Source organism: Glaciecola sp. MF2-115, from assembly GCF_047250385.1.
Classification (GTDB): Bacteria; Pseudomonadota; Gammaproteobacteria; order Enterobacterales; family Alteromonadaceae; genus Glaciecola.
This window is the reverse complement of sequence record NZ_JBLBVM010000055.1, coordinates 288,357-346,027: the sequence shown is the minus strand read 5'-3', so window position 1 is coordinate 346,027 and position 57,671 is coordinate 288,357. Positions and strand designations below refer to the sequence as shown.

The 57,671-nt window shown below is 40.9% G+C and carries 49 protein-coding genes and 5 tRNA genes (2 of these 54 cut by a window edge); 34 read left to right on the top strand and 20 right to left on the bottom strand.

Features of this window, described 5'->3' with window-relative positions; all coding sequences use genetic code 11:
* Both clpA and clpS read right to left on the bottom strand, forming a co-directional pair.
* Positions 1-390, bottom strand: the start of a protein-coding gene (gene clpA, locus ACKLNX_RS14750; RefSeq protein WP_411693969.1) for an ATP-dependent Clp protease ATP-binding subunit ClpA. The gene continues 1,878 nt to the left of window position 1, outside the view; 390 of the gene's 2,268 nt are visible here — the first part of the coding sequence; it begins with the start codon at positions 388-390; the stop codon falls past the left edge of the window.
* Between the two features lie 12 nt (positions 391-402).
* The gene (gene clpS / locus ACKLNX_RS14745) at positions 403-726 is read right to left on the bottom strand and encodes an ATP-dependent Clp protease adapter ClpS (protein ID WP_412972905.1); all 324 of its coding nucleotides are present in this window, start codon (positions 724-726) and stop codon (positions 403-405) included.
* A gap of 227 nt (positions 727-953) precedes the next feature.
* Between clpS and cspD the strand changes: the two genes are divergently transcribed.
* The 8 genes from cspD (at position 954) to ACKLNX_RS14705 (ending at position 8,667) form a co-directional block, all read left to right on the top strand.
* Positions 954-1,175, top strand: coding sequence for a cold shock domain-containing protein CspD (gene cspD / locus ACKLNX_RS14740; protein WP_411693971.1), 222 nt, complete (start codon positions 954-956; stop codon positions 1,173-1,175).
* Between the two features lie 177 nt (positions 1,176-1,352).
* The gene (locus tag ACKLNX_RS14735; RefSeq protein ID WP_412972904.1) at positions 1,353-1,970 is read left to right on the top strand and encodes a pseudouridine synthase; all 618 of its coding nucleotides are present in this window, start codon (positions 1,353-1,355) and stop codon (positions 1,968-1,970) included.
* 110 nt (positions 1,971-2,080) lie between these two features.
* Positions 2,081-3,250: a tRNA 2-thiouridine(34) synthase MnmA gene (mnmA, locus tag ACKLNX_RS14730; RefSeq protein WP_411693973.1), complete on the top strand. Its 1,170-nt coding sequence runs from the start codon at positions 2,081-2,083 to the stop codon at positions 3,248-3,250.
* Between the two features lie 12 nt (positions 3,251-3,262).
* A complete protein-coding gene (hflD, locus tag ACKLNX_RS14725; RefSeq protein WP_411693974.1) occupies positions 3,263-3,889 on the top strand; it encodes a high frequency lysogenization protein HflD in 627 nt (208 codons plus the stop codon).
* Positions 3,890-3,975: 86 nt separating this feature from the next.
* On the top strand, positions 3,976-5,352 hold the full coding sequence (purB, locus tag ACKLNX_RS14720; RefSeq protein ID WP_412972903.1) for an adenylosuccinate lyase: 1,377 nt from the start codon (positions 3,976-3,978) through the stop codon (positions 5,350-5,352).
* A 53-nt stretch (positions 5,353-5,405) separates the two neighbouring features.
* Positions 5,406-6,650, top strand: a complete 1,245-nt coding sequence (locus ACKLNX_RS14715; protein ID WP_412972902.1) for an adenylate/guanylate cyclase domain-containing protein — start codon at positions 5,406-5,408, stop codon at positions 6,648-6,650.
* Entirely contained in the window at positions 6,647-7,825 is a 1,179-nt protein-coding gene (locus ACKLNX_RS14710) for a JmjC domain-containing protein (RefSeq protein WP_411693977.1), read from the top strand. Before ACKLNX_RS14715 ends, ACKLNX_RS14710 begins: the two co-directional genes overlap by 4 nt.
* Positions 7,826-7,899: 74 nt before the next feature.
* Positions 7,900-8,667, top strand: a complete 768-nt coding sequence (locus tag ACKLNX_RS14705) for a hypothetical protein (protein WP_412972901.1) — start codon at positions 7,900-7,902, stop codon at positions 8,665-8,667.
* Positions 8,668-9,052: 385 nt separating this feature from the next.
* Here ACKLNX_RS14705 and ACKLNX_RS14700 read toward each other — a convergent pair whose 3' ends face one another.
* Both ACKLNX_RS14700 and ACKLNX_RS14695 read right to left on the bottom strand, forming a co-directional pair.
* Positions 9,053-9,985 carry an alpha/beta hydrolase gene (locus tag ACKLNX_RS14700; RefSeq protein WP_412972900.1) on the bottom strand — a complete coding sequence of 311 codons (933 nt, stop codon included), beginning with the start codon at positions 9,983-9,985 and terminating at the stop codon, positions 9,053-9,055.
* Between the two features lie 321 nt (positions 9,986-10,306).
* Positions 10,307-12,535 carry an NADP-dependent isocitrate dehydrogenase gene (locus ACKLNX_RS14695; protein WP_412972899.1) on the bottom strand — a complete coding sequence of 743 codons (2,229 nt, stop codon included), beginning with the start codon at positions 12,533-12,535 and terminating at the stop codon, positions 10,307-10,309.
* 386 nt (positions 12,536-12,921) lie between these two features.
* Here ACKLNX_RS14695 and ACKLNX_RS14690 point away from each other — a divergent pair, with 386 nt between their 5' ends.
* On the top strand, positions 12,922-13,398 hold the full coding sequence (locus ACKLNX_RS14690) for a YchJ family protein (protein ID WP_412972898.1): 477 nt from the start codon (positions 12,922-12,924) through the stop codon (positions 13,396-13,398).
* Positions 13,399-13,407: 9 nt separating this feature from the next.
* On the opposite strand, the gene ACKLNX_RS14685 is transcribed toward ACKLNX_RS14690, so the two are convergent.
* From ACKLNX_RS14685 to hemA, 6 genes are all read right to left on the bottom strand, one after another.
* Positions 13,408-14,061, bottom strand: coding sequence for an esterase/lipase family protein (locus ACKLNX_RS14685; protein ID WP_412972897.1), 654 nt, complete (start codon positions 14,059-14,061; stop codon positions 13,408-13,410).
* A 297-nt stretch (positions 14,062-14,358) separates the two neighbouring features.
* Positions 14,359-15,198 (bottom strand): 3-deoxy-8-phosphooctulonate synthase, encoded by an 840-nt coding sequence (gene kdsA / locus ACKLNX_RS14680; RefSeq protein ID WP_412972896.1) that lies wholly within the window; start codon positions 15,196-15,198, stop codon positions 14,359-14,361.
* A gap of 161 nt (positions 15,199-15,359) precedes the next feature.
* On the bottom strand, positions 15,360-15,737 hold the full coding sequence (locus ACKLNX_RS14675) for a SirB2 family protein (protein ID WP_412972895.1): 378 nt from the start codon (positions 15,735-15,737) through the stop codon (positions 15,360-15,362).
* Positions 15,738-15,811: 74 nt separating this feature from the next.
* Complete coding sequence (gene prmC / locus ACKLNX_RS14670) at positions 15,812-16,921, bottom strand: peptide chain release factor N(5)-glutamine methyltransferase (protein ID WP_412972894.1); 1,110 nt, start codon at positions 16,919-16,921, stop codon at positions 15,812-15,814.
* A 10-nt stretch (positions 16,922-16,931) separates the two neighbouring features.
* Complete coding sequence (gene prfA, locus ACKLNX_RS14665) at positions 16,932-18,020, bottom strand: peptide chain release factor 1 (protein ID WP_411693986.1); 1,089 nt, start codon at positions 18,018-18,020, stop codon at positions 16,932-16,934.
* On the bottom strand, positions 18,017-19,300 hold the full coding sequence (gene hemA / locus ACKLNX_RS14660; RefSeq protein ID WP_412972893.1) for a glutamyl-tRNA reductase: 1,284 nt from the start codon (positions 19,298-19,300) through the stop codon (positions 18,017-18,019). The genes prfA and hemA overlap by 4 nt, the downstream gene beginning before the upstream one ends.
* A gap of 206 nt (positions 19,301-19,506) precedes the next feature.
* On the opposite strand from hemA, the gene lolB reads away from it, so the two are divergent.
* From lolB to ACKLNX_RS14590, 14 genes are all read left to right on the top strand, one after another.
* Positions 19,507-20,142: a lipoprotein insertase outer membrane protein LolB gene (lolB, locus tag ACKLNX_RS14655; protein WP_412972892.1), complete on the top strand. Its 636-nt coding sequence runs from the start codon at positions 19,507-19,509 to the stop codon at positions 20,140-20,142.
* The gene (gene ispE, locus ACKLNX_RS14650) at positions 20,127-20,981 is read left to right on the top strand and encodes a 4-(cytidine 5'-diphospho)-2-C-methyl-D-erythritol kinase (RefSeq protein ID WP_412972891.1); all 855 of its coding nucleotides are present in this window, start codon (positions 20,127-20,129) and stop codon (positions 20,979-20,981) included. The genes lolB and ispE overlap by 16 nt, the downstream gene beginning before the upstream one ends.
* 30 nt (positions 20,982-21,011) lie before the next feature.
* A tRNA-Gln gene (locus ACKLNX_RS14645) sits at positions 21,012-21,087 on the top strand.
* Positions 21,088-21,118: 31 nt separating this feature from the next.
* A complete protein-coding gene (locus ACKLNX_RS14640; protein ID WP_411693989.1) occupies positions 21,119-22,066 on the top strand; it encodes a ribose-phosphate pyrophosphokinase in 948 nt (315 codons plus the stop codon).
* 225 nt (positions 22,067-22,291) lie between these two features.
* Complete coding sequence (locus ACKLNX_RS14635; RefSeq protein ID WP_412972890.1) at positions 22,292-22,765, top strand: hypothetical protein; 474 nt, start codon at positions 22,292-22,294, stop codon at positions 22,763-22,765.
* Between the two features lie 272 nt (positions 22,766-23,037).
* A complete protein-coding gene (locus ACKLNX_RS14630) occupies positions 23,038-23,688 on the top strand; it encodes a 50S ribosomal protein L25/general stress protein Ctc (RefSeq protein WP_411693991.1) in 651 nt (216 codons plus the stop codon).
* Between the two features lie 5 nt (positions 23,689-23,693).
* A complete protein-coding gene (pth, locus tag ACKLNX_RS14625; RefSeq protein WP_412972889.1) occupies positions 23,694-24,278 on the top strand; it encodes an aminoacyl-tRNA hydrolase in 585 nt (194 codons plus the stop codon).
* 76 nt (positions 24,279-24,354) lie between these two features.
* Positions 24,355-25,446, top strand: a complete 1,092-nt coding sequence (ychF, locus tag ACKLNX_RS14620) for a redox-regulated ATPase YchF (protein WP_412972888.1) — start codon at positions 24,355-24,357, stop codon at positions 25,444-25,446.
* Between the two features lie 286 nt (positions 25,447-25,732).
* Positions 25,733-26,734 carry a hypothetical protein gene (locus tag ACKLNX_RS14615; protein ID WP_412972887.1) on the top strand — a complete coding sequence of 334 codons (1,002 nt, stop codon included), beginning with the start codon at positions 25,733-25,735 and terminating at the stop codon, positions 26,732-26,734.
* Between the two features lie 152 nt (positions 26,735-26,886).
* Positions 26,887-26,963: transfer RNA gene (locus ACKLNX_RS14610), tRNA-Met, on the top strand.
* 35 nt (positions 26,964-26,998) lie between these two features.
* Positions 26,999-27,083 (top strand) — tRNA-Leu (locus tag ACKLNX_RS14605).
* An 8-nt stretch (positions 27,084-27,091) separates the two neighbouring features.
* A tRNA-Gln gene (locus tag ACKLNX_RS14600) sits at positions 27,092-27,167 on the top strand.
* Between the two features lie 60 nt (positions 27,168-27,227).
* Positions 27,228-27,303: transfer RNA gene (locus ACKLNX_RS14595), tRNA-Gln, on the top strand.
* A 170-nt stretch (positions 27,304-27,473) separates the two neighbouring features.
* Complete coding sequence (locus ACKLNX_RS14590) at positions 27,474-28,853, top strand: alanine/glycine:cation symporter family protein (RefSeq protein WP_412972975.1); 1,380 nt, start codon at positions 27,474-27,476, stop codon at positions 28,851-28,853.
* Positions 28,854-28,913: 60 nt separating this feature from the next.
* On the opposite strand, the gene ACKLNX_RS14585 is transcribed toward ACKLNX_RS14590, so the two are convergent.
* Together ACKLNX_RS14585 and ACKLNX_RS14580 are read right to left on the bottom strand one after the other, a co-directional pair.
* On the bottom strand, positions 28,914-29,084 hold the full coding sequence (locus ACKLNX_RS14585; protein WP_411693995.1) for a hypothetical protein: 171 nt from the start codon (positions 29,082-29,084) through the stop codon (positions 28,914-28,916).
* Positions 29,085-29,215: 131 nt separating this feature from the next.
* Positions 29,216-30,379, bottom strand: coding sequence for an FAD-dependent oxidoreductase (locus tag ACKLNX_RS14580; protein WP_412972886.1), 1,164 nt, complete (start codon positions 30,377-30,379; stop codon positions 29,216-29,218).
* Positions 30,380-30,489: 110 nt separating this feature from the next.
* On the opposite strand from ACKLNX_RS14580, the gene ACKLNX_RS14575 reads away from it, so the two are divergent.
* From ACKLNX_RS14575 to ACKLNX_RS14540, 8 genes are all read left to right on the top strand, one after another.
* Positions 30,490-31,341: a DMT family transporter gene (locus ACKLNX_RS14575; RefSeq protein ID WP_411693997.1), complete on the top strand. Its 852-nt coding sequence runs from the start codon at positions 30,490-30,492 to the stop codon at positions 31,339-31,341.
* Between the two features lie 170 nt (positions 31,342-31,511).
* Positions 31,512-32,939 carry a tRNA (N6-isopentenyl adenosine(37)-C2)-methylthiotransferase MiaB gene (miaB, locus tag ACKLNX_RS14570; protein ID WP_412972885.1) on the top strand — a complete coding sequence of 476 codons (1,428 nt, stop codon included), beginning with the start codon at positions 31,512-31,514 and terminating at the stop codon, positions 32,937-32,939.
* 90 nt (positions 32,940-33,029) lie between these two features.
* Complete coding sequence (locus ACKLNX_RS14565; protein ID WP_411693999.1) at positions 33,030-34,136, top strand: PhoH family protein; 1,107 nt, start codon at positions 33,030-33,032, stop codon at positions 34,134-34,136.
* Positions 34,126-34,665: an rRNA maturation RNase YbeY gene (gene ybeY / locus ACKLNX_RS14560; RefSeq protein WP_412972974.1), complete on the top strand. Its 540-nt coding sequence runs from the start codon at positions 34,126-34,128 to the stop codon at positions 34,663-34,665. The genes ACKLNX_RS14565 and ybeY overlap by 11 nt, the downstream gene beginning before the upstream one ends.
* A 24-nt stretch (positions 34,666-34,689) precedes the next feature.
* Positions 34,690-35,550: a CNNM family magnesium/cobalt transport protein CorC gene (gene corC, locus ACKLNX_RS14555; protein ID WP_411694000.1), complete on the top strand. Its 861-nt coding sequence runs from the start codon at positions 34,690-34,692 to the stop codon at positions 35,548-35,550.
* 9 nt (positions 35,551-35,559) lie between these two features.
* Positions 35,560-37,086 carry an apolipoprotein N-acyltransferase gene (lnt, locus tag ACKLNX_RS14550; RefSeq protein ID WP_412972973.1) on the top strand — a complete coding sequence of 509 codons (1,527 nt, stop codon included), beginning with the start codon at positions 35,560-35,562 and terminating at the stop codon, positions 37,084-37,086.
* A 72-nt stretch (positions 37,087-37,158) separates the two neighbouring features.
* Entirely contained in the window at positions 37,159-38,364 is a 1,206-nt protein-coding gene (gene nhaA / locus ACKLNX_RS14545) for a Na+/H+ antiporter NhaA (RefSeq protein WP_412972884.1), read from the top strand.
* A gap of 83 nt (positions 38,365-38,447) precedes the next feature.
* Positions 38,448-40,115, top strand: coding sequence for a SulP family inorganic anion transporter (locus ACKLNX_RS14540; RefSeq protein ID WP_411694002.1), 1,668 nt, complete (start codon positions 38,448-38,450; stop codon positions 40,113-40,115).
* Positions 40,116-40,157: 42 nt separating this feature from the next.
* On the opposite strand, the gene greA is transcribed toward ACKLNX_RS14540, so the two are convergent.
* The 4 genes from greA to dapB all read right to left on the bottom strand — a co-directional run bounded on the left by greA (position 40,158) and on the right by dapB (position 46,416).
* Positions 40,158-40,634 carry a transcription elongation factor GreA gene (greA, locus tag ACKLNX_RS14535; protein WP_411694003.1) on the bottom strand — a complete coding sequence of 159 codons (477 nt, stop codon included), beginning with the start codon at positions 40,632-40,634 and terminating at the stop codon, positions 40,158-40,160.
* Between the two features lie 215 nt (positions 40,635-40,849).
* Entirely contained in the window at positions 40,850-44,071 is a 3,222-nt protein-coding gene (gene carB / locus ACKLNX_RS14530; RefSeq protein ID WP_411694004.1) for a carbamoyl-phosphate synthase large subunit, read from the bottom strand.
* Between the two features lie 17 nt (positions 44,072-44,088).
* Complete coding sequence (gene carA / locus ACKLNX_RS14525) at positions 44,089-45,228, bottom strand: glutamine-hydrolyzing carbamoyl-phosphate synthase small subunit (RefSeq protein WP_412972883.1); 1,140 nt, start codon at positions 45,226-45,228, stop codon at positions 44,089-44,091.
* 384 nt (positions 45,229-45,612) lie between these two features.
* Positions 45,613-46,416 carry a 4-hydroxy-tetrahydrodipicolinate reductase gene (gene dapB / locus ACKLNX_RS14520; protein WP_412972882.1) on the bottom strand — a complete coding sequence of 268 codons (804 nt, stop codon included), beginning with the start codon at positions 46,414-46,416 and terminating at the stop codon, positions 45,613-45,615.
* A 196-nt stretch (positions 46,417-46,612) separates the two neighbouring features.
* Between dapB and ACKLNX_RS14515 the strand changes: the two genes are divergently transcribed.
* A complete protein-coding gene (locus tag ACKLNX_RS14515; protein ID WP_412972881.1) occupies positions 46,613-49,276 on the top strand; it encodes an ABC transporter substrate-binding protein in 2,664 nt (887 codons plus the stop codon).
* Entirely contained in the window at positions 49,276-49,965 is a 690-nt protein-coding gene (locus ACKLNX_RS14510) for a cytochrome b/b6 domain-containing protein (protein ID WP_412972880.1), read from the top strand. Before ACKLNX_RS14515 ends, ACKLNX_RS14510 begins: the two co-directional genes overlap by 1 nt.
* A 575-nt stretch (positions 49,966-50,540) precedes the next feature.
* Here the strand turns inward: ACKLNX_RS14510 and ACKLNX_RS14505 are convergent.
* The 4 genes from ACKLNX_RS14505 to grpE all read right to left on the bottom strand — a co-directional run bounded on the left by ACKLNX_RS14505 (position 50,541) and on the right by grpE (position 55,258).
* Positions 50,541-51,008, bottom strand: a complete 468-nt coding sequence (locus ACKLNX_RS14505) for a c-type cytochrome (protein WP_412972879.1) — start codon at positions 51,006-51,008, stop codon at positions 50,541-50,543.
* A gap of 283 nt (positions 51,009-51,291) precedes the next feature.
* Positions 51,292-52,410 carry a molecular chaperone DnaJ gene (gene dnaJ, locus ACKLNX_RS14500; RefSeq protein WP_411694010.1) on the bottom strand — a complete coding sequence of 373 codons (1,119 nt, stop codon included), beginning with the start codon at positions 52,408-52,410 and terminating at the stop codon, positions 51,292-51,294.
* Between the two features lie 191 nt (positions 52,411-52,601).
* A complete protein-coding gene (gene dnaK / locus ACKLNX_RS14495) occupies positions 52,602-54,527 on the bottom strand; it encodes a molecular chaperone DnaK (RefSeq protein ID WP_411694011.1) in 1,926 nt (641 codons plus the stop codon).
* Positions 54,528-54,634: 107 nt separating this feature from the next.
* The gene (grpE, locus tag ACKLNX_RS14490) at positions 54,635-55,258 is read right to left on the bottom strand and encodes a nucleotide exchange factor GrpE (protein WP_411694012.1); all 624 of its coding nucleotides are present in this window, start codon (positions 55,256-55,258) and stop codon (positions 54,635-54,637) included.
* A gap of 265 nt (positions 55,259-55,523) precedes the next feature.
* On the opposite strand from grpE, the gene ACKLNX_RS14485 reads away from it, so the two are divergent.
* A protein-coding gene (locus tag ACKLNX_RS14485) for a PAS-domain containing protein (RefSeq protein WP_412972878.1) crosses the window boundary here: on the top strand, positions 55,524-57,671 show its 5' portion. Its footprint extends 1,260 nt past the window's final position; the window shows 2,148 of its 3,408 coding nt (coding positions 1-2,148); its start codon is at positions 55,524-55,526; its stop codon lies off the right edge, out of view.

Here is a 57,671-nt window from a genome sequence, read left to right as displayed (position 1 = left end):
TACATCAGCTTTCTTAAGAATGTAAACGGCTTGCGATTCTTGTTCGCTAAAAATAGCTACCAATACATTGGCACCCGTAACTTCGCCTTTTCCAGATGATTGCACGTGGAATACAGCTCGTTGAAGCACACGTTGAAAGCCGAGCGTAGGTTGTGTTTCACGCTCAGTACTCTGTTGCTCTGACATTAGAGGTGTCGTTTCATTGACGAAGTCAGTCAGTTCTGTGCGCAGCGTTTCGATACTCGCTCCACACGCTTTTAAAGCCTCTTGAGCGGCTGAGTTATCGAGCAGCATAAGCAATAAATGCTCAACGGTCATAAACTCATGACGATGCTGACGCGCGAAAACAAAGGCTTCATTCAATGTTTGTTCTAAATCTTTATTTAACATTACTTCCCCTTACTATTGCGCCGGTTCCATCGTGCACATTAATGGATGATGGTTTTTGCGTGAATATTGATTCACCTGCATCACTTTCGTTTCTGCAATCTCTGCAGTATATATGCCACAAACTGCTTTGCCTTGATAATGAACCGTAAGCATAAGCTGGTTTGCCTTCTCGGAATCAATGTTAAAGAAGGTCATTAGCACTTCAATCACAAAATCCATAGGCGTATAGTCGTCATTATTGAGCATCACTTTATACATTGGTGGTGGCTCAACTTTCTTCTTAACGGTATCAATTTGCTTTTCGCCGTCAATACTGATGATATTTTCTTTTGTCATAGTTACTTATTCTTTTCGCCTTGATACTATAATAGTGTCAAAAGTGGTAACAGGAACAGTTTTTTTATCAAATCGTCATTATATGTAATTTCTACTTGACAATTGCTGGTTAAAAAAACTACAGTTTTACTATGTGATGCTTTTGTTGTGAGTCACACTCCTGTTGTCTTCTTTATTGTGGGGGCATATTTGCGGTAATTCAAGGATCAAGAAAAGGAAGTAGTGGTATGGCAGTCGGCAAAGTTAAATGGTTTAACAATGCTAAGGGATTTGGTTTCATCGTGCCGGAAGATGGCGGCGAAGATATCTTTGCGCATTATTCGACAATCAAAATGGATGGATATCGATCTCTTAAAGCGGGCCAAGAAGTGACTTATGAAGTCCAACAAGGTCCCAAAGGTTTACATGCGGAAAATATCGGTTTGAGCGGCGAAGAGCCAGAAAGATAATCGAGAAATAAACGAAAGCATTTAAATAGACATAAAAAGCGGGATAACGTCCTGCTTTTTTGTGTCTGTTGCTCATGGGCTAAGCTAAAACGTAAAAAGAACCTTACGAATCCCTCCTCTTCATGGCATAATTATTTTCATTAATTTCTGAATAAAACGCTCTGGCGGAATCTTGTCGTGAAAAACTCGCAATCAACGTATTTTAGTCGCCGCAGAAAGAAACAAGAGCAAAAGCCCACAGAGCCCAGTAAAACTGTGCTTTTTAACAAGCCTTACTTGGTGCTAACCCAATTTACCGATCAGGACGGGCGTAAAACCCTCAAAGACTTCATTCCAATTCCAAATGTATATGCAGCAGGTAGACTCGACCGCGACAGTGAAGGGCTTTTGGTATTGACCAATGATGGCAAACTCGCGAATAAGATTTCATCGCCCAAGAATAAAACAAGTAAAACCTACTGGGTTCAAGTTGAAGGCCAACCTACAGAAAGTGACTTAGACAAGCTTCGAACAGGCATCACCCTTAACGATGGGCCAACCGTTCCTGCCTTAGTCGAAGTAATGCCAGCACCCGATGTTTGGGAACGCACTCCCCCAGTTAGATTCCGAGCAAACATTCCAACCACCTGGCTATCCATTACAATTACTGAAGGGCGCAACAGACAAGTTCGTCGGATGACAGCTCACATTGGCTACCCCACTCTGCGTTTAATTAGATATCGAATTGGAAAGTGGACTTTAGATAATATTGCAAACGGTGAGTATGTCGAATTGAAGACTAAAAAATCGGAATAATTTAGTTGATTTTGCTTCATCTGAAACTATAAAAGTGCCGCAAAAATTGCTATTATCTGCGCCCTCATTCGCTAGCAGTTCAAATAATAAACACATAAGGTAGCTCTTCGTTGACTGACAACAATTCGCCCAGCTCATCTAAATCCAATTCTGAAATTAAGGTAATCGTAGGCATGTCCGGCGGTGTAGACTCTTCAGTGTCTGCCTATCTTCTTCAACAGGAAGGTTATCAAGTTGAAGGTTTGTTCATGAAAAACTGGGAGGAAGATGACAATGATGAATATTGCGCAGCCGCAGAGGATTTAGCGGATGCACAAGCTGTTGCTGACAAATTAGGAATTTACTTACACCAAATTAATTTTGCTGCCGAATATTGGGACAACGTATTTGAATATTTCCTTGAAGAATACAAAGCGGGTCGCACACCAAACCCTGATATCATGTGTAACAAGGAAATCAAGTTTAAAGCTTTCTTAGAGTTTGCTGCTGAAGATTTAGGCGCAGACTACATCGCTACTGGACATTACGTGCAGCGCCGCTTTGAAGACGGCAAGTGGAAGATGGTGCGCGGACATGATAGCAACAAAGATCAAAGTTACTTTTTATATACCTTGAGCCATGAACATATAGCCAAAACACTCTTTCCAGTAGGCGACATTGAAAAGCCAAAGGTACGTGAAATTGCGGAAGAACAAGGCCTCGTAACTCACAACAAAAAAGACAGTACCGGCATTTGCTTCATAGGCGAAAGAAAGTTCAAAGACTTTCTAGGGCAATACTTACCCGCTAAACCGGGCATTATTGAAACTACCGAAGGTGAAGAAATTGGCAAGCATGATGGCCTTATGTACCATACGTTAGGGCAGCGCAAAGGCTTGCTGATTGGTGGTAAAAAAGAGCACGGCGATGAGCCTTGGTATGTGGTCGATAAAGATGTTGCTCGTAACGTACTCATTGTTGGCCAAGGTGCCGATCACCCTCGCCTATATTCGGAGGGATTGATTGCAAATCAGCTACATTGGGTAGATAGAGTCGGCCCACTAGAAACAACAAAAATGATGGTAAAAACACGCTATCGTCAATCTGACATTCCATGTACCGTCACACCTCAAAACGATGGCAGCGTGAAAGTCGTCTTTGATGAACCACAAAAAGCAGTCACTCCAGGCCAATCGGCTGTATTTTATATCGATGACATTTGTCTAGGTGGTGGCATCATAGATGGCTATTTAGTTAACAATGAACTAAAAACCTTTCCGCCAATTGCGAATGATAAATAAGGGTATAAACATATGATAAGCCCTGATATAGAACGTCACATAGCGTTAGCGGGTGTATGCCAAGCGGCAGCGCTAGTGCAGAGTGTAGCGCGCAAAGGCAGTGCAGATCCTCAAGCGATTGAAACCAGTGTTTCAAGTATTTTGGTGACAAACCCAGATAGCCCACAGCAAGTCTATGGCGCCTTACCCAACCTGAAAACTGGTTTTGTTACATTAGTGGCTCAATTGGATAATGAGAGCCGCCATAAAGATGCTGAAATTACCCGTTACATTGCTTCTATCCTGAGTCTAGAACGCAAACTTAGTAAGCACCCAACAGCATTAGACAAATTGGCAGACCGCATTTCACATGTACAGCGTCAGTTAGCACATGTCGATTTTGAGCACAGCCAAATTATGTCATCATTAGCCAGCGTCTATACAGATGTAGTCAGCCCTCTTGCACCCAAAATTCAAATTGCCGGCAATCAACAGCACCTTAGCCAGGAAACGAACCAACATAAAGTGCGTGCCCTATTGCTAGCGGGTGTACGCTCGGCAGTGCTTTGGCGACAAATGGGTGGCAAACGTAGACATATATTGTTTAGAAAAAGTCAAATTTTGAAAGCGGCAAAACAAGCTGTCAGAGTCATTTCTTAAAGCAATGATTTTGACGGAGCTATGACGGACTGCTTGCAGTTCAGTACACAAATTTATTCGTAATTTATATTTATTAAGGACTCACAATGAACCTATCCGCACTTTCCGCACTTTCACCTGTGGATGGCCGTTATGGCAGTAAAACCAAAGAGTTAAGAGAATATTTCAGCGAATATGGTTTGATCAAACAACGCGTTATCGTTGAAGTAAGATGGTTACAAGCGCTTGCAAAACATCAAGACATTGTTGAAGTGCCAGCCTTTAGTGAAAGCGCTGACCAAGTCTTGAATAATATTGTCGATAACTTTAGTGAAGGCGATGCTCAGCGTATTAAAGATATCGAAGCAACAACAAATCACGATGTGAAAGCCGTTGAATACTTTTTAAAAGAACGTGTTGCAGATAATGCTGAAATACAAGCCATTAATGAATTCATTCATTTTGCATGTACGTCCGAAGACATTAACAACCTGTCTCACGCTTTAATGCTTAAGGGCGGTCGTGATGAAGTGTTACTTCCTTATTGTGACAAACTCATTTCCGAGTTAACGCGCTTAGCCAAAGAATATAAATCTATCCCAATGATGGCCAGAACACACGGTCAGCCTGCTTCACCTACTACGATGGGCAAAGAAATGGCAAACGTCGCAATGCGCTTAAAACGCCAAAGAGCGCAAATTGCGGGTGTTGAATTACTAGGTAAAATAAATGGTGCCGTAGGTAACTACAATGCTCACCTAAGTGCTTATCCAAACACTGATTGGCATGCATTCGCAGAGCAATTTGTGAGTGGTCTTGGTATTACTTGGAATCCGTTTACAACACAAATTGAACCACATGATTACATTGCCGAGTTGTATGATGCAATCGCACGCTTTAATACGATCCTAATTGATTTTGACAGAGATATTTGGGGTTACATAGCATTAGGTCACTTTAAACAAAGAACCATTGCTGGCGAAATTGGTTCTTCAACCATGCCGCATAAAGTTAATCCAATTGATTTCGAAAACTCAGAGGGTAATTTAGGCATCGCCAACGCAATTCTGGGTCATTTAGCCACAAAGCTTCCTGTTAGCCGCTGGCAACGAGATCTAACAGATTCAACCGTACTAAGAAACTTAGGTGTAGGCTTGGGCTATGCAGTTATTGCTTATCAAGCTACATTGAAAGGCATTAGTAAGTTACAAGTTAACGAAGCAAGCTTACGAGCGGAACTTGATAATAACTGGGAGTTGCTAGCAGAGCCAATTCAAACAGTTATGCGTCGCTACGGTATTGAAAAGCCTTATGAGAAGCTAAAAGAACTGACTCGAGGCAAAAAAGTAAATGCATTAGTAATGGCTGAATTCATAGATAAACTAGAACTGCCTGAAGAAGTAAAAGTAGAATTGAAACAATTGTCACCCGAAACTTACATAGGTGACGCAATCAGGCTAGTCGATCAGTTGTTAGCTGATTAACTTCCTGCAACACTTGAGGGTAAATATATTAAAGACTCACAAGGATGTGTGTCATGTTTACCCCTATTCCTGCGCTCAAGCAGTATTTTGAGCATTTAAAACACAAGCCATTTACGTCAGCTTCTAAAGCAAGCAAACGAGCCAACATTCTAGCTGGTGTTTGTCTTTGCTTGTGCCTAATCCTGTTTATTCAATCGTTTAAACTTATCTGGTTTACTCACAATACTAATACGCCGCTGCATGTCATTAACGTCTTAGTGCATATGGCTTGTTTTTCGACAGCCTTCTTTCTTACTAAATTACGCTATTTTGAGCTCGCTAGATGGTTACTAATATTGGCCTATATTAGCTATCTGATCATCGCCATTTTGCTGTGGAAAAGCGACGTAAATATTCAGTTCTATTTTCTATTGGGAATGTTCGCGAGCCTAAACTTCTTCCATCAACATGAGAAGAAACAACTGTGGATAACCTTGTGTGTATTTTGTGGGTTATTTATCTACTTTCAAAACGTTTTTGCCTTTTCTCAAGAAACCTACGCTTGGCAGATTGAACTCATTAAGGTAAATACACTAGCACTCTGCGCGGCTTGCTTTCTGCTGGCAACATGGATCCGCCGCCAAATGAATCGAAGTTGGCAAGCAATGCAGGCGAACGAACAAAAAACTAGAGAACTGTTACTCAAGGTCATCCCAAGCCACCTGGCTAATTACTTAATATCTGCAAAGCGCTTACAGATTGAAGACTGCATAAACGAACACGCATTTTGTAGCATCATATTTATCGATTTCACTCAATTTACACCATTTAGTCGGCAAACGTCTGATAGAAACTTGGTCTTGTTTTTACACCGCATTTATTCTGTTTTCGATACTATTTCAGAGCAGTACAATGTCACTAAAATTAAAACAAATGGTGATCAATACATTGCCGCCATCGGACTGGAAAGTGAAAAAATGAGTGCCTATGAAACCTGTCAGCGATGCTGTGAATTTGCACTGAGTATTAGCAAGGAGTTCGAACTTGAGGCTGGAGGAAATATTGGCATAAAAATAGGTATCGCGTCTGGCAACGCAATTTCAGGAATAATAGGCCAATCAAGGCCAGCTTTTGATGTTTGGGGTAATACTATGAACCTAGCTTCAAGGCTTGAATCCAGTGCCGCGAACAGAGAAATTCAAGTATGCCAACAGACCATGCTGTATAGTATGCAGTATTATCAATTTTGTTCCGGTTTTTCAGCGCAATTGAAAGGTTTGGGACAGCTTACCGTATATAAATTGTTAGGTATTAAATGATCATTACTGAATTCGACCAATCTCTCTTTTTAGCCGAATACTGGCAGAAAAAACCGTGTGTCATAAGAGGTTTTATAAAGTCGTTTGTCGATCCCATTGACGAACATGAATTAGCCGGTTTAGCGCAGGAGCCTGACATTGACAGTCGCATTGTCTCGTATTCAAATCAACAATGGATTGCCACACAAGGGCCAATTGAAGACTTTGAAGAGCTATGTGTTGGCGCTTGGTCTTTGCTTGTTCAAGGAGTTGATCGTTATATCGATGAAGTAGACGAATTGACAGATTTAGTTAATTTCATTCCAAACTGGCGATTAGACGATGTCATGATTAGTTTTTCAAACGAAGGGGCCGGCGTTGGCCCACATACTGACCAATACGATGTATTTATCATTCAAGGGAAAGGAAAAAGACGCTGGCAGGTTGGTCTACCGGGAGATTACGCTGAGTCAATTCCCCACCCTTTGCTTAGGCAAATTGATGGCTTCGAAGCGGTTATAGACGAAGTTCTCCTGCCCGGCGATGTTGTATACATACCGCCAAAGCACCCGCACAATGGTGTCGCATTGAGTGACTGCCTTAACTACAGCATTGGTTTTAGAGCGCCAACATCACTTGAAATGTTAAGCGGTCTAATTGATGAAAATCGCATCGAGCCTGCAGAATCATTACGCTACACCGATCCAGACATTTCTCGTCTAAGAAATACAAAAGATAAAAATACAAATAATAGCTCTGCCGTAAGTTCAAACGAAATTCAGAAAATAAAACAACTGCTGCAAGCTTTTCTCGATTCTGAATCAGCAGATAATGCTCTACTACAATTCTTGAGTCGCCAAAGCTTGCCAAGTGATGAGGCTTTAAATGCTGATTATGACAGCGACGAAATAAAAGCAGCTTTATTAGAAGGCGCTACCTTAGCAAGAATGACGGGAGTAAAACCGGTTTATGCACAAGAGCAATCCAATGAGCAGTTTATATTTTACATAGATGGCAATGAATTTAAGGCAAGCAAAACACTTCGTGCAGTTTTAGAACTCATGCTGAATGTTAAGGAAGTACGAATTGGTGAAGGTAGTGACACCTCTGTAGATGTGTCGGTGTTAGAACAGCCCGACTTTATTGCGCTTGTCATGCAACTAGTAAACCTTGGCTATTGGGTATTGTTAGACTAATAGACGAATAGACGAATAGACGAATAGACGAAGCATAATTTAAGTTATTTCAGCACATTGCATGGTGAGGATTAATGAATAGCATTAAATTTTGGAATGGTAACAAGTCAGCAGCTCGACAAAGTTATGAACTAGAACTGCTCTCCCATTGTCTTCCAAGCGAAATAGAGGTGGATAATACTGATTATCCTTCTGCCGAAGATGAAGGTAACATTTTCACAACTGGCTGCGACGTTTTAGTGACTGTCGCTGGTAATGTAAAGTTTTCTAATAAAGATAAAATCGTCATTAATCAGCCAATTTGTAAGGGCTTATTAGGCTATCGCTTGCTAATTATACGCCGAAGTTCTTCATACAAATTTGAAAGCCTGAGCTCTAAAGAACAACTTCAAGAATTGTCTATTGGCATACCGGCAACATGGGCCGATGCAGAGTTGTTCAGGCTGAATGATTATAAGGTTGTGGAACAGGGTAGACTCGACGATTTGTTTTTGCGTTTGCAAAACAAGCAATTTGATTACCTTGCTTTAGGGGCAAACGAAATTGAATCATTGTACACTCAACTAGCCGAGCCTCTAGGAACGCTTGCGATACAGTCATCGATATTACTCTACTACCCACTTCCTTTGATTTTTTACGTCAATCCAAAGCGCCATGAATTAGCTGAGAAATTAAAACTTGGATTGAACGAGCTTATTCAAAGCGGAAAACATCAAACCTTGTTTGATAAGCATCATGGGGATGTAGTTGAGCGACTAAATTTGTCTTCGCGTAAATTGATTACCTTAACTAATCCGCACTTGCCTCAAGAATTGGCAGGCTTTACTCCTGAGATTTTTTAGATGGTACTTATATGGATTATTGGTTAGGAATGCATAGTGTTTGAGAGTATGGACACTTTGGAATTCAATCACTGGATCATAGTATCGTGCCTGCATATGCATTACCATCACTAGTGCTATTTTCGTACACCTAATATGAACGCTGTTCACTTAACGTATAAAGGTGACTTTTGTTCTAAACCTCGTTTAACTATCAAATTCCGCTTTTACGGAGCACTTAACAATTCTATAGAAGCGTTGAAACAAACGTTAGTGAGCACAGATTTGAAAAAGTAGCGGTGAGTACAGACCGATTGTCTACAGCTAGCTTACCAGTGATGCTATTAGAATCCTTAAACTTAAACCTTCTAAACAGTATAAGTGTGCTTATTAAATTCCATCATTATTACAGCTCTTTGTACAACCACAACAACGCATCAGAAAACTCCGAGCGCCAAAACCTTTCGTTATGCTCACCTTCAGCAGAGACTTTTGATTTAATATTCTTAGCAGGGATCCCTTGCATGTGAATTTGTTGAATCATTCTTTGCATATTTTCAACTGTACCCTCACCTTCTTTTTCACCTGCTAGAAAGTACCACTTTGTGTCTTTGGCTAAGTGACTGTTTTGGGTAAATTCGTATGCAGCTGGTGCGTACCAATATGAAGGTGAAAATACTCCGCCAATTGCGAATACATCCTTATGTTCAACCAAGGCATAATGACTTGCTAAACCACCAAGAGAGCTACCCATCATGCCAGTGTGCTTGCGATCTGGCTGAGTTCTATAATTCTTATCAACGAAGGCCTTCACTACCTCAACGACATCTTTTATGAAGTCATCGGCCTCACCCACTCCATATTTTTCATTTGACCAAGCGCTGTACTCATTGAGTCTAAATTCAGGGTGATTGTCTATGCCTACGACGATAAGCTCTAAACCATGTTTTGCAGCCAGTTCATCCATACTTTCATCAACACCCCACTCACCAGCATACGATGTTTCATCGTCAAATAGATTTTGAGCATCAAGCATGTAGAGCACGGCATAACGTTTGTTGATATCTTTGTTGTAAGTGGGGGGCAAGTAGATGCGCAAGGTCCTAGCCCGGCCTGTGCGGCTTAATTTGACCGCATTTTCTAGTACTAGTACCGAACCTTTTGCTTTACTAGGCTTATTAAGTGATTCGGTGATTGTATTTTCTTGATGGCTATTGGCTTCACTGCAATTTACTAGCAGAAGGCACATGAGGCTTAATACGGTTGCGCGACATACTCTTGTATTTATTCTTGTATTTATTCTTGCAGTTCGCTTCCGTTGTGAATCAAAGAATCTCATTTTTCAACTTTCCTTATTATTATTGGTTTTAGCTTAATTGAATTTGCTTATCTATTATCTATTTGACTTTGGTAACTTGTTAAACGCTACACTGGGCTCTAATAGGATGGTAGAGACTGCAATACAGTGAACGTGTAAAAGCGATCGTGTAAAAATGAACGTACCTAATAATTGAGCACTAGACTTACTGTCTAAAGTTTTTCTTGTTGCTTAGTAACATAAGAAAAAGGCTAGATGATTCCTCACCTAGCCTTTCATTTTCAAACGTATTTCTCAAATAAAATTAGTTGATAGTTTTAATAACTTATCAATTAACTACACTTAAACTGACGCTAAAATTTCATTTAATGTTGCACTTGGGCGCATTGCTTTTGCTGCTAAATCATTGTCAGCGAAATAGTAACCATTGATATCAACAGGAACGCCTTGCGCACTATTTAACTCGTTTACAATCGTCGCTTCATTTGCAGTCAGTTTTTCAGCAACTGGAGTAAACTGCGCTTTCAAATCTGCATCGTCAGATTGAGCCGCTAATTCTTGTGCCCAATAAGTGCCTAGATAAAAGTGCGAACCACGGTTATCAAGTTCATTTACTTTACGTGATGGTGATTTGTTTTCTTGTAAGAACTTCGCTGTCGCTTTATCTAAGGTATCCGCTAGAACTTTCGCTTTTGGCTTACCACGAGTCACACTCAAATGCTCCAAAGAAGCCGCCAATGCCAAAAACTCACCTAATGAGTCCCAACGTAAGTGGTTTTCTTTTTCGAACTGTTGAACGTGCTTAGGGGCTGAACCACCCGCGCCTGTTTCAAACAATCCACCGCCATTCATTAGTGGCACAATAGACAACATTTTCGCACTTGTTCCTAATTCTAAGATTGGGAACAAATCCGTTAAGTAATCACGTAACACGTTACCAGTAACTGAGATTGTATCTTCACCTTTTGCACAGCGTTGTAATGTAAACTCTGTAGCTTCTACAGGACTCATGATTTGGATGTCTAAACCAGAGGTATCATGGTCTTTCAGATAGGTGTTCACTTTCTTAATCATCTGGGCGTCGTGAGCACGGTTTTCATCTAACCAGAAAACAGCTGGTGTATTAGTGGCTCTTGCGCGAGTAACTGCAAGCTTTACCCAATCTTGGATAGGTGCATCTTTCGCTTGGCACATTCTCCAAATATCACCTTCTTCAACCGCGTGAGAAAGTAATACGTCACCTGCACCGTTTACAACGCGGACAAGACCAGCTTCAGATTGAATAAAGGTCTTATCATGTGAACCATACTCTTCAGCTTTTTGAGCCATCAGTCCAACGTTAGGTACAGTACCCATTGTTGTTGGATCAAATGCACCGTGTTTCTTACAAAATTCAACAACTGAGTCAAAAACACCCGCATAGTTACGATCTGGGATCATAAATTTGGTGTCTTTTTGTTTACCATCTGGTCCCCACATTTGACCAGACGCTCTAATTGCCGCAGGCATAGAGGCATCAATGATCACGTCACTTGGAACATGCAAGTTAGTGATGCCACGATCTGAATCAACCATTGCCATATCTGGACGAGTTGCATAAACCGCTTGGATATCAGCTTCAATTTCAGCTTTTTTGTCTGCTGGCAAAGAAGCGATTTTAGCGTAAACATCACCTAAACCGTTTTTAACATCAACACCAAGCTCGGCAAAGGTAGCCGCATGTTTAGCAAAAACGTCTTTGTAGAATACTTCAACAGCATGACCAAAAATGACTGGGTCTGATACTTTCATCATGGTTGCTTTCATATGTAATGAAAGTAAAACATCTTGTTCTTTTGCTGAGTTAATTTCTTTATCAAAGAAATCAACCAAAGCTGATTTGCTCATCACTGAAGCGTCAATCACTTCTTTATCAAGCAATGATACTTTTTCTTTTAATGTAGTTACCGAACCATCGCCAGCAACAAATTCGATACGAACATCTTGGCCGCCTGAAACTGTCGTTGATTGCTCACTACCGTAGAAGTCACCAGATTCCATATGTGCAACATGAGACTTTGAGTCAGTTGACCATGCACCCATTGAATGTGGGTTGTTGCGTGCGTACTGCTTTACAGAACTTGGCGCACGGCGGTCTGAGTTACCTTCACGTAAAACTGGATTCACGGCTGAACCAAGTACTTTGGCATAAGTCGCTTTAATTATCTTTTCTTCTTCGGTCTTCGCATCTTCAGGATAATTTGGTAAGGCATAGCCTTTTGCTTGAAGCTCTTTAATAACAGCTTGAAGCTGTGGAATAGATGCACTGATATTAGGCAATTTGATGATGTTTGCTTCAGGTGTCTTGGCCATTTCACCAAGCTCAGCAAGGGCATCTCCGATGCGCTGCTCTTCAGTCAAGTAATCAGGGAAGTTTGCAATGATTCTACCAGCTAAAGAAATATCGCGAGTTTCAACATCAATACCAGAGGATGCAGTAAATGCCTTGATGATCGGCAATAAAGATTGCGTTGCTAAAGCTGGAGCTTCATCGGTAATGGTGTAAATAATCTTGGATGTATCAGTAGTCATTAAAATTCCTAATGCTTGTTAACTGTAAAATAAAATAATGTGCTCATTTCGAATGGACCAATTTGTATGCAATGTAGTTAAATAACAAACAAATTGCTTCAAAAATGAATTAATTCATGTACGCATGCAATTCAGCGACGCGTATTTTAAAGGAATTTAAACTATTTTTATATAGAAATAGGATCAATTGAGCTTGATCTGGCAACTCATCCGATGAGACAAGGCGTTTATATGAGCCTTCTCTTTGCGATTACAACTTATACTGCCGTTTTTGCATAGTTCGTAAAAATACTACAAGTTTGAAATAAAATAAATTCTCTTTAAGTGGCACAGTTCAGCAATTTTCAGTATCTTTCAAATCACCAACTTTGGTCTTAGAGAAAACTATGCTTTGTTATTGTTGCAGTGAACTTGATTTCGCTGATTGCTGCCAACCCATTATTGCGAATATGAGCGCGTCAAATCCTGAGCAACTAATGCGCTCAAGGTTCAGTGCTTATGTTCTGAAGAACTATGAATATATTTTGGCAAGCTACGCGCCAACCCAGGCTAAAGCATTGTCGGTTAAATCTCTGAAAGAATCGGCGGCTGATACCGTATGGCTGCAACTTAAAGTTCTTAACTCTGCAGTATCTGACGAGGAAGGGACGGGTCAACAAGGAACTGTCGAATTCATTGCGACATATTCTGTAGATGGTGAGTTTTTCAAAATGCATGAACTATCAAACTTTATCAAACAAGACGAACGATGGTTTTACACGACAGGTGAAATGAAAGAACAAACGGGGCAGTTTTTGCCTAATAGGAATGAGCCTTGCCCTTGTGGGAGCGGCAAAAAATATAAGAAGTGTTGTCGAACTTAAGGCTCAGTTCTATTTCTCTACAGGCTTAAACTTACCTTGTTGTATGAAAGTAATTACCTGCTCAATCACACTTGGATTTCGCATCATAAATGTATGCGTAACTGGCAATGTTACGTGATCAGTCATGCCTTCTAACTTTGTGCTTTCTACTGACACTTTTCCGTCATTGGGCATTGGTAGCATGGTTGATAAAACTAAGTTTATGCTGCGTGAACCTGCAATTACACCGAGTTCAAAATTGGCTGGCCCTAGTTGATTTGGCAATCCATGTTCCTTCGCCGATAACTGTATACCGGCGGGTCCATTGACAGCTTTAAAGCCCGGCATATTTTTTAAGATATCTACAACTTCACTGCCTGAATTAGGTGGTCCCAACATAACAACTCTTCCTAGGTTTTCAATCTTGTGCCGACGCAAATACTGCCTAACAAGTATTCCCCCCATTGAGTGAGTGACAAAATTTATTGTGGAACCTCTTTCAACTTTGTCAATGGCATCACCTATACTTGATTCTGCGAGTGATTCAATATCATGTTTAGTAGAAGGATAGTCGACATTGACGGCTGTAAAGCCTTGCTCTTTAAGCGCTGTTTCGAGTTTATTCATAGACGTGGCTTTGCGTGCCAGACCATGTAATAAGATGACGGTTTGTTTCTTAGTCATGATTTGCAGCTGCTTGATTAAATGAAGCAGTCCTTATAAAAGCCAATTCCATAAGATCAATACTCACAAAAACACAACGATAATGAAAAAAACAAACAATCTCCCGACTCAACACGATCACCTTCAGCAAAATTCACACGAATGACTTTTGCTTTAGCACCATTGGTTAGCTCAGGAGTTCTAATTTCGAGCATACTTACAGTCCTTATAAACATAGAAACATTGGAGTGCTAGCAGGGTTACGAACAAACGCAATTGCACTCCAAATTAGCTTGCTTTTTTACTTAATATTGTAATTTACTTAATATCAAGTGGAGCGAAGCTTTTTACTAAGTCATCTACCGCTTTCATTTGTGACAAATAGCCCTCAAGCTTGTCCAGAGGCAAGGCACATGGTCCATCACATAGCGCTTCATCTGGATTCGGGTGAGATTCAATAAACAAGCCTGCAATTCCTAAAGCCATACCACTTCGCGCTAACTCAGCGGCTTGTTGTCTGCGACCACCTGCAGAATCAGAGCGTCCGCCAGGCTTTTGTAGAGCATGAGTTGCATCAAATATCACTGGTGCCATGGTCTTCATCTCATCCATACCCAGCATATCTACTACCAGGTTATTGTAGCCGTAGCATGAACCACGCTCACATAGCAGGATTTTTTCATTTCCCGCTTCGCCAAATTTTTTAATGATATGGCGCATTTCGTGTGGAGCTAAAAATTGTGGCTTTTTGACGTTTATCACGGCATCTGTTTTTGCCATCGCCACGACTAGATCTGTTTGGCGAGCTAAAAAGGCGGGTAATTGAATTACATCAACAACTTCTGCAACTGGTGCAGCTTGATATGGTTCATGCACGTCTGTGATGATAGGTACATGAAATTGGCTTTTAATTTCTTCAAAAATCTTTAAGCCTTCTTCCAAACCGGGGCCTCGATAAGAATTGACCGAACTCCTATTGGCTTTATCGAAAGATGCTTTAAACACATAAGGAATACCTAACTTAGTGGTAATTTCTTTATACGTTTCAGCAATTTGCATTGCTAAGTCACGTGACTCTAATACATTCATTCCGCCAAAAAGCACGAAGGGTGCATTATTATCAACCATTAAATCTTGTACTTTTACTTGTTTAATCACAGCTTAGTAATCCTATAGTCTGTATGTTAATTCGTAATTCTTGTAGACGCATAGCAAAGCTATTATAAAGGAGCAGTCATCAAATCACTGTCGTAAATAAAGTTGTAATACAGAAGCAGCCCAACAAAAACTATCGCACTGCTTCAGTGTATAAAATTTCTTTACATTAAAAACGAAAATGGCAATTTGCTGGTTGCGACAGATGCTGTCAACATTATCCAAATAACAGCACAAAGGAAACCGATAACGCGAGACCTGTTATTTTTAGCCCACTTCAAAGCGAAGAAGCCCGATAAAATATATAAAGTCACACCAATGACTTTGCTTGCTACCCAAGCATTTGCAAACTCTCTGTCGGGATAAAAGAGCATAAACAAAGCTGAAGCCAATAAAATAGTATCAACAACATGCGGAGTTATTTTCAGCCACTTCTTTTGCAATATGTCGCTACTTTTAAGAAGTAATGCAAATCTGAAAGAGAAAAGCGCCAAGCTAATGACGACGGCCGTTACGTGAAGGTGCATTGCTGCCTGATACATAGTGTTTTCCTTTATTATAATTATGGTGTTAACTATTTATTGTTACTTTTAAATTGATTTTTTATGGCTCGTTGTTAGCGATTAAATTGACCTATTGTGGCCCTATCTAAAGCATTAAGATCTTGAATCGTTTTGATATTTTCATACCCGTTTTCTTTCAAGATTTGCTGAATAGCAGAAGCTTGTTGCTCCCCATGTTCTAACAGCAAGTACCCGCCACTATTTAAAAAACCAAGCGCTTGACAAATAATATGCCTGATATCATCCAAGCCGTCTATACCAGACGTTAGCGCGCTAAGAGGTTCGAATCTAACATCACCTTGCTGAAGCCACACGGAATCCGATTCTACATATGGTGGGTTAGATACGATTAAATCATAAGCTTGATCTTCAATATTAGAAAACCAATTACTTAAAACAAAATTTACATCAAGTTTATTGAGCTCGGCATTAGATTTCGCTAACTTAATAATATCATTCTTATAATCACAAGCTAAGACATTCCAATGCGGGCGCTCAGCTTTAATCGCTAAGGCAATGGCGCCAGTGCCCGTACCTAAGTCGAGTACTTTTGCACGCTCTTGTAAAGGAAGTGAAATAGCTGTTTCAACGACCACTTCCGAATCAGCACGTGGTATCAAAGTATCCTCAGACACATTCAAATCAAGTGTCCAAAACGGCTGATGACCAACAATATAGGCAACGGGATAACCTGAAATACGCTTAATGAGAGTGTTTACTAACGATTGTTTATCATTGTCGCTGAGTAATTCTTCGCTTTGAGTAATAAGTTGCAAAGACGTTTTTGACAGCGCATGTTCAACGAAAATTTTAGCCTCTAAGCTTGGGTCGTTAAAGCTGAGATTAGTTTGATTTTGTGCCAGCAGGTCGCGACACACACTGCATGCGTCTGCAACCGTTTTACATAAGGAGACTTGCTCTTTTATGGTGTTAGCTATTTCAGGAGTAACATCCTTACCGTTAGTGCCTTTAGCGTTTGCACCTTTAGCATTTGTACCTTCAGTGTTAACACCGGTGACACTGGAATTATCAGCGCTAACACCTCCACTTCTGGCACCTCCACTTCTGGCACCTTCTATTCTGGCTCCTTCACTTTTGGCGTCTTTTATACTGGCGTCTTTAATGCTGGCATTTGCCGTTAATGTTTCATTGTTTTTCAGCATCACGCTCTAACTAATACTCTTCAGATAATGAAGCGAGCATGTCCGCTTGGTGCTCTTGACGAATTGGCTCCATCAATGCGCCTAAATCACCGGCAATGACATCATCAAGTTTGTAAAGTGTTAGGTTGATCCTGTGGTCTGTTACTCGCCCTTGAGGGAAGTTATATGTGCGAATACGCTCTGAACGATCACCACTTCCCACTAAGGTTTTTCTCGTGCTCGCTTCTTCAGCGTTACGCTTGTCTTCTTCAATTTGATTCAAGCGAGCTTGTAATACAGACATCGCTCGTGCTCTGTTTTTATGTTGTGAACGCTCGTCCTGACATTCAACAACCACGCCCGTTGGTATGTGAGTTAAGCGAATAGCTGAATCTGTTTTGTTAACGTGCTGACCACCTGCACCGGATGCTCTGAAAGTATCTACACGCAGATCCGCTGGGTTTATTTCAATTGCTTCAGACTCTGGAATTTCTGGCAATACGGCCACGGTGCAAGCAGATGTATGAATACGGCCTTGCGATTCAGTCTCAGGAACTCGTTGTACTCTATGCCCACCAGATTCAAATTTCATCACGCCATATGCACCATCACCGCTGATATTAACAATGATTTCTTTATAGCCACCATGGTCGCCTTCATTTGCGCTCATGAGCTCTAGCTTCCAACCCTTGGTTTCAGCATAGCGAGTGTACATACGGAACAAATCACCTGCGAAGATTGCAGCTTCATCACCACCAGCTCCAGCTCGAATTTCCAAGAAACAACTGTTGTCATCTTTTGGATCCCTTGGGAGTAACAATATTTGTAGGCTGCTTTCTAACTCTTCAACGAGAGCTTTGCTTTCTTTCAACTCTTCTTGTGCCATCTCTTTCATTTCAGGATCGTTTTCCTGCAACATTTCAAGGGCAGATTCCACATCTTGTTGTGCAGATTGAAAAGCGCCAAATTGTTTTACAACTTCTTCAAGTTGCTTATATTCTTTGGACAGATTTCGGAATTTTTCTTGATCTCCAATAACACCAGGATCGCCCAGCAAGGCTTGCACTTCTTCGAAGCGTTCTACTAAGGATTCTAACTTTTGGATTACTGACTGTTTCATTCTTTTCCTGTTTCTCGTTTTTCTGTTCCATCAACACCTAAGGCTTTTGCTAAGAAATTTAAATGTTCATCATTGGACAGTTTGCTTGCCTGCTGTAAAGCCTTCGTAGGGCCATGCAACATAGCTTGGGTTAACTTGAAGGCTAACTCTTTCATAGCCTCATCTGGCGCTGCGCCATCTTCAATTTGTTTGAGTGCCTTTTGCAAAGCGTCATCGCGAGTTTGAGCCGCTTTCTCACGGTAATTTTTAATCAAATCGACGTTCTGATAGTGCTGCTGCCAACTACCGTAACTGCTGACCATTGTAGCTATCATTTGTTCAGCTTGCTGCGCTGCAATTTCTCTATTCGCTACATTTTGCTCTACGATGTTCTGTAAATCATCAACGGTATACAAGTAGGCATCATCTAAATCCCCTACTTGGTCTTCGATATCTCTTGGCACCGCTAAGTCAATCAACAACATGGGTTTATGCTTTCGTAATTTCAATGCTGTCGATACCGTGCCTCTGCTAATCAATGGCAATGAGCTAGCAGTTGAACTGATTACTATATCAGCTTGCGACAAATGCTCAGGAATTTGACTAATCGTAATGGCATTGCCATTCAATTCTTCAGCCAGTTTGCTCGCTCTCGACAATGTTCTGTTTGCCACCGTGATGGATTTAGTTTCAGCATCCACAAGATGTTTAGCAACCAACTCAATCGTTTCGCCTGCACCTATTAACAGAACGTTACTGTGCGTTAACTTTGAAAATATTTGCTTCGCCAACTGCACCGCGGCAAATGCAACAGACACCGCATTCGCACCTATTTCAGTATCTGTTCGTACCTTCTTCGCCACTGAAAATGTTGACTGAAATAGTTTTTCAAATTCAGTGTTTATTTTACCCGCGTTTTTAGATTCAGTATATGCTTGCTTTACTTGCCCTAAAATCTGCGGTTCACCAACAATCAAGGAATCTAAACCACATGCAACTCGCATTAAATGATTAATAGCATCGTCACCGCGTTTAATGTAGCTATGCTTATTAATGACTTCATAATCGGTCTGGTGAAAATCGGCTAACCATCGGGAGAGCTTTTCAGCATCTTCAGGTGCATTCGCCTTTACGTAGACTTCAGTTCTATTGCATGTAGATAGGATCACTACCTGCTCAGCGTCGGTAAACTGCGGGCATGACTGTAATGCATGCGCCAACTTATCAGGAGAAAAGGCCACTTTCTCCCGCAAATTAACTGGTGCAGACTTATGATTAATCCCGAGCGCAATGATGGTCATTTAAAAAAGGTAATAGTGCCATATATGATTTGTTCGCGGCATTGTACGAAAAAGCGCATATGATTGAAAGAAATTGAATTTAAAGAATTCCTTATATTACGTCCTACTTGGATGATTTCTGTACTTTTATCCGTTTTATTCGCTAATTTAACTTCATCACTAAAAATGCTAGGCTCTCACCGTTTAGTATTACTTAAGGTTCATTTGTGCTTATCTCTTCACCCTATAGGTTTTTCGGTATCGTTCTTTTCATCGCGCTGTTAAGTAGCTGCAAAAATACACACGATATTGAAGAACGACGAAAAATTGATATGTCAGCTGAATATATGCAGTTATCAAATCAAGCGAAACTCGCATTGTTAAGCCATTGGGAATTAACTGGAAAAATTGCCGTCATTACACCCGATGAGCGCAAAAGTGCCTATTTAAATTGGCAGCAAGCGAATGAAGATATCGACTTTCGTTTAAGCAATCTGATTGGTGTTTCTTTACTCAACTTAAGCTATGACGGTGAAATTGCGCGCCTAGAAGCTGACGGCGAAGAATATGAAGACTTTTCAACAGAAGCTTTAATTTATAGAACTACTGGCTGGGTCCTACCACTGGATAATTTACCTCGCTGGATAAAAGGCGCGGCAAGCGAGCAAGATATCGTCACCCTCAACACGCAGAATTTACCCCAAAAGATTCAGCCTATATGTGACTCATGTACCGGATGGGAAATCTCCTATTCTCAATATAAAAAAGTACAAGGCGTATGGCTTCCGTTTTCCGTTGAAGTCAATAATCCTCTAAAACAAACTCGATTAAAATTTAAGGTTAGTCAGTGGCAGCGAAAATAGATTGGTACCCGAGCCCAGCAAAACTCAATTTGTTTTTGCATATCAATGGTAGATATGAAAATGGCTACCACCAATTACAAAGCCTATTTCAAATACTAGACAAGGGCGATGATATCGGTTTCGAAATTAATAACAGTGGCAACATTGAAATAGCAGAGCAAATCCCTGGAGTGCCAGAAAAAGATAACTTAGTCTATAAAGCAGCCATTGCATTGAAGCCTTATGCATCTGAAAAGTCCGGTTGCCGACTCCACATTAAAAAACGCTTACCTATGGGGGGCGGTATTGGCGGAGGTTCATCTAATGCAGCAACCGTACTAGTAGCGTTGAATCAATTATGGAACTGCCATTTAGGTCTTGATGAACTCGCAAAGATTGGACTGAAATTGGGTGCAGATGTACCAATATTCGTGCATGGCAATACAGCATTTGCGGAGGGCGTTGGTGAATTACTCGAAGCTACTTCAACACCTGAAAAGTGGTATTTGGTCGCGACACCACAAATATCTGTTTCGACCAAAGATATTTTTAATTCTCCCGAACTGCCTCGGAACACGCCTAAAATCGACTTTAAAACATACTGTTTCGAAAAAACACACAATGATTGTCAAACTTTAGTCGAGAATATGCATAAGGAAGTTGCATATTTATTACAGTGGTTGGTAAACTACGCTCCGTCTAGGATGACTGGAACAGGTGCAAGTGTTTTTGCAGTTTTCGATGCGAAAGAAAACGCAGATAAGGTTCTCCGCTTGCTACCCGAAAGTTACGCTGGTTTTGTTGCTAAAGGTGTTAACCATTCAGGTTTACATACTGCCCTTGGCATTGAAACAAGCTAAACCCCAGCACCAGACAAGTTAAAACCTTTTTGGGGTATAGCCAAGTTGGTAAGGCAGCGGGTTTTGATCCCGCCATTCGTAGGTTCAAGTCCTGCTACCCCAGCCACCATCTAAACAACGCACTGAGGAATATTCTTGTGCCTGATATGAAGCTTTTTGCAGGAAACGCCGTACCTGAACTCGCCCAGAAAGTCGCCGAACGTTTATACACTAAATTAGGGAATGCCAGTGTTGGTCGTTTTAGTGATGGTGAAATATGCGTCGAAATTCACGAAAACGTTCGTGGTTCTGATGTATTTATTATCCAATCAACGTGTGCACCAACAAATGATAACTTAATGGAATTAATCGTAATGATTGATGCATTCCGCCGAGCGTCTGCTGGCAGAATCACCGCCGTTATCCCCTACTTTGGATATGCTCGCCAAGATCGACGTGTACGTTCAGCAAGGGTTCCAATTACAGCGAAAGTTGTAGCTGACTTCTTATCAAATGTAGGCGTTGACCGCGTTCTTACAATTGATTTGCACGCAGAGCAAATTCAAGGCTTCTTCGACGTACCAGTTGATAACGCCTTTGGTACTCCTATTTTACTTGATGACATGTTTCAACGTGATTTTGTAAAACCAATTGTTGTATCTCCAGATATTGGCGGTGTTGTTCGTGCAAGAGCCACGGCAAAACTGTTGAACGACTGTGACTTGGCAATCATCGATAAACGTCGTCCTAAAGCTAACGTTGCTCAAGTAATGAATATTATTGGTGATGTTAAAGGCCGCGATTGTATTATTGTTGATGACATGATTGATACTGGTGGTACTTTGGCTAAAGCCGCAGAAGCGCTAAAAGCTCACGGTGCTGCAAGAGTATTCGCCTACGCAACACATGCTATTTTCTCAGGAAATGCTGCAGCTAACCTGCGCGATTCTGTTATCGATGAAATTATCATCACCGACAGTATTCCTTTGAGTGATGAAATTAAAGCATTGAAGAAAGTGAAGCAATTAACGCTATCTGAAATGCTTGCTGAAACTATTCGCCGTATTAGTAACGAAGAATCAATTTCAGCCATGTTTGAGTATTAAGATACAAAAAAGCAATTAGAAATTTTAATTCCAAAGTAAGCCGGCTTCGAAAGAGCCGGCTTTTTTGTATCGAAACTTTTTCATAAATTCGTATTCTAAGTAAATAAGCTAATGCTAGTATGCGTTAACAATGCACAAACAGCACTCTGCTTAAAAACTATTAAGAATGTTTTTTTCTACAATTTGCTTATACCTGCTGATAATAAAAACTTATAGGAATATTGAATGTCTATTTCGACCAGAACAATCGCGAGTATCGTTTTACTCAGTGCCAGCTTATCTGCTTGTAACGCAGAGCAAGCCCCTCAAACTGAAGACACAAATAAAAGTGACACACAACAGCAGGTAAAAGTGTCGGAGCTAAAAATAGTGAACGATATGAAAGAGGTGAACGATGTGAATGAAACAGGGCCAAAAGAATCTGAAGAAATCACCTTAAAAGGCCAAGTGCTATTCCAAGAAATGGAAGGTGGCTTTTTTGGCTTCATTGACGAGAATGGTAAAAAATATACTCCTATGGGTATGAATAAAGAATATCTAAGGCATGGTTTAGTTATTGAACTCACTGGCACACCACTACCTAACATGATGACAATCACTCAATTTGGCGAAGTCATTAAGGTTAGCAACGTAGTTATCCTTGACGAATCAAAAGCCTTAAAAGCGGGTCGCCCCAAGCTAAACTCTGAAGAACTATAGACGGACACACGAAAATCTAATGAACAAACGGTAAGCTAGCTTAAAATAAGCGAATACTAGACACATTTACGTTGTTTGTTGACAATCACAGTGATAGAATGCGCCGCCCGTTTTAGTACGGGCTTTTGTTTTTTATCAATTTCGATTAATTGAAATAAAGTTTTAATTACTTGGCGAGTAGTTGAGTAATAAGTAACTAGATAAATAGCAACAACTTGCTCGATTTGGTCGCAGAATCGAGCTCATTAATTTTATATATTTGGAGACATAAAATGTCTGACGCAATTTTCAAATTGGATGCTACTGTCCGAACTGACCTAGGGAAAGGTGCGAGCCGCCGCCTTCGTCATCAGGATAAAGTACCTGCAATCATTTACGGTGGTGATGAAGCCCCTGTATCTATCACACTTGAGCACAATAAAGTACAACAAGCTCAAGAATTCGAAGCTTTTTACTCGCACGTTCTAACTATCAACGTTGACGGTAAAAAAGTTGAAGCGCTTGTGAAAGATATGCAACGCCACCCGTTCAAGCCTAAAGTAACGCACATTGATTTCCAACGTGTTGTTGCTGGTCAAGCTTTGACAACTAACGTTCCAATTCACTTCATTAATGAAGAAGAATCTGACGCAATTAAATTGAATGGCGGTCACGCTGAGCATCACATGAATGATATCGAAATTACATGTATGCCTAAGAACTTGCCTGAATTCATTGAAGTTGACTTGCTTAACATCGAAATTGGTCAAACAATTCACTTATCAGACGTTAAATTCCCTAAAGGTGTTGAGTCTGTTGAGCTAGGCAAAGGCGAAGAGCATGATTTAGCAGTAGTTACTGTTAAAACAGCTAGAGGCCCAAGTGTAGAAGAAGAAGCTGAAGATGCCGCTGCTGAAGGTGATGAAGGCGCAACTGAGGAATAATCAGTTTGTCTGACATTCGTCTAATCGTGGGCCTGGGTAATCCAGGCCCCGAATATCAAAACACTCGCCACAATGCTGGTGCTATGTTCGTTGAAAGCTTAGCTTCAAGGTTTAATTGCCCATTAAAGTTTGAAAGTAAGTTTTTTGGTTTTACTGGTCGTTTTACATTGCATGGCCAAGACATCCGTTTACTCATCCCGACTACCTTCATGAATAAAAGTGGCCAAGCGGTCGCTGCCTTAGCCAATTTCTATAAGATAGACTACACCCAGTTATTAGTTGCGTTCGATGAACTCGACTTTGAACCCGGTATCGCTAAATTTAAAATTGGTGGAAGCTCAACTCAAAATGGAATTCGCGACATCGTGGCAAAGTTAGCCAATCAACGAGAGTTCTTGCGTTTGAGAATAGGTATTGGCCACCCCGGCCACAAAGGAAAAGTAACCGGACATGTTTTGGGTAAGGCTCCGAGAGAAGAACAAGAAAAAATTGATGCAGCTATAGACGAGGCAATTCGTTGTATAGAGATCCTGATCAAACAAGATTTGGTATCCGCCACACAGCGCTTGCATTCATTTAAAGCAGAATAAACATTATTTGGTAATGTGTAATAACAAAGTTTTGACACATCACTTTTCAAGAATTAGATATTAAAGGACCACGAATATGGGTTTTAAATGCGGCATTGTTGGCCTACCGAACGTAGGTAAATCAACCCTTTTTAATGCACTCACAAAAGCAGGTATTGAAGCAGCGAACTTTCCGTTTTGTACTATTGAGCCTAACACTGGCGTAGTACCGGTTCCTGATGAGAGACTAGATGCTCTAGCTGAAATAGTAAAACCACAGCGCGTGATCCCTACCACTATGGAATTCGTGGATATTGCAGGACTGGTTGCCGGCGCTTCCAAAGGTGAAGGCTTAGGTAATAAGTTTTTAGCAAACATTAGAGAAACTGATGCCATTGGCCATGTTGTTCGTTGTTTCAATGACGAGAATATAGTGCACGTTGCAGGCAAAGTAGATCCTCAAGAAGACATCGATGTTATCAATACAGAATTAGCGTTATCTGATCTAGAAACAGCAGAGAAAGCGGTTCTACGTTTAGGTAAACGCGCCAAAAGCGGTGACGCAGAGGCTAAGTTTGAAGTAAAAGTATTAGAGAAACTGCTGCCACATTTGAATGAAGGCACATTGTTGCGCTCTGTTGAATTAAGCAAAGAAGAGCATGCAGCTATTGCCTATATGAACTTCCTAACCTTGAAACCAACAATGTATATTGCCAATGTTGACGAAGATGGTTTCGAGAACAATCCTCTATTAGACAAAGTGCGTGCAATTGCTGAATCAGAAGGCGCTATCGTAGTGAGTGTCTGCGCAGCCATTGAGTCAGACATTGCAGAATTAGACGAAGAAGAAAAAGCTGAATTTATGGAAGAGCTTGGTTTGAAAGAGCCAGGTCTTAATCGTGTTATTCGTGCAGGCTACAGTCTTCTAACCTTAGAAACATACTTTACTGCAGGCGTAAAAGAAGTGCGTGCATGGACTTACCCTACAGGTTCAACAGCTCCACAAGGCGCTGGTAAAATACACACTGATTTCGAAAAGGGCTTTATTCGTGCAGAAATCATCGGCTACGACGATTATATCACTTGCAAAGGTGAAGCCGGAGCAAAAGACGCGGGTAAATGGCGTCTTGAAGGCAAGGACTATGTGCTAAAAGACGGTGACGTTATCCACTTCCGCTTCAACGTTTAATGAGTCATTTAAGGCTCACATTAGCGCTTAATCTAATGTGAGCTTTTATCTCGCTGTTCGCTTTATTTACCCCAGCCAGTTCCTCTCAGTTTTATTTCCAAACTCTCGATTATTAAAAATTACCCAAGGCTAAAGTTATTGGCTAGGCCGACTATTAACTAAAAATAAGCAATTATTTTTATCAATAAAAATCCCAAAGAAAAAAAGCACCGTATATATAAAATCACAAAAAAACGCTGGCTTCGATGGGGTCAGTTGAATTAAAGATCTTTGGCGGTTTATTACAATGAAAACGCAAGCCCCTTTGTTACCAGGTGAAAAAGCCCTTCCGAGTGCGCCTAATGTACTTTTGGACGATGGCACGAACTGTATTCCTCAGCATTATTTGTCCTACCATCATACGATAGGATCAGTGGGTGATATTGTCGCGAATATTACTTATGAGCCTAATTACTTACTCTTTGTTGATGAAGATAACGGAGGGATCTTTATTCAAGTGGGTATAATAGGATTAGACAACTATGTTTCCCCACAATCACAAGACAATCAAAAAATCGTTTATGGGCGCAGATGGCGCGTAGAACCTCAATTACCCTCCTCTGAAATCATTCAAACCGCTTTTTTAGCGTTAATGAAAGCAAGAGAACATGAGATTCGAGAGCTCATTAAATTCAAACAAGATGATAAAATGACGAGTCCCTTCAGTTGCCACCATGACTTACCTTTAATGGCCATGTCACGAAGTACTGATACGCAAGACGAGAGCACGGCTATCGACGAAGATGCGATTAAAAATACAATTGCGAAACTTGAATACGATGGCGGATACTTTACATTTACTAGGCGTATTGAGCTTAATTCGTCACAACAGCTAGTTTCCCTTACCTTTCAGCCTGGCATAACCACCAAACTACCCGAATTGCTCTGTCAGCCCGAAATAAATCTAATAGTAGAAGAAGCAACCGAAAATGCACTTTTGTTCAGCTTAATGGATTGCTTGCTTCATTTAAGCAACCGACATGTTGAAGAGAATTTTAAATTCAAATCCTTCGCCCGCTTCTCAAGACAAAACAGCATCGCCAAAATAAGCGCTTTATCGGCAAAGACTAGGCATAAAGGCTTAACGGAAAGCAATGCTGATTTTGCTTTGAGCTACCAACAAAGTAACTATCAAACCGATGAAACCAGAGTGCCTAGATTGTTCGATTCCAATTTAGGGAAGAAACTTTCATCGCAATTGCAGAAATTTAAGATTGGTGGCGGGATATTGCCGAATAAATCGAGTTAAAAAATGCAATAGACTTGTCTAATATTTGGCTTTCTTGATTATTTAATGTCCAAGTAGTTATTTCATGCAAAAAAGGGGTTGACGACCACTCTTCAACTAAGCATAATACGCGCCACTCTGAAACAGACAAGCGCTGTTTGGAGTGACAGGATGGCTACGTAGCTCAGCTGGTTAGAGCACATCACTCATAATGATGGGGTCGCAGGTTCGAGTCCCGCCGTAGCCACCAATTCACTTATTAGCAATAATAGGTGACTGAGATATGCGGGAGTGGTGGAATTGGTAGACACGCTGGATTTAGGTTCCAGTGCTTCACGGCGTGAGAGTTCAAGTCTCTCCTTCCGCACCATACATTGTTGGGGTATAGCCAAGTTGGTAAGGCAGCGGGTTTTGATCCCGCCATTCGTAGGTTCAAGTCCTGCTACCCCAGCCATCTCAGTTTTTTAAAAGCTCATTAATATGAGTTGTAATTTAGAGCATCCTTGATTACTCTTGGGGTATAGCCAAGTTGGTAAGGCAGCGGGTTTTGATCCCGCCATTCGTAGGTTCAAGTCCTGCTACCCCAGCCAAATTCTACAAACGCCGGTTTATCCGGCGTTTTGCGTTTTTAAGGAATGAAATTTTGTTATTTGACTCAGTCACTTCACTTCAAAGCTCTGTTACGGAATCCCCGCACTTTTTCTCTGAATTACTGAACACACTAGGCGATGGTGTCAACGCTATTGTTAGCTTCGTGAACATGATTTTATGGGGCGATGGGCAAGTATTAATCTACATGCTTCTAATTGCGGGTGTTTGGTTTACCGTTAAATTAAAGTTCATTCAGTTGCTTAACTTCAAGCATATGTTTTCCTTACTCAAAGGTAGTGGCAAAAGTGATGCTGCCGGTATAAGTTCATTCCAAGCCTTATGCACGAGTTTATCCGCTCGTGTTGGTACCGGTAATTTAGCTGGCGTTGCGGTTGCGATATCACTGGGTGGTGCAGGTGCTATTTTTTGGATGTGGGTAATTGCCTTACTTGGTATGGCGACCGGTTATGCAGAGAGTGTTCTGGGCCAAGTTTATAAAATCAAAGACGAGAACGGCGAATACCGAGGCGGCCCAGCTTATTATATTAAGCAAGGGTTGAATAATTCATGGTTTGCCATATTGTTCGCCTTGTGTCTATTTTTTGGCTATGGATTCGTATTTTCTGCCGTACAGGCCAACACCATCACCGATGCGCTCAGTAATAGTTATGGTTTTGAAACATTCCATTCTGGCTTAGTGATTATTATTTTAGCTGGTTTGATCGTTATCGGCGGCTTGCGCGCCATCGCCCGCTTTGCGGAATGGATAGTGCCATTCATGGGCATTGCATACATGATAGTTGCCTTAGTTATTACTATCATTAACATTCAATTATTACCTGATGTCATTATCGATATTGTGAAATCGGCGTTTGGTTTACAGGAAGCCGGTGCGGGCGCGTTTGCAGCAGCCGTTAAAAATGGTATTCAGCGAGGCTTATATTCTAATGAAGCCGGTTCAGGCAGTGTTCCTCACGCAGCAGCCAGTGCTACTCCCCACCCTAATCACCCAGTATCTCAAGGATATATTCAGATGCTCGGTGTGTTTATCGACACAATGATACTTTGTACCTGTACGGCATTTATTATTTTGTTAGCGGGTCATGGTAATGATATTGGTCAAATGGAAGGTATTCGCCTAACTCAAACCTCTATGGAAAGCCACTTGGGTGCATATGGCGGCGATTTTGTGGCCGCAGCGATAAGCTTGTTTGCTTTCACCTCGGTAGTAGCGAACTATGCGTATGGCGAGAGTAACCTGCATATGTTTAAACTCGACAATAAGTTTGGGCGTGCGTTTTACACTACAGGTTATTTATTGATGATTTTATGGGGTTCAATGGCTGCCGTACCGCAGGTTTGGGCAATGGCAGATATGGCTTTAGGCTTAATGACAGTCGTGAATATTATTGCCATTGTACTACTAACTCCTACCATTGTTGCCGTAACAAAGGATTACAACGAAAAGCGCAAGAACCAAACTAAAATGGGCTTCATTGAAGAAGATTGCAATATTCAAGGGAAAACTGAAGATAATATTTGGAAATAAGGAAATTGACTAGCTCTTGAGGTATCGCCCGCTCTATAAGCGATACCTCTATTTATTGCTCTACATATACATAAATAATTGAATCACTAAGACAATCAATACCAGTGGTATTATCCACTTGGCAAACTTAGCCTGTGTTTCCGGTGAAATTCTAACACTCGATTTTTCAAGCATTGGGATGATCACAATCAACGAAATAAACAATACTGCTAAAATAGCTAAAACTGCCATTTACTTTCCTTTTTTTAAATTAATGCTAATTCTATCTTTCAAGACTGTAACGCTGGTTTATAAAGACGAAAAGCTGATTTTATCTTGCAATACTTTGATGCTATTTGATAGAGAGCTTTATACGTCTTAACTTATTCGAAACCCATAGCGTATTTCAAGGCTTTTTGTTTAATTGGGCCTGCCAAGTTAGCAATTTGTATCCCAGCATTTCGAATCACTCTAAGCGGCCCTATATTATTGCTAAAGGTTTGATAAAAAACATCCATCGCACTCATCATCAATAAATTCGGCGACCGCCTCTCGTTTTCGTAATCGATAAACGCTTGCTTATTTGTTTCATAAATGGGGTTGTTTTTAATAGATTCAACTAGTGCACCGACATCTTTAAACCCAAGATTGACACCCTGCCCAGCCAAGGGGTTTATTTGATGTGCTGCGTCACCAACTAACACAACATTATTACGCCAATACTGATTTGCATGCATTCTGCGCAAAGGAAATCCGGTTTTATCGATAACTTCAAAGTCGCCTAGGATGGAAGGGAAACGCGTTATGACCTGCTTTCGAATCTCTTCATTTGAAGCAAGTCGAATATCCTGACTGATCGGCGAATCAGCATACCAAACTAAACTCGCATAGTTATCAAACAATGGTAAAAAAGCAACTGGCCCACTTGGTGTAAACTGCTGCCATGTCGCAGCCTCAAAATCAGAATGCATTTTGACCAACAAAACATTCGCTTGTTGCTCATATTGCCAGCCTGTTGTACCAATGTTAGCAGCCTGGCGTAACTGTGAATGTCCTCCATCAGCACCCACAAATATGTTAGCGCTAATTTGAGTATCGTTATCTAGTAGAACAGATGACTTACTTAACTGGATATCTGCGGCTTTTGCATAGAAAACCTGAATACTGTTTGAATGCTCTTGTTCAATTGTGTCTAACAAAGCTAACTGTAAGATTCTATTCTCAACAAAATACCCTAAATAAGACTCGCCTATCTCTGAAGCATCGAAATGCAGTGGACGGGAGATATCTTCCCACACGGAGAGACGCTGATATTGTTTACAGCGCATGGAAACAACCTTGTCCCACACCTTATAACTTTGTAGTAAGGATTGAGTGTAACGATTTAAAGCGGACACTCTCAGATCAGGAAGGTCCTTAGCGTTGTATGCTTTTGGTTTGTGAGCTTCGACGATAGCCACTTTGTAGCCAAGCTTGCTAAGCCCAATGGCCGTAGCGCACCCAACCATTCCACCACCTAAAATACAGTAATCGACTGATAACTTCATTTATCCCTACTTATCTTTAACATACTGATATAATACAATACTCACATTATCTTGAAGCTAACATAATATCCTGAATATAGTCATGCGCCAACTCAACGAAATGATAAATAATGAAGAATAAAGTCTTGTTGGGCGCAATAGCGCTGTTAGTTGCTGAAGCATTCTTTGCCGGTGTCGGCGCAATTGTAAAACAGTTAAGCGACAGCCTGACTGAATCTCAACTGGTTTTTTTCCGCAATTTATTTGCTTTGTTTTTTCTTGGCCCATTTTGTTTAAAGCAAGGGCGCGAAGCAATCTACACTAAGCGAATATACTTGCACTTATTCCGTGCCGCCACTGGTCTAGCCGGCATGTACTGCTTTTTCTTCGTGCTTGGAGCTATGTCACTGACGTCTGCCATTATGGCTTTAAAGATGGCACCTTTCTTTATCCCAATCATTGCGAAGCTTTGGCTGAAAGAACAGATCCCATTCAAAACAAGTATTGCCATTGCGATTGGATTTATAGGCGTCGCATTTATTCTAAACCCTCAAGAAGGCATAGAGCTTAGTCATTTAATGATTTCTTTGCTTTGTGCGCTTTTGGTCGCAACAACAACTTGCACCATCAGAAAGATGTCAGACACTGAACCTGCTGTGCGCATCGTGTTTTATTTTATTAGTGTTTCAACCCTAGTTACCTTTCCTTTAGCCATTGCTGACTGGCGGCCAATCATTGCAACGGACTGGCTACTTTTAGTTATCCTGAGTGCGCTAGCTGTTTGCGGGCAGCTTTTAATGACTCAGGCTTTTCGTTTTGCATCGCCAGTAAAGATAGGTTTGTTGGGCTACTCGAGTGTTTTGTTTGCAGCCCTAATTGGTTATATTTTTTGGGATGAACCGCTAACGCTCAGCATGCTATTTGGCGGAATTCTGTTGTTATGGGCAGCAAATGTAACGATTAGACAACGTTGGTTTATCTAATAACGAGAAAAGATGCAGCATAAGCCTGTTTAAACTAGCGTCGATAACTGTTTCAGTTTAAAATGACGGGTTCAACGATAAATCCTAATTGGGATAATTAATCGACCTGATAACGAGAAAATCGTTCTTTAGAACCGTATCGACCTAATAAAAGACGAAATATAGCAATTATGAACAAAAAGTTATTTATAAAAACCTGGGGCTGCCAGATGAACGAGTATGACTCTGAGAAAATGGCAGATCTACTTGATTCAACGCATGGTTATACTCTTGCAGATGAAGCTGAAGACGCTGATGTCATTTTGCTTAACACCTGTTCTATACGCGAAAAGGCCCAGGAAAAAGTATTTCATCAGTTAGGCCGTTGGAAAAACCTAAAGAACGATAAGCCTGAACTGATTATCGGTGTGGGTGGCTGTGTTGCTTCACAAGAAGGTGCTGAGATCAGAAAACGTGCGCCATATGTTGATATCGTTTTTGGTCCGCAAACATTGCACCGTTTGCCTGAAATGATCCAACAAATCAAAGGTGGTGATAAATCAGTCGTTGATGTCAGCTTCCCAGAAATAGAAAAATTTGACCGCTTACCTGAGCCAAGAGCTGAAGGCCCCACAGCCTTTGTTTCGATTATGGAAGGTTGCTCTAAGTATTGCAGTTTTTGCGTGGTTCCATATACGCGAGGCGAAGAAGTCAGCCGCCCCGTTGATGACGTATTGCTTGAAGTTGCCCAACTGGCTGCGCAAGGTGTGCGTGAAGTTAACCTATTAGGTCAAAACGTTAATGCGTTTAGAGGCCCACATTACGATGGAAATGTCTGTCGTTTTGCAGAATTACTAGAACTCATCGCTTCAATCGATGGTATTGATAGAATTAGATACACAACATCTCACCCGGTTGAGTTTACTGATGATATCGTCGACGCTTACAAAAATATTCCAGAGTTAGTTGACCACTTACATTTACCGGTACAAAGTGGTTCTGATCGCATTCTTAATCAAATGAAACGTGGCCACACAGCGATTGAATATAAATCAACAATTCGTAAATTAAAGAAAGTGCGCCCTAACCTTTGCATGTCCTCTGACTTTATTATTGGTTTTCCAGGCGAAACAGACGCAGACTTTGAAGCTACAATGGATTTAATAAACGCCATTGGCTATGACATGAGCTTCAGCTTTATTTATAGCTCTCGTCCTGGTACGCCTGCGGCTGATATTGTTGACGACGTGACGGAAGAAACTAAAAAACAACGTTTACAAATATTACAACAACGCATAAATCAGAATGCTCTGCGCATAGCACGTAATATGTTAGGGACGACTCAACGTATATTGGTTGAAGGTCCATCGAAAAAAGATTTGATGGAATTAACGGGTAGAACAGAAAATAACCGGGTAGTAAATTTCGAAGGTTCACACGACATGATTGGTGAATTTGTTGACGTTGAAATAACTGCGGTTTACAGTAATTCTTTACGAGGAAAAGTGACTTTGCGTGAAAAAGACATGGGTTTACGTGTTGCTGTGTCGCCGCAAAGTATTTTAGCCAAACAGCCACAAGCTGATGACAATGGTGTGACTCAATTCGTTCCTGTGTAAATAGTGGCATGAGCTAGGTATTGAATATCTAGCTTTAAGCCTTATTTATATGTTCAGAATGAGTAATAACCCCAAACAAAAGAGATTATATTGAGTAAGTTAGTTAGTAACGAAATTTTACTGCAACCCGAAGACAACAAACGTTTGTCGAGTCTTTGTGGTCCATTTGACGACAATATCAAACAGATTGAGCGTCGCTTAGGTGTCGAGATTACCTATCGTTCAAACGAATTCAAAGTGCTCGGCGACCAACAACAAGCCAATGGCGCTAGCGAACTTTTGAAGTTGCTGTATATCGAAACCCAGCCAATAAAAGGAAGCGTCCCTGTACTTGAACCGAATCAAGTGCATTTAGCCATTCAAGAAGTGAAATGCTTAGAACGCGCTGAAGCCGGTGACTATGGCAAAGAAGTCCATATCAAAACCAAACGCGGTGTTATCAAGCCACGAAATCCAAATCAATCAAAGTATGTTGCAAACGTACTCACGCATGATATTACCTTCGGTGTTGGCCCTGCTGGTACAGGTAAAACTTACCTAGCTGTTGCCTGTGCAGTTGATGCACTTGAGCGTCAGGAAGTACGCAGAATTCTGCTAACACGCCCTGCCGTGGAAGCGGGTGAGAAGCTTGGCTTTTTACCCGGTGATTTATCACAGAAAGTTGATCCCTACTTGCGTCCACTATACGACGCATTGTTTGAGATGCTAGGCTTTGAGAAAGTTGAAAAACTCATTGAGCGAAACGTAATCGAAGTTGCGCCTTTAGCTTACATGCGCGGTCGAACGCTGAATGACGCATTCATTATTCTAGACGAAAGCCAGAATACAACGGTAGAACAAATGAAGATGTTCCTGACCCGTATCGGTTTTAATTCTCAAGCAGTTATTACTGGCGATATTACACAAATTGACTTACCTCGAGGCGCCAAGTCTGGTCTGCGTCATGCAATCGAAGTCTTAAGTGATGTGAATGATATTTCGTTTAATTTCTTTATGGCGCAAGATGTTGTAAGACACCCTGTTGTTGCTCGCATTGTGCAAGCCTATGAAGAGTTTGAAGCTAAGAAAGAAATTGAGTCGATGGAGAAGAGGCGCTTAAGAGAAGAGCAAATTCGCAACTCAGGTCAACATATTGACGAACAAAATCTTAAACAATCTCATTTAAGTAATACGCCCAGCAATGACAATCAAAGTTGATTTACAAAACGTGCTTGAGCAAGATAAGCTCAATCACGTTTTGCCCAGCAATGAGCAAATTGAACAATGGTTTAATCGAACGATTGAAGAGTTACGTTCAATAAGTGAAGCACTTTCGGTACAGCAAAGTGACAGCAAAGAGCTTGATACCGTTCGCATTCAACAGCAAACATATGAACTGACACTTCGCATTGTAGACTCTGAGGAGTCCCAGCAATTAAATGCTGATTATCGTGACAAAAATAAACCCACTAATGTCCTTTCGTTCCCTTTTGAAGCACCGGAACACATAGACATGCCGTTCTTGGGTGATTTAGTTGTTTGCGCAGCGCTTGTTGAAAAAGAAGCAAATGAACAAAATAAATTAACAATAAATCATTGGGCGCATTTATGTATTCATGGTTTGTTGCATCTTCTGGGTTACGACCATATAGAAGAAAGTGAAGCACAAGAAATGGAAGGGATTGAAACCGCCATTTTGGCGAGATTCAACATTGACGATCCTTATCAATATCACTCAACTTTATGACTTTAGGAAAATAACGAAAATATCATGAGCGATGACAACCCACACTCTACCAACGGTTCTCCAACTAGAAGCTGGCTAAAGCAATTAGCCTCGACTTTTAAGGGGGAACCGAGAAGTAGAGAAGAATTATCTGAAGTAATTTCAGATGCTGAGCAACGTGAACTAATTGATCCTCAAACGAAGGAAATGATTGAGGGCGTAATGACTGTCAGCGAAATTCGCGTTAGAGACATTATGATCCCCAGAGCACAAATGGTTACTATCGATATCGAACAAGATGTTGAGCAGTTTCTCCCTATCATGCTCGACCACGCTCACTCAAGATACCCTGTCATATCAGAAGACAAAGACCATATAGAGGGCATTTTGCTTGCTAAGGACTTACTTCCCTATGCTTTTTTACCTGGTAAGGAATTTAAATTAAAGGAAGTATTACGCGAGGCTATCATCGTCCCTGAGAGCAAACGTGTTGATGTACTGCTAAAAGAATTTCGCCAACAACGCTATCACATGGCAATTGTGGTTGACGAATACGGCGGTGTTTCTGGTTTAATTACAATTGAAGACATACTCGAACTTATAGTGGGTGAAATTGAAGACGAGTATGACGATGAGATCAACGAAACGGATGAAATTCGTCCTCTAAACAAACACACATATTCTGTTAAGGCTCTCACATCTGTTGAGGACTTCAACCGTTTCTTCGAAACAAAATTTAACGAGGAAGAATCCGATACTATTGGAGGTGTTGTTCTGCGCGCTTTTGGACATATGCCTGAAACCGACGACGAGATTACGATAGAAAACGTTGGCTTTAAAGTCACAAACTCGGATAAGCGACGGATAGTGCAATTAAAAGTCATGCTGCCGGATTCTGAGGAATAAGTTCTGAGCATCTGGCGAAGCTGTATTTTATTATTCGTTTTAGGAGCAAGTGTCACCTTTGCATTCGCCCCTTTTAATGCCTGGTGGCTTCCGTTTGTCGTATTTCCCATTTGGTTTTACATTCAAGCAGGCACACGAGAGCATTCTTTTAAACTTGCTTGGTGCTTTAGTTTTGCTTACTTTGCCGCAGGTATTAGTTGGATACATGTCAGCATAGCTGAGCACGGTGGCCTTCCACTTATTGTTTCAATTGCAATGATGGCAGTACTTTCAGCTTATTTAGCACTTTTCCCGGCTATCTCGATGTATCTATGTAACCGTTTCTCCAATAAACGAGTATGGCCACTTACCCTGCCCTTTATTTGGCTTATTCTAGAGTGGTTAAGAGCCAATTTCATGACGGGCTTTCCTTGGTTATCAGTTGCGTACAGTCAAATTGACGGGCCTTTAAGTGCCTGGATCCCACTAGTGGGTGAAATTGGTCTGAGTGCTATATTGATAATGATTACGGTTAATCTTGGTTTAAACCTAAGGCTTAAACGTGATGACAACACATGGCATTTACATGGAATTCAATCAGTATTTGTTGCACTTGTTTTTAGTATCTCAGGCTACGTATTAAATGATATTAATTGGAGCCAGCCAACAGGTGAAACCAAGAAAGTCACTATCGTCCAAGGTAATATTGAGCAAACTGTAAGATGGGTACCAGAACAAGACCGTCCAACAATGCAAAAATACTGGAACTTGACTGAGCCACACTGGAATTCAGATCTTATTGTTTGGCCTGAAGCCGCTATTCCCAAATTAGAAATAGCTGCAACGTCGTTTCTAGAACTATTAGATGAAAAAGCGACTGAGACCAACACAGCTTTGATAACCGGTATTGTTGATGTTAACTACGAAACAAAGATGATTTACAACAATCTGCTTAGCCTGGGTAACGATGAATTGGCACTAAACGCGATACCCTATCAATATGGACATGAAAATCGATTTTCAAAACACCACTTACTCCCGATAGGTGAATTTGTACCTTTTGAGTCCGTACTTAGGACATTGGCGCCTATATTTGATTTACCCATGTCATCTTTTAGTCGCGGAGACTATGTGCAGCCGAACCTTAAAGCCAATGGCATGTTATTGGCGCCTGCTATCTGTTTCGAAATTGCCTTTCCAAATCAAATACGTGCCAACCTAAATCAAGACACTGATGCCATTATAACTGTGAGCAATGATGCTTGGTTTGGTGATTCACATGGCCCCCATCAACACTTGGAAATTGCTCAGATGCGCGCAAAGGAGTTTGGTCTGCCTGTAATTAGGTCAACAAATACGGGAATTACTGCATTCATCGACCATACTGGAAAAATAGTGTCTATCGCATCACAGTTTGAGGACACGACGCTTACTCAAGACATCCAATTAGTAAAAGGCGATACCCCTTATAGAATATTTGGAAATTCACCTACTTATCTATTTTTCTTTGCTTTATTTATAGTTGGCTTTTTTATACATCGAAAAATACGAACGTAAAACAATATATAATCGACTTTTCCTTAACTTAAATATCATGTATAACACCCTCAATCATTTTTAGGAGTTAATATGTTAAGTAAATTAAATCAGGTTTTTAAGCACGACGCTGCTAGTGGAGTACTGCTAGTGTTTGCTGCTTTGCTTGCAATGATAATGGCAAATACTCCGCTAAATGGCTTCTACAACGACTTATTTAATACACAAGTAGTTGTGAAGTTTGGCGCATTTGAAGTCAACAAACCCCTTATTTTATGGGTTAACGACGGATTAATGGCTATATTCTTCTTTCTAGTTGGATTAGAAGTGAAACGTGAAGTGCTTGATGGTCATTTAAAATCAAGAGATCAAGTCATGTTACCAGCCGTCGGGGCTATCGCCGGTATTGTTGTGCCAGCCCTGATATACGTATACTTTAATTACGATGAGCCAGTTAGCATTGACGGTTGGGCTATCCCTGCTGCTACCGATATCGCATTCGCGCTTGGGGTTTATAGTCTATTTGGCAAGTCCTTACCTGTTACTCTGAAGCTCTTTTTATTATCCGTTGCAATATTTGACGATATAGGTGCAATAATTATTATTGCGCTATTTTACTCTGCAGAACTCTCAACACTATCACTGATCATTGCCGCAATTGGTATGTGTATCATGTTCGTATTTAATCGTTTAAAAGTTCGTTCTGAAGCGATGTATATTTTAGTAGGTATTGTGATTTGGGCGGCAGTTCTGAAATCCGGTGTGCATGCAACTTTAGCTGGCTTCGCCTTGGCTTGGTTTATACCATTAAGAGGAAAAAACCGAAGTGGTTTGGAAATGCTTCCTCATATTGAGCACAAGCTACACCCATGGGTGGCTTTTGCAATCTTGCCAATATTCGCTTTTGCTAACGCCGGTGTTCAGCTGCTGGGTACAACTCAAGAACAGATTTTCAATCCTATTGTGATTGGAGTAATGGCTGGTTTATTTGTCGGTAAGCAAGTGGGTATATTCGGTGCTTGTTGGCTAGCCGTCAAACTTGGATTCGCGAAGTTGCCTGACTATGTTACTTGGGGACAGCTTTATGGAGCATCGATATTATGTGGTATCGGATTCACAATGAGTTTATTTATAGGCAGCCTCGCATTCGAGAATATGAGTGCTGATTATTTAAATAGTGTGAAAGTTGGTGTTCTTGCCGGTTCTATTTTATCTGCCATATTGGGTGGAATAGTCATATCCCGGTCTTCAAAAAGTTTTGATACTAGAGCTAAATTGAGAGCTCAAACCACTGCTTAGGACTTAATGCGTATAATGCGCAAAACTTGTGAGGCGCTCTCAATGAGCGCCTTATTTTTGAGACGTTCGAAGAGGTAGTAACAGTGCAAATTTTTAATACCATCAATAGAAGTAATTTACGAGGGGACATTCTTGGTGGTGTCACAGCGGCAATTGTATCTCTTCCACTAGCCTTAACTTTTGGTGTTGCCTCTGGCGTTGGACCTGAAGCCGGTTTATATGGAGCAATCATCATTGGTCTATTTGCCGCGTTATTTGGTGGTACCCCCACGCTTATCTCTGAGCCAACAGGCCCAATGACAGTTATTATGGCAGCTGTTGTCACCACTCTAATCGCGGATAATCCAGATAACGGTCTTGCAATGGCCTTTACGGTAGTCATGATTGCGGGCCTCACACAGGTACTTTTTGGTGTCATGAAGTTGGGTAAATACATTACCCTTATGCCATACAGTGTGATTAGTGGCTTTATGTCCGGCATCGGCTGCATATTAATTGTCATGCAGTTAGCACCCGCGTTCGGCTCTGTTGCCCCAAGTGGCGGCGTAATGGGAACAATAAGCGCCTTACCAAGTATTCTTAGCAACATAAACCCCATCGAATTAGGTATGGCGATTGCGACAATTGCCATACTCTACATGACACCCAAAAAACTCAAAAATATAGTGCCACCCCAACTCATTGCATTAATCATGATCTCCTTGGTGTCAGTATTACTCTTTCAAAGTTTCGATATTAAACGGATTGGTGAAATCAACGTAAGTTTGCCATCAATGGTTTTGCCTGAATTCACGCCAGATCAAATAAAGACCATGGTCTTGGACGGCATCGTGTTGGGCATGCTCGGTTGTATTGATTCCATGCTAACTTCTGTCATAGCAGACAATCTTACACGAAGTGAGCATAAATCTGACAAAGAGTTGATCGGGCAAGGCATAGGTAACATTTTCTCGGGCATGTTTGGTGGACTGCCTGGCGCTGGTGCAACAATGGGAACGGTCGTCAATATACAAGCCGGAGCAACAACCGCATTATCTGGCTTGATCCGCGTATTAGTCCTCGTTATTGCAGTTTTCGGTGCATCCGAACTCATATCGGTAATCCCCATCGCTGTGCTAGCAGCTATCGCAGTCAAAGTGGGTATCGATATCCTCGATTGGAGCTTTATTAAGCGCGCACACAAAGTATCGAAGCAATCGACTATCATCATGTATTCTGTGCTGTTGCTAACTGTGTTTGTCGACCTAGTTGTGGCAGTTGGTATTGGCGTTTTTATTGCTAACATTATTACGATTGAAAAACTGAGTGCCTCACAAGAAAAGAATATCAAGGCAATAAGTGACGTTGATGGCAGCCTTCCATTGACTAGAGAACAAAGGCAACTATTGAACAAAGCTAATGGCCAAATCCTATTTTTCTACTTAAGTGGGACAATGATTTTTGGTGTATCGAAGGCGCTTTCAAGAGAGTTAAGCAGTATGACCGAGCACAAAGTGATTATCATCGACTTAAGTGACGTCTCGTACTTGGACGATACCATCGCTCTGGCAATTGAAAACCTGATAAAAGATGCTAATCAACTAAACAAGCATATCTTAATGTTAGTGCAACAGGAAAGTTCGAGAGAAAAGCTTCAAAAAATGGGTTTTGCTAAAATACTGATGGCAGAAGCCTTTGTGAAAGACAGAACTGAAGCTCTGACTAAAGCCTCAGATTGGCTGAAAAACGACGACTTGAAAGGGCAGGCATAAAACTGCTTAGCCCTATCACTTTAGTTTAACTAACTAATTTTACTATATATACTCAACTTCGATGATTTCAAATTCAATACTTCCAGCAGGTGTTTGAATATTGACGACATCGTCTATCATTTTGCCAATTAAACCGCGAGCAATTGGCGAGTTAACAGAAATTAATAAGTTCTTAATATCAGATTCATCATCACCTACAATTTTATAAGTAATTTCTTCTTCAGTCTTACAATTCATCACTGTAACAGTTGTTCCGAAGATCACTTTCCCAGTATTTGGCATTTTAGTGACATCAATAATTTGTGCGTTTGATAACTTACCTTCAATATCTTGAATACGCCCTTCGCAAAAGCTCTGTTGCTCGCGCGCAGCATGATACTCAGCATTTTCTTTTAGATCACCGTGCTCACGAGCTGTCGCAATTGATTTAATAATCTCAGGACGTTTTACCGTTTTTAATTCATGTAGTTCTTTTTGCAACATGTCTGCGCCATGTGCCGTCATCGGATATGTAGTCATCTATCTACTCTTTAATTATTTTAGTTATCTGGTAATGAAAGTTAGAGTCATTTTGCATTCACAAAAGGTGAAAACAATAGGCTATCTACTCATACTAGACAAAAATGCGCCATTTTAGGCGCATTTCAAGTTCAATCAATCTTCGGATTATATACTATTTTTGCTTATGCTAAAGTCCCTTAATGGACTTCAGCATACTTTTTAGCAAACAGTCCTTACCCTTTTATTCGCTTGTGCAATTCTTGAACTGACGAGACATTAACTTTAGGATCTGCGCTAATCGCTCGGATTGTGGCAAATGCGGCATTCAAAGTCGTTGTGTAGCTGGTTTTATTAAGCAAGGCTTCTCGTCTAATATACACTGAATCATTGATTGCTTGTCTACCTTCAGTTGTATTAACCACATAGCTATACTCGCCATTCTTAATCGCATCAACGATATTTGGGCGACCTTCTGACAGTTTATTCACTGTCGCACATTCAACACCGTGTTCAGACAAAAAGCGAGCCGTACCTTTCGTAGCTTCGACAGTAAAGCCGTGCTCAATCATTTCCTTCGCCAAGCCAATCAAACGTTGCTTATCGTTATTACGCACCGAAAGAAGTACTTTTCCTTCACTTGGTAATGGAGCTGATGCGCCTAAATTAGCTTTAGCATAAGCTTCATCGAAACCATTACCAACACCCATCACTTCGCCTGTAGAGCGCATTTCTGGTCCAAGTAAAGGATCGACTCCTTGGAACTTAGCGAATGGTAAGACAACTTCTTTAACTGAGAAGAAAGGTGGTATTACTTCTTGAGTGAAGCCTTGTTCAGCTAAACTAACACCTGCCATTGCTCGCGCTGCGATTTTAGCCAAGGGTACGCCAGTTGCTTTCGAAACAAATGGGATCGTTCTTGCTGCTCGAGGGTTTACTTCAATTAGATAAACTTCATTGTCTTTTATCGCAAACTGAGTATTCATCAAGCCAACGACCTCAAGTTCAAGAGCCATTTCAGTAACTTGTTTGCGCATCACATCTTGAATTTCTTGAGACAAGGTGTAAGGAGGTAAACTACAAGCGGAGTCGCCAGAGTGCACGCCTGCTTGTTCAATATGCTCCATAATACCGCCAATAACGACTTGTTGACCATCACACACTGCATCAACATCAACTTCGATGGCATCATCTAGGAAGCGGTCAAGTAGCACTGGGCTGTCGTTAGAAACACTCACAGCTTCATTCAAATATCGACGCAAATCTTGCAAATCATAAACGATTTCCATCGCTCGCCCACCTAGCACATATGAAGGGCGAACAACTAATGGGAAGCCAATAATTTCAGCTTGCTCTAATGCTTCTTCCATATTGCTAACAGTGGCATTCGCTGGCTGTTTCAAACCAAGCTTATTCACCATATGTTGGAAGCGCTCACGATCTTCTGCACGGTCAATTGCATCAGGAGAGGTCCCGATAATGTTAACCCCATTCGCTTTTAGTGCTCTTGCAAGCTTAAGCGGAGTTTGACCACCGTACTGTACAATCACACCTTTTGGTTTTTCAATGCGTACGATTTCTAGGACATCTTCCAAGGTTACTGGCTCAAAATACAAGCGGTCTGAAGTATCATAATCAGTAGAGACAGTTTCTGGGTTGCAATTAACCATGATGGTCTCATAACCATCTTCGCGCATTGCTAGCGCTGCGTGTACACAGCAATAGTCAAACTCAATGCCCTGCCCGATGCGGTTTGGACCGCCACCAAGTACCATGATTTTATCTTTATCTGAAGGATTGGATTCACACTCTTCGTCATATGTACTATACATATAAGCAGTCGAAGTGCTGAATTCAGCAGCACAAGTATCTACGCGTTTATAAACAGGTAGTACCTTAAACTTGTTGCGCATGTCACGCACGTCATCTTCAGCAACGTTAGTTAATTCTGCCAGCCTCGCGTCAGCAAAACCTTTTCGTTTAAGAGTCCTCATAAGGGTCTCGTCAATTTCAGACAATCCTATGCGTTCGACGAGTTGCTCAAGTTGTACAATTTCTTCTAACTGCACTAAGTACCAACGATCAATGTTGGTTAATGCGAAAATTTCTTCAACTGACATGCCCATGCGGAAAGCATCGCCTATGTACCAAATGCGCTCTGCACCTGGTTCACGTAGTTCGTAGATGAGTTTGTTCTTAGCTTCTGGGTCTTTTAAATCGAGTATCGGATTCAACCCTGATGCGCCAACTTCTAATCCACGAAGAGCTTTTTGAAGCGACTCTTGCTGGTTACGGCCTATTGCCATAACTTCACCTACCGACTTCATTTGGGTAGTTAAACGGTCATTTGCACCAGCAAATTTTTCAAAGTTGAAGCGTGGTATTTTTGTAACAACATAGTCAATTGCAGGTTCAAATGACGCTGGCGTTAAACCGCCCGTGATGTCATTAGCTAGTTCATCAAGAGTATAACCTACCGCTAATTTCGCAGCGATTTTTGCAATTGGGAAACCAGTCGCTTTTGATGCTAAGGCTGAAGAGCGCGATACACGCGGGTTCATTTCAATGATAACGAGTCTACCCGTGTCAGGACAGACGCCGAATTGAACGTTTGAACCGCCAGTTTCAACGCCAATTTCTCGTAGTACAGCCATAGCCGCATTACGCATAATTTGGAATTCTTTGTCTGTTAGAGTTTGCGCAGGAGCTACGGTAATTGAATCACCGGTGTGCACGCCCATTGGATCAAAGTTTTCAATCGTACAAACGATAATACAGTTGTCAGCTTTATCGCGCACAACTTCCATTTCGTACTCTTTCCAACCAATCAATGATTCGTCGATGAGTAGCTCAGATGTTGGTGATAAATCTAAGCCTCTCGTACAAATTTCAGTGAACTCGTCTTTGTTGTACGCGATACCACCACCGCTGCCACCCATAGTAAATGAAGGACGAATAATGCAGGGAAAGCCGATTCGAGTAGACACATCGTAAGCTTGTTCTAAACTATGGGCAATTTCAGCTCTGGGACATTCTAAACCAATCGACTTCATGGCTTTGTCAAAGCGTTCTCTATCTTCAGCTTTGTCAATCGCATCGGCTGAAGCGCCTATGAGCTCAACATTAAATTCTTCTAGGACACCATATTTATTCAAGTCTAGAGCGCAGTTAAGCGCTGTTTGCCCACCCATTGTTGGCAAAACTGCATCTGGGCGTTCTTTAGCAATGATATTGCGTACTACTTCCCATTGAATAGGCTCAATGTAAGTAGCATCAGCCATTTCTGGGTCTGTCATTATGGTAGCTGGGTTTGAGTTAACAAGAATGACTCGGTAACCCTCTTCACGTAATGCTTTGCAAGCTTGCGCGCCGGAATAGTCAAACTCACAAGCTTGACCGATCACAATAGGTCCAGCACCAAGAATCAGTATACTCTTGAGGTCGGTACGTTTTGGCATAGTCTAATTTCCTACTCTTAAGCTTGTTTTTGAGACTGAACGATGAGTTCAATGAATTTATCAAATAATGGCGCAGCGTCATGTGGACCTGGGCTAGCTTCAGGGTGACCTTGAAAGCTAAAAGCCGGCTTGTCAGTGCGCTCAATGCCTTGCAAGGACTTATCAAATAACGAGACATGAGTCACTTTCAGGTTGTCTGGCAATGAAGATTCATCTACCGCAAAGCCGTGATTTTGACTGGTAATCATAACGACATTTCGAGCCAAGTCTTTAACGGGGTGGTTAGCACCGTGATGACCGAATTTCATTTTTTCAGTTTTTGCGCCGCTAGCTAGAGCTAAGAGTTGATGACCAAGACAGATACCAAAGATAGGAAGCGATTTTTCTAAAAAAACTTTAATTGCGTCGATGGCATAGGTACAAGGCTCAGGGTCGCCAGGGCCATTTGATAAAAAGATGCCGTCAGGGTTTAGAGCAAGAACGTCTTCAGCGGCAGTCTGAGCTGGTACTAAGGTTAATCTGCAACCTCTGTCCACTAACATTCTTAGAATATTATTTTTAGCACCAAAATCATAGGCAACAACATGATAGGGCAAGTTTTGCTTATCTGTATGATAGCCTTTGCCAAGTTCCCAAGAACCATCATTCCATGTAGCTAATTCAGATCGGGATACAACCTTCGCCAAATCCATGCCCTTCAAGCCAGGAAAATCATTCGCTAATTTTGCAGCTTGCTCTTGCGTTAAATCGTCGGCAGTGACGATGCACCCGCGTTGAGCACCTTTGTCTCTCAATATACGAGTTAAACGCCGCGTATCAATATCGGCAATGGCAACAATATTATTTTCAACTAGGTAATCTGATAGGCTTTGTTCGCTTCTGAAATTACTAGCGATAAGAGGTAGATCACGAATCACAAGACCTTTAGCCCAAATTTTATTGGATTCAACATCCTCGGAATTAACTCCGGTGTTACCAATATGAGGGTATGTCAATGTGATGATTTGTTCAGCGTATGATGGATCGGTGAGAATTTCTTGATAACCAGTCATTGAAGTATTAAAGACAACTTCTCCAACACTATGACCAGAGGCACCAATTGCAGTACCATTGAAAACAGAACCATCTTCTAGCACTAACAGAGCAGAAATAGCCAAGTCAACCTCCTAAAATTAAAGGTAACAAGGGAAATAGCAGCGAAATGCTAATATTTCCGAAAAATACGTAAAAAGCAGTTAAAAAACAGGCTTTTCAGTAGCTTCTTCGCGAATCTTCACATTTCCAACACATCAGCGCGAGCTCAATCACAGGGCTTTTCTTGCCATTGATAACTGCTTGCGCCTAGAGCGAAATTGCAAATTTGTGGCAAATTCCGCTGATTATATATTAATGCTCAGTAATGATCTATTTGTTTCTTAAACTAAACGAGGAAATATATAAAAATGCACGCTACGCATTACTAATCGACTGAAAGCACTAAAAATTACAAATAAGCGCATCGAATCATGTAGATCATGCATTCTCAAGTTCCACAAAATAAGTTATTGTAAATTCAGTACTTGTTGCATGCTATACAAGCCTGCCGGTTTATTTTTAAGCCATATAGCAGCCGTTAATGCACCATTTGCGAATGTTAGACGACTTGATGCTTTGTGAGTTAATTCAATTCGCTCACCAATGGTTGCAAATATAGCGGTGTGCTCACCGACAATGTCACCAGCACGAATAGTGCTAAAACCGATAGTTTGCTGATCTCGTTCTCCAGTATCACCTTGCCTTCCATAAACCGCACATTTAGAAAGGTCGCGACCCAATTCTTCAGCAATCACTTCGCCAATTGCCACTGCAGTGCCAGATGGCGCGTCTTTCTTATAGCGGTGATGCGCTTCTACTATTTCGATGTCTGCGTCCTGCCCCATCACTGCACTTGTTTTTCTCGCTAAACTCAATAATAAGTTTACTCCAACACTATAATTGGCAGCGAACACAACCGGAATAGATTTTGCGGCTTCATCAATCAAGCCTAAATATTCAGATGACAGTCCCGTGGTTCCTATAACGATTGCTTTTTTGTTTTTTACACACCACTCTAAATTGGCTTTTAAGGCTTCTGGCAAAGTGAAATCAATGATGACGTCCGCGATATCTGTTGGTTGCTGATTCACGCTGCAAACTGTGATGTATTGTTTAGCAATCCCAGCTAATTCACCTGCGTCTATTCCAACTAGAGAAGAGCCTTCGCGCACACTCGCAAAACCAAGTGAAACTTCTGTATGTTGATAACACGCATCAATTAGAACTCTTCCCATGCGCCCATTTGCGCCTAAAACACCAATTTTAGTCATATGTACTCTTTCGATTTTTATTTTATGATACTTAGTCTATGATATATTATTCAGGCAAATCAAAAAGCTAAAGCTTGCAATGGATTTGCAGTTAACCCAACTAAGCGTTGAATCACTCATAGCCGGTTTTGGCTAGATAAAGAGAAATATAGCATAAATGCCAATAAATAATGCTGAGTTTAGTAGAAACAATTTTATGGATAGAATCACTGTTTTACTAATTTTTTTTGGAGTATTTCTAAGCCCCTCGTTTGCTATGGCAGAAGAGCCTTTAACGCCTGTCACTTTGCAATTAAAATGGGAGCATCAATCGCAATTTGCCGGCTACTATATGGCAATTGAGAAAGGCTTTTATGCCGATGTAGGCATAAAACTAACTCTCGTAGAAAAAAACATTAACAGTAATGATGTTCAGCCAGTGCTTGATAATGTGGCAACATTTGGCATTGCCAACTCGTCAATACTGATCCCCATAATGAATGGTGAACCATTGGTAATCGTTTCAACGATTTATCAGCATAGTCCTTTAGCTTTTATCACTAAAAAAGAATCAGAAATATACAGTCCCTACCAATTCAAAGGGAAAAAGCTGTCACTTCGAATGGTGCAAGACCAAGCCTCATTATATGCGGTACTGTCAAAATTAAAGATTGCTCCTACAGATTATGAGATTGTTCCTCAAACTAGCTTTAACAAACTTCTATTGAAAGATGATTTAGTGGACGTTTCGGCTGGTTATATTACTAACCTTCCATATTGGTATGAAAGCTCTGATATTCCCGTAGTAACTATAGAACCCAGAGATTATGGCATCGACTTTTACGGTGATCTTATATTTACTGCGGTTGAAACTGTCGAGAACCAACCCGATTTAGTGAATAAATTTGTCGATGCGAGCATCAAAGGCTGGCATTACGCGTTAGACAATCCAGAAGAAACGGTTTCTCATATTCACTCTAGTTATACGTCAAATAAAACACAAGAGGCATTACGCTTCGAACTTGAAAAATTAAGAGAATTAATTGCTAGGGAAATTTTACCAATTGGAAGCATGTTTCATGAGCGATTTAAGAATATCGCGAATATTTATAAGGAATTAGGTTTAGTTGACGAAAATGCATTGCTCGGTAAATATCAAATTAGAGATTATATTAGTGAATCCAAAGCTTTCTCTGCTGAGCAGCATCTTCAGGTTTTCATCATAGTCGGCGTATTGCTGCTCATCAGCATTTTGCTAGTCATTAACAACAAAATATTATCGAGCCGGGTGCGCAAGAGAACCATAGAATTAGACGAAAAAGTTGCACTTATTGAGAATCAGAACGAAGAGCTAGAGCAAGCCAAACGCAGCGCCGAACAAGCTGTACTTGTTAAATCTCGCTTTTTGTCAAACATGAGTCATGAAATTAGAACACCACTGTTTGGCATTACCGCGTTAACAGAATTACTAGACACCGACGAGTTGGAAGAGAAACAGCGTAAATACGTCACTCTGCTCCGTCGAACAACTCATCATTTAGGTGGCATTGTTAACGATATTTTGGATTATTCAAAGATTACAGGCGGGATGCTAAGCATAAAATGTTTGCCCTTCTCTATTCGCAGTTTACTAAACGATATAAGTAAGCAATATGAATTGTTAGCAGCAGAGAAAAATATAGGGTTCGAAGTTCATATTAATCCAGAAGCACCTGATGAATTATTGGGGGATCCACAACGAATAAAGCAAGTTATACAAAACATATGTTCAAACGCAATTAAGTTCACAGTAAAAGGAGGTGTAATAGTTTCCATCAGGATTACCCCCAGCACTGAGAGCGATAAATATAATGTCAGCTTTATTATAAAAGATACGGGTATTGGTATCTCCGACGCAAAACAAAAACGTTTGTTCAACGCGTTTGAACAACTTGAATCAGAAGATAATCGAAATTTTGAAGGAAGTGGGCTAGGTCTTAGTATTACTTATCAATTGTGTCAGTTAATGAATGCGTCGATTAAAATCGAAAGCGCGTTAAATCAAGGCACGAGCGTTTCCATTTCAATGACGCTAAATTTGAGCAAGGCGTTTCTTCAGTCTCACGAAAAGGATCCACATATTGCCGCTCCCATCACATTATTGCTAGTGAGCAACGATACTGCGGAAGTGCGAAGAAGAGCTGTTGCGCTTTCAAAAAGCGGTTTAAAGATTGCCATGCAACACTCTGCAGAAAATGCACTCAAACATCTGTCAGAACATAGCGTTGACATCGTGTTATTTGGTTTATTTGATCAGGCGGTTAATTTACCCGGCTTTATCATTTCCGCTCGCGATAGAAGTCAAAATAAACACCTTAAAGTTCTTATTACGTCTAATTATGCTGAGACGGAAGCTAAGGCGCTTATTGAACCAGCAGAGGCCGATGAAATTCTTTCTCTACCAACGAGTTTATATTCAATTACAAGTTGCATTTTCGCTGACCTTGCTGCGAAACAAACTAGCGAGGAAAAGCAGTTCCGCATTTTGCTTGTTGAAGACAACTTATTAAATCAAGAGCTAATGCTGAATATGCTCATGCCATATAGTAAAGATATTGTAGTCGCAAACAATGGTGAAGAGTGTATGAGAGCGCTGAAGCTACGACAAGACTTTGATATTATTCTAATGGATATTCAAATGCCTGTAATGGATGGCTTAGAAGCTATGCGGGAAATTAAAAAGGACGAAGTATTGTCCAAAATTCCAGTTATTGCTGTTACAGCGAATGCATTAGAAGATGATGTTAATACTTACCTTGAAAGTGGTTTTGCAAAACACATTTCCAAGCCATTTACATCAGAGCAATTGATCAAAGGGATCCACTCTACGGTGAGGACTTAATGCAACAGGTTTATATATGGGACTTCCCGACACGAATATTTCACTGGCTTTTAGTTATTGCAATTTGCTCTCAATATCTTACGGCTGAGTTGCTCGATGATGCTATGACCTGGCACTTTTACGGTGGCTACTTCATTCTAGGACTATTAATTTTTAGAGTTTTGTGGGGTGTTTTTGGCGCATATTACGCGCGTTTTTCTCAATTTGTAGTTTCACCACGTAAAGTTTGGAACTATGCTCGTCTTTTTAATAGCTCTGCATACCAGCCTGTTGTTGGTCACAACCCGCTAGGAGCCTATTCTGTACTGTTTATTATGACCATTCTTTTCACACAGGCCATTAGTGGACTTTTCATCACAGATGATATTTTTCATGACGGTCCTTACTATAGTGTTTTAAGCGAAGAAACTAGGCAGATTATGAATTGGGTGCATCACCAAGGCTTTATCGCCGTATGGTTGTTTCTAGCATTGCATATATCTGCAATGCTGGTTTATAAATTCGCCAAGCATCAGAATTTAGTAAAAAGTATGATAACCGGATATAAAAAGCAGGATCCAGAAACCTCGGCTATTAACGCTAAAAATCACTGGTTCAAATTTATTGCTTTCGCCTGCATGGCTGCTTTTATCGTTTATTTGGTGGTGGTTGTTTTTGCACCTGAGGTCGTTGAAGATTTTTACTACTAAGGACGCTTGAACTTATAGTGAAATACATAAAAAAGAGCCAAGATATAATATCTTAGCTTTTTTTAATTTTATTTTTAATACGAGCAATCTAATTTAAAAGAATGCGTTCGCTTGTGAAATTGTTAAACCGTAAAGAATAGTTAGTCCAACAGCAACCGCAGTTTGTTTCAATGCATCTTTTGACATTTGGGCCCATCCTGTTTTTTTTATTTTTAGGATTAAGCGCTACTAACTTCCGTTGTTTCCATAGAGATCTCAATGGGTACTGAGAGCCCTTCTCTACAATCATTGTAACTGCTGTTAAAGCAATGATAGCACCGGTATCAGTAAAGTGTGACTCGCAATGCACCTTACTGTTAACATAAATAATACATAATAATTACAAGTTTTAAACCTAAGTTTTCAAATATTTGACGCATTAAGTTAATTAATTTGACGCTAGTGATAAATTGTCATTCATTTTCATCATCTTACAAAAAATCCGGTCACATAAATAAATTTAAATGACCGGCTTTGAGTGTTTGTTTTTTATACAAATTTACAATTTCGTTGCATCTACATCTGACTTAGATAGATTAATCAATCTTAAATTTATCGTGACATGCTTTGCATGTTGCACCTAAGTCGCCTATCGCTTTTCGATAATTATCTACATCTTTAGCTGCTGCCACTTTCTGTAAGTTAGCTGCAGCATTAATCATGTCATGGCTCTTACTACTGAAGTCTTCCATTTCTTCCCAAATTTTGTCAGACGCTTCTGTTTTTACTTCAAACTTTCGTGTGTCTAACGCAAAATAGTCATCCATCATTGTTGCTAACTGTTCGATGCGTAGTGCATTTTTATTCATTACTTCCGCGTCATATTCTATTTGCCCTTTCGCCATAGCACCTAAAGGCCCCATATTACTGCGCACAAGTTGCAAAACTGCTTGCCTGAATTGTACAGCAGTATCAGCCTGTTTCTGTGAGTTTGCTTCTTTCGCGAAAGCTGAGGGAACCGTTAAGCTAGCAGCCAAAACCAATGAGATGAGTACTTTTTTCATGTTATATTCCTGTATAAGCATAGTATATTTAATTATAGTTCGATTAGAGGTGTACAGTACTTGTTGATAAGATACAAACACTTTGCACAAAGTTCAATAAAGTCTCCTTGAAAGTCGGTATTAATTCCCTTTTAATTCGCAAGAATAAAATTATCTCGTCTATTTGATACGGAGAATTAACCACCTTTTAATGTGTTTAACAAAAAAAACGCCCAATAAATTGAGCGTTTTCTAAAATTACCGCATAGGACGCTTTGTTAAAAGCATCGAAGAACTGTACACATTACTTGGTTAGATCATCGAAAAACTTCTTCACACCATCAAAGAATCCCTGCTCCTTTGGACGGTGTTTACCACCACCAAGTGAGGCATCAAATTCCTCTAGCATTTCTCTTTGCTTGGCTGATAAGTTAACCGGTGTCTCTATCACGACTTTGCACATTAAGTCACCAACGCTTCCACTACGAACGGATTTAACACCTTTTCCACGTAAACGGAACATCTTCCCAGTTTGCGTTTCAGGCGTTATCTTAAGTTTAACTTTACCATCGAGCGTCGGCACTTCAATTTCACCGCCTAGCGCAGCTGTTGCGAAACCAAGAGGCACTTCACAGTATAGGTTGTTTCCATCACGTGCAAAAATATCATGTTCGCGAATATTTACCTGAACATATAGGTCACCTGCCGGTGCGCCATTCTCGCCCGCTTCACCTTCACCAGTAAGACGAATTCTATCACCCGTATCAACGCCAGCTGGCACTTTAACTGATAGAGTCTTGGTTTTTTCAGTGCGCCCTTGACCGCGGCATGGATTACATGGGTCACCGATGATCTTCCCTTTACCAGAACATGTTGGGCACGTCTGTTGTACTGCAAAGAAACCTTGGCGCATTTGCACTTGGCCGTTTCCTTTACAGGTTGGGCAAGTAGTAGGAGTTGAACCTTTCTTAGCACCTGAACCATGACAGATATCACATTCGACCAGCGTCGGTACACGAATTTCAACTTCCTTGCCACGCACCGCCTCTTCAAGCGACATCTCAAGGTTGTAACGTAAATCTGAACCCTGACGAGCGCGCGATTGACGACCACGACCGCCACCAAATATGTCTCCAAACACATCGCCAAATATATCACCAAAATCAGCACCCTGACCATGACCACCGCCACGATTTGGATCAACGCCAGCATGACCATATTGGTCATATGCGGCACGCTTTTGAGAATCAGTTAAGATTTCATAAGCTTCTTGTACTTCTTTAAACTTTTCTTCCATGCCCTTATCGCCCTGAGTACGATCAGGGTGGTATTTCATGGCGAGCTTCTTATAGGCTTTCTTTATGGAGCGTTCATCGGCACCGCGCTCTACGCCTAATACTTCGTAATAGTCTCGTTTGGACATAAGATTAAAAATTCCTGCATTGTTTAGCTTTGTTTTATAAAGGCTCTTCTAGCCATCATTTAGCTTATTGCTTAAAAGTTCTTATAAAACAATAAATTAGTAAATACTGAGTTGTTCAGCGCGAATACAAACAGGGCGCAATCTGATCTTATCAGTTGCGCCCATATATTTGCTCAATGAATCAACAACAATTATTTTTTGTCGTCTTTCACTTCTTCAAACTCAGCATCGACAACATCATCGTCTGTTTGAGCTGATTTAGCTTCAGCATCTTCTGGAGCGCCTTGGCCTTCAGCAGCTGCTTTAGCTTGGGCAATTTCCATCAACTTGCTTGAAGCTTCCATCAAGGCTTGAGTTTTCGCTTCGATTTCTGCTTTGTCATCACCTTTACGCGCAGTTTCCAAAGCTTCTAACGCTTCTTCAATTGCTTTTTTATCGTCTTCTGGTAATGCATCGCCAGCTTCTTCAATTTGCGTGCGTGTGCCATGAATCATGCCATCAGCTTGGTTACGTGCTTGAACTAACTCTTCAAACTTAGCATCGGCTTCTTTGTTAGCTTCAGCATCTTGTACCATTTGCTCGATTTCATCATCGCTCAAACCTGAGTTTGCTTTGATCGTGATCTTCTGTTCCTTACCAGTATCTTTGTCTTTCGCAGATACGTGTAGGATACCGTCAGCATCAATATCAAACGTCACTTCAATTTGAGGTGTACCACGTGAAGCTGGGCGAATACCTTCTAGGTTGAATTGACCTAGCGATTTATTACCTTGTGCTTGTTTACGCTCACCTTGAAGAACATGCACTGTTACCGCAGCTTGATTATCTTCAGCTGTAGAGAAGGTTTGAGACTTCTTAGTTGGTACAGTTGTATTCTTTTCAATTAGCGTTGTCATCACACCGCCCATTGTTTCAATACCCAATGATAAAGGTGAAACATCAAGAAGTAGTACGTCTTTTACTTCACCTGACAATACACCACCTTGAATCGCAGCACCCACAGCAACTGCTTCATCTGGGTTAACGTCTTTACGTGGCTCTTTACCGAAGAACTCAGTTACATACTTCTGTACTAATGGCATGCGAGTTTGGCCACCAACAAGGATAATGTCGTTGATATCGCTTACTGATAGGTCAGAATCGGCCAATGCTTGTTTCAAAGGCTCTAGTGATTTTTTCACTAAGTCTTCAACAAGAGACTCAAGTTTTGCACGTGTTACTTTAATAGCTAAATGCTTAGGACCAGAGGCATCGGCAGTAATGTACGGCAAGTTAACTTCTGTTTGTTGTGCAGAAGAAAGTTCGATTTTCGCTTTCTCACCCGCTTCTTTTAAGCGTTGCATAGCTAAAGGGTCTTTGCGTAAGTCAAAACCTTGGTCTTTCTTAAATTCTTCCACTAAGTAGTTGATCATTCTGTTATCGAAATCTTCACCACCTAAGTGAGTATCACCGTTGGTCGCAAGTACTTCGAAAGTATGCTCACCGTCAGCTTCGTCAATTTCGATGATAGAAATATCGAATGTACCACCACCTAAATCGTATACTGCAACAACACTGTCGCCTTTCTTCTTGTCCATACCATAGGCAAGTGCAGCAGCTGTCGGTTCGTTGATAATACGTTTTACTTCTAATCCAGCGATTCGACCTGCATCTTTAGTTGCTTGACGCTGCGCATCATTGAAATAAGCAGGAACTGTAATAACAGCAGCTGTAACTTCTTCACCTAAATAGTCTTCCGCCGTTTTCTTCATTTTTTTCAAAACTTCAGCAGAAATTTGCGGTGGTGCCATTTTCTCGCCGTTGGCTTGAACCCAAGCGTCACCGTTGTCAGCTTTAACAATTTTGAAAGGCATGATGTCGATGTCACGCTGAACTTCTTCGTCTTCAAAGCGACGACCAATTAGGCGCTTGATTGCGAAAAGTGTATTTTCTGGGTTAGTTACTGCTTGACGTTTTGCAGGTTGGCCAACCAGAGTTTCACCCTCTGAACTATAAGCGATAATGGAGGGTGTAGTACGATCACCCTCTGCGTTTTCAATTACTTTTGCTTTGTCGCCGTCTAGTACTGCGACACATGAATTTGTTGTACCTAAATCGATACCAATGATTCTACCCATCTGTGTCTCTCCAAAATATGATTTATTACGTTATGCAATAATAAATGGGGCTAATACCCCTGTTTTCAATATGTGATTTAAAAAAAATTTAATTTTTTTATGATTATCTAAACTTGTGTGTCTACACCGTCACTTGCAGCGCGCGATACCATCACCATTGCTGGACGTAACAAACGACCGTTCAAGGTATAGCCCTTCTGCATAACTGCCATCACCGTGTTTGGTGCGACATCTGCAGACTCTTGCATTGACATGGCTTGATGTAGTTCTGGATTAAATGCCTCGCCTTCTGGGTCAACAATTTCCATTCCATATTTCTGAACCGCGTTGATGAATGACTTGTGCGTAAGGTCAACTCCTTCAATAATCGGTTTGATTGCCTCATTCTCTGCATCCGCAACTTGAACAGCGCGCTCTAAGTTGTCGATAACAGGTAACAGTTCACCAGCAAAGCGCTCTAAGGCAAACTTTCGTGCTTTGTCAATTTCTTGTTCAGCACGGCGTTTTGCATTTTCCATATCAGCTCTAGCACGCAATACTGAGTCCTTTTGACTCTCAATTGTGCCATTGGCAACTTCTAATGCAGCTTCAAGCTGAGCAATGCGAGCGATGTTATCGTCTTCGTTCATTGCTTGTTCCAGCTCATCTGCTGTCATTGTTTGATCTTCATCATTCACCAACTCAGCTTCTATTTCGTCTTCGTTTGATGGTTTATTCTGTTCGTCGCTCATTACATTCTCCGCGGATCTTTACTAGCTAACTTAATTCGGCCAAGTTCACCTAAATAAGTGCACCAAAATAAGTACACCAAAATTTATGCATGGCCTTTTAATGGGGCTGCTTTTAGCGGCTTCAAGGGATAATTGCAGATTTAATTTAATTTTTTTTCATTAATAGGTGAAGATAACGAAAGTCTGATACCTTTTTACTTAAAAAGGCATTAGGCTAGAAGCTGGACGTTACGAACTATAATTATTGAATTTACAGGGGTTTTGTTTGTTTTCAATTTACACCGTAGGCTTAATCACGCTCATTTATCTAGGCGTTTTATTTGCCATTGCATTTTACGGAAATAAAAAGCGAGCCGCCTCTCCTATTGTTTATTCCCTTGCACTTGGCATTCATTGTACTTCTTGGGCCTTTTTTGGCACGACCACGCAAGCATCTCAATTTGGTTGGGCATTCGTGCCCACGTATTTAGGCGTGATTGTTGTGATGCTCTTTGCCTTTCCTGTTATTTGCAAAATTGCTAAGTTATGCCGTCAACACAATATAAGTTCAATTGCTGATTTTATTGGCATGCGCTATCAACATAGTCATGTGATTGCTGGCATGATTACTCTTATCTGCTTCATCGGCGTTGTGCCTTATATCGCATTGCAACTCGACGCTATCACACTCATGCTTAACTTAATGACCAAAGATAGCCAAAGTCTGACGCCCAGCATTGGTTTTTACGTTGTGGGCCTGATGGCTTTATTCGCTATCATTTTTGGAACAAGAACACTGGATTTGACTGAAAAGCACACGGGTTTAATGTATACCATTGCATTTGAGTCATTGGCCAAGCTTGCTGGCCTTGTCATAGTCGGTGTGTATGTTTGTTACAGTTTATTTGATGGGGTTTTCGACTTATTCATTCAGGCTACGGAACATGAGTCCAGCATTAAAATTTTGCAATCTGATTTTTCAATATGGGTATTTGTCAGTCACATGCTGCTCGGTGTTTGCTCCATGTTTTGCTTACCCCGTCAATTTCATATTGCCTTCATTGAAAACAACAATGAAAACGAATTACTGTTAGCACGATGGTTATTCCCTTTATTTCTTGTGTGTATGACTATTTTTGTTTTACCCATTGCCTTGGCTGGAAATATCTTATTAGACACTTCTCAGTTCTCAACCGATAGTTTCGCTCTATCCATTCCCGTCAGTATGGGTAATGAGTGGGTATCTGTCACTTCCTATATCGGAGGCTTGAGCGGCGCAACGAGTATGGTAATTGTGGCAACCTTAACCATGGGCATTATGGTGGCCAACAGCTTTGTGACGCCTCTCTGGTTATCGACCCAAGTGTCTCCACATCTTAAAAAGAATTTGGCGCCTTCAAATATACTCAGAATCAGACAATTTACCGTTATATTAGTTTTGAGCATTGCTTATTGGTACCACCTCAATATTAGTCAATCGGCGCCATTAGTGAAAAGTGGCTTTATTGCACTCTCATTGTTGGCACAAATATTTCCTGCAATTATTTTGGGAATTTACTGGCGCGACGCGACGAAGTTAAGTGCACTTATAGGCACATTGGTTGGTGCAGCATGTTGGGTTTACTTTATATTGTATCCAAGTATTTTATCGAGTTACTACTTTGCCGAAATACTTGACGACGCTGATTTAGCTTCCGGTTTTTATATCTCATTCTTTAGCAACGCGTTTGTTTTCGTTCTCATATCTTGGATGACTATTGTCATTCGTAAACGCAATCAATCTAGAGGGCAAGTTACCAGAGGCGTTAACGCAACAACATTAGACGATAACTTAGTGAGTAAACGATCGAATTTTCAAATACCCACAACTGAGCTATTAGCTTTAATTAATAGAGTGATTCCTGCGCAATTGGCCAAAGCATTTTCAGACCGAGTCTCGTTGTCAGATGCGGCCAACCTAGCATACGCAGAACCAGCTGTGCTTGCACATGCTGAGAGACTGCTGTCTTCTCATGTCGGAAATGCCAGTGCTCGAATACTTCTCGCTGCCATTTCTATTAATAAAAAAGAAGATATAAAAGAGCTGACCGAGTGGGTAGAACAAGCCTCACAGAATTTCCAATTCAATCATGAACTCTTGCAATCCTCGGTTGCGCACATCCCCCAAGGCATAAGTGTTATAAGCTCTGATATGAGCCTTATTGCATGGAATCAAAAATATGTTGAACTATTCAATTATCCAAAGAACTTTTTAAGAGTGGGGATGCATCTGCGTGAGATCCTAAAATTTAACGCCTCTCGAGGATTACTTGGCAAGAATGATTCTTCTGAATCTATTAATGAACGGATAGATAGGCGCATCGCCTATTTTCTCTCTGGGAGTGCATATAAATTCATGCGTGATAATCAAAACGGCAGAGTAATAGAGATAGCT

Bases quoted from the DNA above. Each gene is read 5' to 3' on its own strand.
- clpS (WP_412972905.1), bottom strand. From the start codon at position 726: ATGACAAAAGAAAATATCATCAGTATTGACGGCGAAAAGCAAATTGAT.
- cspD (WP_411693971.1), top strand. From the start codon at position 954: ATGGCAGTCGGCAAAGTTAAATGGTTTAACAATGCTAAGGGATTTGGT.
- hflD (WP_411693974.1), top strand. From the start codon at position 3,263: ATGATAAGCCCTGATATAGAACGTCACATAGCGTTAGCGGGTGTATGC.
- purB (WP_412972903.1), top strand. From the start codon at position 3,976: ATGAACCTATCCGCACTTTCCGCACTTTCACCTGTGGATGGCCGTTAT.
- ACKLNX_RS14715 (WP_412972902.1), top strand. From the start codon at position 5,406: ATGTTTACCCCTATTCCTGCGCTCAAGCAGTATTTTGAGCATTTAAAA.
- ACKLNX_RS14710 (WP_411693977.1), top strand. From the start codon at position 6,647: ATGATCATTACTGAATTCGACCAATCTCTCTTTTTAGCCGAATACTGG.
- ACKLNX_RS14705 (WP_412972901.1), top strand. From the start codon at position 7,900: ATGAATAGCATTAAATTTTGGAATGGTAACAAGTCAGCAGCTCGACAA.
- ACKLNX_RS14700 (WP_412972900.1), bottom strand. From the start codon at position 9,985: ATGAGATTCTTTGATTCACAACGGAAGCGAACTGCAAGAATAAATACA.
- ACKLNX_RS14695 (WP_412972899.1), bottom strand. From the start codon at position 12,535: ATGACTACTGATACATCCAAGATTATTTACACCATTACCGATGAAGCT.
- ACKLNX_RS14690 (WP_412972898.1), top strand. From the start codon at position 12,922: ATGCTTTGTTATTGTTGCAGTGAACTTGATTTCGCTGATTGCTGCCAA.
- ACKLNX_RS14685 (WP_412972897.1), bottom strand. From the start codon at position 14,061: ATGACTAAGAAACAAACCGTCATCTTATTACATGGTCTGGCACGCAAA.
- ACKLNX_RS14675 (WP_412972895.1), bottom strand. From the start codon at position 15,737: ATGTATCAGGCAGCAATGCACCTTCACGTAACGGCCGTCGTCATTAGC.
- prmC (WP_412972894.1), bottom strand. From the start codon at position 16,921: ATGCTGAAAAACAATGAAACATTAACGGCAAATGCCAGCATTAAAGAC.
- prfA (WP_411693986.1), bottom strand. From the start codon at position 18,020: ATGAAACAGTCAGTAATCCAAAAGTTAGAATCCTTAGTAGAACGCTTC.
- hemA (WP_412972893.1), bottom strand. From the start codon at position 19,300: ATGACCATCATTGCGCTCGGGATTAATCATAAGTCTGCACCAGTTAAT.
- ACKLNX_RS14635 (WP_412972890.1), top strand. From the start codon at position 22,292: ATGTCTATTTCGACCAGAACAATCGCGAGTATCGTTTTACTCAGTGCC.
- ACKLNX_RS14630 (WP_411693991.1), top strand. From the start codon at position 23,038: ATGTCTGACGCAATTTTCAAATTGGATGCTACTGTCCGAACTGACCTA.
- ychF (WP_412972888.1), top strand. From the start codon at position 24,355: ATGGGTTTTAAATGCGGCATTGTTGGCCTACCGAACGTAGGTAAATCA.
- ACKLNX_RS14615 (WP_412972887.1), top strand. From the start codon at position 25,733: ATGAAAACGCAAGCCCCTTTGTTACCAGGTGAAAAAGCCCTTCCGAGT.
- ACKLNX_RS14590 (WP_412972975.1), top strand. From the start codon at position 27,474: ATGATTTTATGGGGCGATGGGCAAGTATTAATCTACATGCTTCTAATT.
- ACKLNX_RS14585 (WP_411693995.1), bottom strand. From the start codon at position 29,084: ATGGCAGTTTTAGCTATTTTAGCAGTATTGTTTATTTCGTTGATTGTG.
- ACKLNX_RS14580 (WP_412972886.1), bottom strand. From the start codon at position 30,379: ATGAAGTTATCAGTCGATTACTGTATTTTAGGTGGTGGAATGGTTGGG.
- ACKLNX_RS14575 (WP_411693997.1), top strand. From the start codon at position 30,490: ATGAAGAATAAAGTCTTGTTGGGCGCAATAGCGCTGTTAGTTGCTGAA.
- miaB (WP_412972885.1), top strand. From the start codon at position 31,512: ATGAACAAAAAGTTATTTATAAAAACCTGGGGCTGCCAGATGAACGAG.
- corC (WP_411694000.1), top strand. From the start codon at position 34,690: ATGAGCGATGACAACCCACACTCTACCAACGGTTCTCCAACTAGAAGC.
- nhaA (WP_412972884.1), top strand. From the start codon at position 37,159: ATGTTAAGTAAATTAAATCAGGTTTTTAAGCACGACGCTGCTAGTGGA.
- greA (WP_411694003.1), bottom strand. From the start codon at position 40,634: ATGACTACATATCCGATGACGGCACATGGCGCAGACATGTTGCAAAAA.
- carB (WP_411694004.1), bottom strand. From the start codon at position 44,071: ATGCCAAAACGTACCGACCTCAAGAGTATACTGATTCTTGGTGCTGGA.
- dapB (WP_412972882.1), bottom strand. From the start codon at position 46,416: ATGACTAAAATTGGTGTTTTAGGCGCAAATGGGCGCATGGGAAGAGTT.
- ACKLNX_RS14515 (WP_412972881.1), top strand. From the start codon at position 46,613: ATGGATAGAATCACTGTTTTACTAATTTTTTTTGGAGTATTTCTAAGC.
- ACKLNX_RS14510 (WP_412972880.1), top strand. From the start codon at position 49,276: ATGCAACAGGTTTATATATGGGACTTCCCGACACGAATATTTCACTGG.
- ACKLNX_RS14505 (WP_412972879.1), bottom strand. From the start codon at position 51,008: ATGAAAAAAGTACTCATCTCATTGGTTTTGGCTGCTAGCTTAACGGTT.
- dnaJ (WP_411694010.1), bottom strand. From the start codon at position 52,410: ATGTCCAAACGAGACTATTACGAAGTATTAGGCGTAGAGCGCGGTGCC.
- dnaK (WP_411694011.1), bottom strand. From the start codon at position 54,527: ATGGGTAGAATCATTGGTATCGATTTAGGTACAACAAATTCATGTGTC.
- grpE (WP_411694012.1), bottom strand. From the start codon at position 55,258: ATGAGCGACGAACAGAATAAACCATCAAACGAAGACGAAATAGAAGCT.